The organism is Micromonospora radicis (assembly GCF_003583405.1).
Taxonomy (GTDB): Bacteria; Actinomycetota; Actinomycetes; order Mycobacteriales; family Micromonosporaceae; genus Micromonospora; species Micromonospora radicis.
The window spans coordinates 1-54,429 of sequence record NZ_QXEC01000008.1 but is presented as its reverse complement, the minus strand read 5'-3'; the positions used below and the strand labels follow the sequence as shown (position 1 = coordinate 54,429).

Sequence of the window (54,429 nt, the reverse complement as noted above, 5' to 3'; positions counted from 1 at the left end):
CGCATCGCGGCCCGGGCCAGACCGCGCGCCGCCGGCCCGGCGCGGTTGACCGGGATGGTCGTGCCGCCGCCGTCGCGGGTCCGTCTCGGACCGCTCCGCGGGGTGGCTCGCTGCGCGGTCGAGTCGGCCGTCTGCCGGGCCCAGCGGGCTGCTTCGGCCGGGCTGACCCCCTCGGCGGTGAGTCGCCGCATGACCTCCAGCCGGGCCAGGTCGGTCGGGGTGTAGCGCCGGTGGTGTCCTGGTACGTGCTGGCTGGGCCCGAGCCCGTACCGCTGGTGCCAGGTGCGCAACGTGGTCACCGCGACGCCCAGTCGGCGGGCCACCGCCCCGGCGCTCAGCGCCTCATCGGCCACCCGGCCGCTCCGGCGCGTCGCCGGGCACTCCGGCCGGTTCCGAGGGGTGCAGCAGCCGGTCGACCACGCCCGCCAGCCACGGTGCGTAGGAGTCGGGATCGTCGCCGATCTCGGCGGCCAGTGTCACCGGGTCGGCCCAGCGCAGCTCCGCGACCTCGGCGGGGTCGGGGTGCAGCGGCTGGTCCGGTCGGAACTCGCCGCGCAGCACGTGGTCGTACTCGACCTCGACCCGGCCGGTGCCGGGGTCCTCGGCGCGGTAGAGGTGGATCCCGACCTCGGTCAGCGGCACCGGCCCGGCGCCGAGTTCCTCCCGCAGCCGCCGGTTGGCGGCGGTGGCGAGGGACTCACCGGGCAGTGGATGGCCGCAGCAGGAGTTGGCCCAGCGCAGCGGGAAGCGGGTCTTGACCGGGGCGCGGCGCTGCAGCAGCACCCGACCGTCCGGGGCCACCAGCAGTACGGAGAACGCCCGGTGTAGTTGACCCGGTGGCTGGTGGGCGGCGGCCACGGAGGTCGAGCCGACCGCCTGACCCGTCTCGTCCACCAGCTCGACCAGGTGACCCTCGCGGGACTGGGGCATCAGGACCGTCCTCCGGTGATCCGGCCGGCGGCGAGCTTGCCGGAGATGAGCACCATCGGGACCCCGACGCCGGGTTGGGTGCCCGAGCCGACGAAGACCACGTTCGACAGCGAACGGTGCAGGTTGGCGGGGCGGAATGGACCGGTCTGGAAGAGGGTGTGCGCGGCGGCGAAGGGCGTGCCGGCCGCCATCCCCTGCTGCGCCCACTCGGCCGGGGTGACCGCCCGGAGCACCTCGACCCCGGCGCCGAAACCGACGTAGCCGCGCTCTTCCAGGGCGGCGATCAGACTGTCGGTGTAGCGGGTGGTGAGGCCGCCCCGCCAGTCGAACGGTGCCCGGTCGAGGTTGGGCACGGGCGCGAGTACGTAGTAGGTGTGCCGGCCGCCGGGTGCCACCGCCGGATCGGTCCGGCTCGGGTTGGTGACCAGCAGGGATGGGTCGGTCATCAACTCGCCGCGCCGGATCACCTCGTCGAAGGTGCCCTTCCAGGCCCGACCGAAGTGGATGTTGTGGTGGGCGATCCGACGGTAGCCCTGGGTCGAGCCGACGTGCAGCACGACGCAGGACGGTGAGTAGGTGAGCCGGCGGGGACGGGCCGGGGGGAGCAGGTCGCGGTAGGCCACCGGCAGGTCGGGGTTGAGCACCACCGCGTCCGCCGGGACGAACTCGCCGTCGGCGGTCAGTACGCCGGTGGCGCGGCCGTTCGCGGTCTCCACCCGGGTCACCGTGGTGCCGTACCGGATCTGCACGCCGTGCTTCTCCGCGGCGCCGGCCATGCCCCGGGAGACGGCGTGGATGCCGCCGCGCGGGAAGTAGACCCCGGCCACCGAGTCGAGGTACGCGATCACCGCGTAGATGGCCAACGCGTCGTGCGGCGCGAGGCCGGCGTACATCGCCTGGAAGGAGAAGATCCGTCGGGTCCGAGGATCCCGGAAGAACTGGTCGATCTTGGTCTGAAGCCGCCGGAAGGCGCCGGTGGCCATCAGCCTGAGCAGGTTGGCGGTGAGCAGATCGGTGGGCGCGTCGAAGTTGCGTTCGATGAAGTCGGCCCGCTCCAGCCGCCACAGGTTGCGCGCGAAGTCGACGAAGCGCAGGTAGCCGTCGGCCTCTCGGGGACCGCAGACCCGGGAGATCTCCGCCGCCATCCGGGACGTGTCGGTGAGCACGTCCAGGGTCGAGCCGTCCGGGTAGTAGGCCCGGTAGGCGGGATCGAGGGGGACCAGGTCGAGCCAGTCGGTCAGTTCCTCGCCGACCGCGCCCAGCGCCTCGGCGATCAGGTCGGGCATGGTCAGCACGGTCGGGCCCGTGTCGAACTCGTAGCCGTCGACGCTGAGTCGGCCGGCCCGGCCCCCCGGCACCGGCTCGCGTTCCAGCACGGTCACCTGCCGTCCGCTGCCGGCCAGGTGCAGCGCGCAGGCCAGACCGCCGAGGCCGGCTCCGACGACCACCACCCGGTCGGTACGTCCGTCGACGGTCCGCACCGGCGACCACCTCCTGTGCATCAGGCCCGCCGGTGGGTGGCCGCGGTGGCCAGGCGGACGAGCGCGGTGCGGGCGGTCTCGTCGATGGTGACCGCCTCAAGGGCGCTCAACGCCTCCTCGACCCGTTCGTCGATCATCCGCTCGATCCGGTCGACGGCGCCGGTGTCGGTGACCACCTCGGCCAGCCGGGTGATCTCCGGGTCGCCGGACTGTGCGCCGGTGCCGTCCAGCGCCTGTCGCTGGACCGGGCTGGCCAGCTCGCGGGCCAGCATGAGCAGCGCGGTCGGCTTGCCGGTGCGCAGGTCGTCACCGGCCGGCTTGCCGGTGGTGGTCGGGTCGCCGTAGACGCCGAGTAGATCGTCGCGGAGTTGGAACGCCTCGCCGACGGCGAGCCCGTAGCGGGTGTACGCGGCGGCCAGCGGGGCGCCCTCGTCCACACCGGCCAGGCTGGCGCCGAAGAGCAGTGGTCGCTGGACGGTGTAGCTGGCGGTCTTGTAGCGGGCCACCCGCAGCGCCCGGTCGACCGACCAGTTGGCCGGGTCGGTCTCGCCCAGGATGTCGAGGTACTGCCCGGCGACCGTCTCCACCCGCATCCGGTCGTAGCCGCGGCGTACCTCCAGCAGCCGGTTCGGGGGCAGGGCGGCCTGGGCGAGCAACTGGTCGGCCCAGACCATGCAGAGGTCGCCGATCAGCACGGCGACGGCCTCGCCGAACCGGCCGGAGTCGCCGTTTCGCCCGGCGGCGGAGTGCTGGGCGGCCACCGCCACGTGGGCGGTGGGTCGGCCCCGGCGGGTGGTCGAGGCGTCCATCACGTCGTCGTGGACCAGCGCGAAGGTGTGCAGTAGCTCCAATGTGGCCAGTGCGGGCAGCACCGGGTCGAGTGGCTCCCCACCGCCGGCCGCGCCGCGCCAGCCCCAGTAGGCGAAGAGCGGGCGGACGCGCTTCCCGCCGGCGAGGACGCAGTCCCGTGCCGTGGCCGCGAACGCACCCATCGACGCGTCGATCTCGGTCAGTGCGTCGACCTCGGACTCCAGGAAGTCGGTCAGGGTCTTCTCGACGGCCGTGACGAGGTCCTGCGTGTACGCGGCAAGGACGGCCAGAACCGGTTCGTCTGCACCGATCGGCTGTTCAGGCACCACGCGAAGGAGGTTACCCGTAAGTCGATCGTTGGCCATGTGGCTGAGCGTACCCTAAGGTTGCAAGTTGCGTCGATTGGTGCGTCGATTCTGAGGAGGGCCGATGGAGCTGGACCTCGCCGCTGCCTACGAGCGGTGTCGTGAGCTGCACAGACAGCATGGACGCACCTACTATCTCGCCACCCGACTGCTGCCCGCATGGAAACGACGGCATGTGCACGCCTTGTACGGATTCACCCGGTACGCCGACGAGATCGTCGACCGGACCGAGGACCTGCCGCCGGCCGAGCGCGCCACCCGGCTCGACGACTGGGGCGGGCGGTTCGTGGCCGGGCTGCACGGCGAACCGGTCGACGATCCGTTGCTACCGGCGGTACTGCACACCATCGCCGTCTTCGACCTCGACCGCGAGGACTTCGCCTCGTTCCTCAAGAGCATGGCGATGGACCTGACCGTCGCGTCGTACCGCACCTACGGTCACCTGCTGGACTACATGGAAGGGTCGGCCGCGGTCATCGGCACCATGATGTTGCCCATCCTGGGCAGCCCGGACCTGCCGGCGGCCCGCGAACCGGCCCGCCAGCTGGGCTTCGCGTTCCAGCTCACCAACTTCATCCGGGACGTGGCCGAGGACCTGGACCGGGGCCGGACGTACCTGCCGGAGGACGACCTGGCCGAGTTCGGGGTGACCCGCGACGACCTGCTGGCCTGCCGGGCCGCCGGCCGGGCGACCGAACCGGTGCGCGAGCTGATCCGCCACGAGGTGACCCGGGCCCAGGAGCACTACGCGGCCGCCGCCGCGGGGGTGGTGCTGTTGGAACCCGCCTCGCAGTCCTGCATCCGCACCGCGTACGCGCTCTACGGCGGAATCCTCGACGAGGTGGCCGCCCAGGACTACGACGTCTTCGTCCGGCGGGCCACGGTGCCGCAACGGCGTCGGCTGGCGGTGGCCGCGCGCGCCCTGCTCACCCCGAGCGGCACCCCGGTCGCGCTACCCGGCCCGGCCCGGTGACCGGGCGTACCGCCATCGTGCTGTTCACCCGCGACCTGCGGGTGCACGACCACCCGGCGCTGACCGCCAGCTGCGCCGCCTTCGACCGGGTGGTGCCGTTGTACGTGCTCGACCCGGCGCTGGCCCGACGGTCGGCGAACCGGAACCGGTTCCTGCACCAGAGCCTCACCGCGCTGCGCGCGGCACTGCGCGGGCTCGGCGGCGACCTGGTCGTCCGGCACGGCGACCCGGTGGCCGAGACCGTCCGACTGGCCGGCGAGGTGGGCGCCGAGGCCGTCGCGCTCAGCGCCGACGTCTCCCGGTACGCCGAACAGCGGGCCGGACGGTTGCGCGCCGAGTGCGCGCGGCACCGGCTGGGCCTGCGCTTCTTCCCTGGGCTCACCGTGGTCGATCCCGGCGCGTTGCGGCCGACCGGCGGCGACCACTACCGGGTGTTCGGCCCCTACCACCGGGCCTGGACCGGGCAGCCCTGGCGGGCGGAGCTGGCCGCCCCGGCCCGGGTACTGCTCCCCGCCGGGGTGCGGGCCGGTCGCCTCCCGGCCCAACCCGGGGGCGAGTCACCGGAGGCGGCGGCCGGTGGCGAGGACGAGGCGCGGCGCCGGTTGGACCGATGGTTGCCGACCGCGGCGGGCTACGGCGACCGGCACGACGACATGGCCGGCGACGCCACCTCCCGGCTCAGTCCCTACCTGCGGTTCGGCTGCCTGTCGCCGCTGACGGTGGCGAGCCGCGTCGACGACCGGTTGTCGCCCTTCGTCCGGCAACTCTGCTGGCGGGACTTCCTCTACCAGGTGACCGCCGCCTTCCCGGAGATCTCCGTCAGGGCGTACCGGCGGGGTGCGGTGGAGCGTTGGCGCCACGACGACGACGCGCGGACCGCCTGGGAACAGGGACGGACCGGAGTGCCCATCGTGGACGCCGGGATGCGGCAACTACGCGCGCAGGGCTGGCTGCACAACCGGGCCCGCCTGATCACCGCCGGGTTCCTGACCAAGTCGCTCGGCCTGGACTGGCGGGCCGGACTGGCCGGCTACGCCCGGTGGCTGCTCGACGGCGATGTGGCCAACAACGCGGGCAACTGGCAGTGGGTCGCCGGCACCGGCAACGACACCCGCCCGTACCGGGGGTTCAACCCGGTACGGCAGGCCGAACGGTACGACCCGGACGGAGCGTACGTGCGCCGCTGGGTACCGGAGCTGGTGGCGGTGACCGGTACGGCGGTGCACCGCCCCTGGCGGCTGCCCGCCGCCCTCCGGCAGACCCTCGACTACCCGCCGCCGCTGGCGCCGCCCGACGCCGAGCCGGTCTGGCTGCGCTGACCGCTTAGCCGGTCCGGTTGCGCTGTGCGCTGGTCGGTCTGGTTTGCGCTGCGCGCTGGGTCGGTCTGGTTGCGCCGGGGCCGCGTGGTCGGCTGGTCGCCGGTCGTCCGGTGCGCGATGCTGGCGGCATGGCAGAGCCGGAACTGGTGGACGTGGTCGTGCTCGGGCTGGGCGTCGGCGGCGAGGAGGTGGCCGGACGACTCGCCGAGGCGGGGCTGGTCGTGGTCGGTGTCGAGCGCAACCTGGTGGGCGGGGAGTGCCCCTACTGGGGCTGCATCCCGAGCAAGATGATGATCCGGGCGGCCAACGCGGTCGCCGAGGCACGCCGGGTCGACACCCTGGCCGGCAGCGTACAGGTCCGTCCCGACTGGGCGCCGGTGGCGCGGCGGATCCGCGAGGAGGCCACCGACAACTGGGACGACCGGGCCGCGGTACGTCGGTTCACCGACAAGGGTGGGCGCCTCGTACGGGGCAGTGGCCGGCTCGACGGGCCGGGCCGGGTGCGCGTCGGTGACCGGGTGTTCCAGGCCCGGCACGGCATCGTGCTGGGCACCGGCACCCGCCCGTCGGTGCCGCCGTTGGACGGCCTGGCCGACACGCCGTACTGGACGAACCGGGAGGCCGTCGAGATCGCCGACCTGCCCGGGTCGCTGCTGGTGCTCGGGGGCGGCGCGATCGGGTTGGAACTGGCGCAGGTGTTCGCCCGCTTCGGGGTACGCGTGACCGTGGTCGAGGCGGCGGACCGGGTGCTCGCCGTGGAGGAACCGGAGGCGTCGGAGGTGGCCGCCGCCGCGCTGCGGGCGGACGGCGTGGAGATCCACACCGGAGTCGAGGCCGCCCGGGTCGAGCACGACGGGCAGGGGTTCGCCCTGCGCGGCACCGACGGTGCGGAGTTCACCGCCGAGCGGCTGCTCGTGGTGACCGGCCGTCGGGCGCACCTCGACGGGTTGGGGCTGGACACGGTGGGGGTGGCCGCGAACCAGCGGTATCTGCCGGTGGACGACCGGCTGCACGTCGCCGACGGGCTCTGGGCGGTCGGCGACGTGACCGGTGAGGGTGCCTTCACCCACATCGCCATGTACCAGGCGTCCATCGTCGTCGCCGACGTGCTCGACCACGCCCGGCGGGCTGCCGGTGGCGCGGATCCCAGTGGTACCGCCAGCGTGGTCGGCGGAGCGGTCGGCGTGGCCAGTTCACTGGCGGCCACCGGTTCGAGTGGCTCGGCGGGTTCGGTGCCCCGCGCCGACTACCGGGCGCTGCCCCGGGTCACCTTCACCGATCCGGAGATCGGCGCGGTCGGCCTCACCGAGCAGCAGGCCCGCGAGCGGGGCATCAACGTGCAGGTCGGTTTCTCGCCGTTGTCCTCGTCCACCCGGGGCTGGATCCACAAGACCGACGAGGGTGGCTTCATCAAGCTGGTCGCCGACGCCGACCAGGGGGTGCTGATCGGGGCCACCTCGGTCGGTCCGGCCGGTGGTGAGGTGCTCTCCGGGCTGGTGGTGGCGGTCCACGCGGCCGTACCGCTGGCCCAACTGCGCCACATGATCTACGCGTACCCGACGTTCCACCGCGCCATCTCCGAGGCCCTGCGCAACCTGGGCTGAGGGAAGCGTCCCGTCGAGGGGCGCACAGCCCAGCGGTGACGCCTCGACGCCAAGTCCGGCTTCGGCACGTGGGGAGGGGGAAGGCGGGAGGGGAGAGGCGGAGGGATTTAGGGGGTGGGGCGGGAGGCGAAGCGGGCGGCGCCGGCCTCGGCGTCGGTGGCCAGGGAGTGCAGGCCGTAGGTCAGCTCGGTGGCCAGCGCCTCGGGCTCGGGTTGGGCGGCGGTGGCCAGCACCGAGGCGCGGTCGTTGCGCAGGCAGGTCTGCGGGTGACGGGCGATCTCGGCGGCCAGCCGCTCGGCCGCCGTCCGGGCCTCGCCCGGGCCGACCAGCCGGTTGACCAACCCCATCGCGTACGCCTCCGCCGCCGGCACCGGGCGGCCGGTGAGGATCAGGTCCATCGCCCGGCTCTCGCCGATCAGCCTCGGCAACCGAAACGTGCCGCCGTCGATCAGCGGCACTCCCCACCGGCGGCAGAACACCCCGAGCACCGCGTCGGATTCGGCGACCCGAAGGTCGCACCAGATCGCGAGTTCCAGGCCGCCGGCCACCGCGTACCCGGAGATCGCGGCGATCACCGGCTTGCTGAGCATCATCCGGGTCGGCCCCATCGGACCGTCGCCGTCCGGTTCGACCCGGTTACCGCGGGGCGTACCGATCGCCTTCAGGTCGGCACCGGCACAGAAGGTGCCGCCGGCCCCCCAGAGCACCGCCACCGCCGCGTCGGCATCGGCCTCGAAGGCGCGGAACGCGTCGGCCAGGGCCCGCGCGGTCGGACCGTCGACCGCGTTGCGGGCCGCCGGTCGGTCCAGGATCACCGTGGTCACCGGTCCGTCGTGCGCCACCCGTACCGCCATCGCATCAGGATGCCGGGTCGGGCGGCTTCGCGGCCAGTGGGGTGACCGGCCCGAGGGCCGAACGACCACGCGGGAGTATTTGTCCTCGACGACCTGTTTGCCACGGCGAGGGGTGGGAAGTCGGCAATCGTGCGAGCGTTGTTGACGAAGATCGAGCAAGCCTCCCGCCTGGACCAGTTCGGGGACCGGCTACAGCGCGTGGTGCAGGGCACCCTGCGTGGGCAACGGGTCCGCGACCTGCTGCACGGCGTCTGGCTGGGACATCCGCTGCATCCGGCGATGGTGCAGGTGACCGTCGGCTCCTGGATGAGTGCGGCCGTACTGGACCTGCTGCCCGGCCAGCGCCGCGCGGCCACCGCGCTGGTCGCGGTCGGCACCGCCAGCGCCGTGCCGGCTGCCGTCGCGGGACTCAACGACTGGGCGGCGCTCGCCCGTGACCAGCGCCGCGTCGGCCTGGTGCACGCCGCGTCGAACACCGTCGCACTGGCCCTGTACGGCGGGTCGCTGGCCGCGCGACTGTCCGGCCGGCACAACCTCGGCCGTACGCTCGGCTTCCTCGGCCTCGGCGCCGCCAGCGCGGGCGCGTACGTGGGCGGGCACCTGGCGTACAAGCAGGGCGCCCAGGTGAACGTGAGCGTCTCCGACCTGCACCTGATCAGCGAAGGTTGGCACTCGGTCGCCGAGATGGACACGCTGCCGCAGCGGGAACTGGTCACCCGCAAGGTCGACGACGTGTCGGTGATCCTCTACCGGCACGGGGACGACGTGACCGTGATGTTGGAACGCTGCCCGCACCAGAGCGGCCCGCTCGGTGCGGGCGAGGTGACCGAGATCGACGGGCACGCCTGTGTGGTCTGCCCGTGGCACGGCAGCACGTTCCGCCTCAACGGTGGCGAGGTGGTGCACGGCCCATCCTCCAACGACCAGCAGATCCTGCCCAGTCGCGTGGTGAACGGCAGGCTGGAGGCGCGACTGCCCTGATCCGGCCTGCCGGATCGTCAGTCCTTGCGGTGCCGGCCCACCGGAAGCTCGCGGGGCGGCCCGCTCGGCACGTGCTGTCGAGGTACGACCGATACCGCGACCGGGCGGCGACGCAGACCCAGCACGGCGCCGATCTGGGCGCCGACGATGCTGGCCACGGCGAGTACCGCGGAGATGGCCAGCGGCCGGTTCACCCGGTCGGGTTCGCCGGCCCGGGCCGCGCCGACCGTCACCACCGGTGGGTGATTGTCCGACACCTCGTCGCGCGGCACCGTCGGCTGCCACTGCTCGGAGGAGGCCGGCTTCGGGGCCGCGCCCTCCCCTCGTGCCGGGTCGGCCGGACCGGGCGCGGGCCGTACCGGTGCCGTGTCGGGGCTGACCAGGCGACCCGTGGCGTGTGCCCGGGCGCCCTGGTCGCGTGCCTCCGTTGGCAGCTTGATCAGCTGGCCGGGGCGGATCCGGTCCGGGTTTCGCAGGTCGTTGAGGGCGGCGATCCTGCGGTAGTCGTCGAAGTCGTCGAGATAGCGGTCGGCGACCTTCCCGAGATAGTCGCCCTTGGCCACCCGGTAGACCGGGGCGTCGGCCGCCGCCGTCGTCGTGGTGAGCGTAGTCGCCGGGGTGACTGCCGCCGGGGCGAGCGCCGTCGCCGCCGCCGGGGGCGGGGCGTACGCGGGAGCGGCGTATCCGGTGGTGGCGGCGGTCGCGGCCGGGCTGGCGGCGAGGATCAGCGCCACCGACCCGACCAGGGCGGCCGCGGCCCGCTGCTGCCGACCCATCCCGGGCAGCCGGGGCGCCGGCCGGCGCAGCGACTGGGCAGCCAACTCCACCAGTACGGAGAGGGCGAACGTGGCCCAGCCGAACCAGCCGGCCAGCGCCAGCGCCCGCAGGAAGAGCTGACCGTCGTCCCGGCTGGTCAGGGTGGTGCCGATCTCGGCCAGCGTGGGTACGTGGTCGGGCAACGGGTTGCCGGCGAAGGCCAGCAACGCGATCGGTCCGCCGACCAGCAGGCCGACCAGTACGACGAGTGCACCGAAGCCGGTCAGCACCCGACCGGCCCGCCGTAGCGCGGTACCACCCGATGCGGCCATGGCTACCTTCCTTCCTTAGGGAACCCCGGTCAGGGCCCGCGCGGTCGCCTCTCCGGAGACGGTGACGGTGTTGGAGAAGCCGAGGAGGCCGAGCATGGCCCGGCGGTAGGTGATCGTGACGCGTACCCGGATCAGGGTTTCGCCGCCGACCACCGGGAAGTTCACGGTGTGGCCGCTGGCCCCGGCGGCGGAGAGGTAGTCCTCGACGGCCCGGCGGGCCTGGCCCTGGTCGATCCGCTTGGGGCCGCCCTCGATCGCGGCCGCCAGGTCGATGGCCTGGCCACCCGCGCGGGCGGCCTCGGCGGCCAGGTTCTCGGCGCGTTGGAGGGTACGCAGCTGACCCGCGCCGTCGAAGGCCATGCCGATGATGGCCAGCACCCCGACCAGGGCCACGGCGAGGAAGATGCTGACCCGCCCCTGATCATCGCGCCCGGTCGTCATCGCCGGCTCCGGTAACGGTCCAGCGGGGAGGTGAACGAGACGGTGATCCGGTTGCTGGTCGGCATACCGTCCAGCGCGGAGAGCCGGATGTCCCGGTAGGACACCGTGCAGGCGAGGGTGACGGTGACCGAGGCGTCCTGCCCGACGGCGCTGGCGAACGCCGCGTTGAAGCTGGTGGAGCGGCCGTCGACGCTACCCCGGAAGGTGACCTGCGGGGCGCCGACGCAGGACACGCCCCGCCAGTCGAGCTGCTGACGGGCCGCCGCCTGGGCCTCCCGTCGGGCCGTGGCGGCGTCCCGGGAGATCGAGGCGGCTCGGGCGGCGTCGTGCGCGGCGGTCTCGAGCGCCTCGTGGGCCACTGCGGTACGTCCGGCGACACCGGCCAGCACCATCATCGCCACGAACGCCGGTGCCAGCACCGCCACCTCGATCGAGACCGAGCCTCGGCTCATGGTTCGGTCCATCGCTCCACCGTCCCGTGCGCGGTCTGCCGGATCGAGAAACTGACGCCCGGCACGATCGACAGGGACCGCCCGGTCACCGAGCAGGTCACGTCGGTGGCCGTGGTGACGCAGCTGGGCCCCGGGTTCTCCCAGCCGACCAGCCAGTCGCCCGCCTGGTTGAGGAACCTCGTCGCCCGCTCGGCACCGGCGTTCGGTGCGGCCTGATGCAGCCGCTGGGCGTTGACGGCGCTCTGTGCGGCGTTGAGCGCGGTCGAGCGGGCCACGAAGACCGCGGCAACCTGGATCGAGGCGAACAGCATCACCAGGATCGCCGGCATCACCACCGCCAGTTCGACCGGGTTGCCACCGCGTTCGCCGTCGCCGGGCAGCCGACGGTGCCGGGAGGCGAACGCCCCTCGGCACCACCGGCCGTACCGGAGAAGGCGCACCGTCACCCACCCGACGGCGGGCCGGGGATGGCGTCCATCCAGTTCTCGGCCGCGGTGAGGGCGAGGGCGGTCACCGCCAGCGCGGCAGCCACCAGTCCGAAGATGATCACAGCGGTGGGTACCGGGCTGTCGCCGCGATCACCGGACAGCTCGGCCAGCCGCGCACGTAGCGCGGCCTGTAGGTAGGTGAGGACGGACATCGGGGTCTCCTTGACTCGGGGTGCGGACTAGAGGCGGGCCAGGAACGGGTAGATGGCGAAGCCGAGCAGGACGAAGACCAGCAGCGCGCCGGGGATGTCGAGCCGACTGGTCACCCCCTCGGCGCGGGCCAGGTTGTCGGTACGGATCTGGTCGCGCAGCGAGTCGGCGCGGCTGCGCAGGGTCTCGTGTACCTGGGCGCCCTCGCTGCCCGAGGAACGCATGATGGCGCCGACGTCGCCCAACTCCGGGATGCCGACCCGGTCGGCCAGGTCGCGCAGTTCGTCCCACGGGGAGTGCATCTGCATCTGGGCCATCCGCAGCGCCTCGGAGATCCGGTCGAAGACCCAGCCCTCGCAGATCGCCGCCGCCCGTTCCAGCGACTGCACCGGCCCGTGCGCGGCGGAGAGCTGCAACGCGACGAGATCCAGGTAGGTGCAGACGGCCTGGCGGAACTCGTCGCGGGCCGCCTCCGCCCGGGTCACCACCGCGCGGTGTGCCAGCAGGGCGCAGAGCGCCGCCAGGCCGAGGCTGCCGAGGACCGGTACGGCCACCGGCAGCGAGATGCCGACGGCGAACAGCGAGAAGCTGAGCAGGGCCGGTGCGGCCAGCCCGATCAGCGCCGACAGCAGCAGGGAGAGCGCGTACTGCTCCGGGGTGCGGTCGAGCAGGGCCAGTTGCCGGTGCGGCGGGCGCAGCCAGCGGGCCAACCCGGTGAGCCAGTCCAGTTGGCGGTCGGCCGGGCCGACCCGGGTCGTTCCCGGTGGCGGGTGCAGCCGGCGCAGCGCCGGACCGAGCGCGGGGGTGGCCGGCACCAGTTCGCGTACCACCAGGAACACGCCCAGCCCGATCGTGGCCCCGCCGACCACGGCGAGGAAGAGGTGCAGGTTCACGCCACCACCGCCTCGTCGGGGTCGGGGGCCGGCAGGAAGCGGGCCGGCCGGGGTGGTTGGCTCATCGAGCGCACCCAGGCCAGCAGGCCGATGAAGGCGGCGCCGAGGATCGCCATCACGAGCTGGCCGAGCGGCGTGCCGTACGGCTCCACGTACTCGGCGTTGAACAGCCCGTACGCGATGGTGGCCAGGGTCATCCCGGTGAGGAACCGGACCGCGAACCGGGGCTGGGTCCGCTTGGCCTCGATCTCCCGGCGGGTGGCGACCTCGGCCGCCGCCGCCGTCGCGATCGAGCTGAGCACGTCGCCGAGCCGTTCACCCCGGTCGGTCAGGTGCAGGATGAGCGCGGCGACCACCTGGTCGCAGACCGGGTCGCCGATCTCGTCGGCGAACGCCAGCAGGGCCGAACGGGCCAGCCAGCCGGCCTGGAGCCGGGCGGCGAGCAGGCGTACCTCCTCCTGGATCTCCTCCGGCGCGGTGCCGACCGTACCGATGACCGCCTGCTGGAGTCCCTGGCCGGTGGCGGAGACGTCCTTGAGCCGGCGGGCCCACTCGCCGACCGCTTCGATCCGGGCGATCGCGCGTTGCTCGGACCGGCCCACCGAGAAGAGCCACGGGGTGCCGGGCACCGCGATCGCGACCAGCAGGCCGACCACCGGCAGCCCGGTCAGCAGGAAGGCCAGCGCGCCCGCGACCACCGCGCCGACCAGCAGCGTCTGGTGGGTCTGCTGTTCGCGGACAGTGGTGCCGGAGCCGCGCCACAGCCGGCTGAGTCCCGGTCCGGCGCCCGGTGCGGGACCGGGCGGGCGGCGGGTGCCGACCAGCGCGACGACCACCAGCACCAGACCGGCCACGCAGGCCGCCCCGGAAACCATGGCGATCAGTTCGATGTCGTCACGCACGACTCACCGCCGGCCCAGTCGGGTCTGCTTGGGCCGGCGCCAGGCGCCCTGCCCGGCCTCGATCCAGCGGCTCAGCAGCCGGGCGTCGTAGCCCACCCGCAGCAACTGGTCACGGACCCGCTCCGGCAGGTGACGGGGAACCGCCCGGCCGTCCGGCCCGGGACCGAACACCCGGGTGGTGGTGATCCGGCTGCTCTCGCCGACGCCGAGGACCTCCTCGACGTGCGAGACGAACCGGTGTTTGCGCCCGCCGATGCCGGTCTCGTCCTCGACGGTGACGTAGACGATGAGGTCGAGGGCGTTGCCGGCCATCCGGCGGGCCTGGTCGACGGTCATCTCCCGGCCGTGCGCCAGCGCCAACTCGATGATCCGCTCGCTGACCCCGCCGGGGGTACGCGCGTGGATCGTGCACATCGATCCCCGGCTGGTGGTCATCGCCTGGAGCATCGGCACGATCTCCCGGGACCGCACCTCGCCGACGATGATCCGCAGCACGCCCATCCGTAGCGAGACCGGGATCAGGTCGGCGATGCTCACCTCACCGGCGGGTCGACCGTCCGGGCCGCGTTCACCGTGTCCCTCGCGGGCCTCGAAGCTCATCACCGCCCGGTGGCGTTCGGTACGCCGGGCCGGCAGCAGCTCCCGGCTCTCCTCCAGCAGCACGTACGGCTCGTCGGGCGGGATCTCGCTCATCAGCGCCCGGATGACGGTGGTCTTACCGGCACCGGCCAGCCCGGCGACCATGATGTTCAGCCCGGCCCGCATCGACGCACGGAGGAAGTCGCGCAGCAGCGGGTCGACCATCTCGTCCAGGTCGCCCCGGGTGCCGGCCAGGTCGTCCAGGGTCACATCGAGGGTGTTGTGCTTCCGGATCACCGCGTACGGGCGGTGGCTGACCAGGAACACCGCCGCCAGCCGGCTGCCGTCGGGCAGTTGCAGGTCCAGTGTGGGCTTCGAGGTGGACAGCGAACGTTCGGTGGCACCGGCCCGTCGGGCCGCCGCCTGGAGGATCTCCACCAGCTCGTCGTCGCTGTCGGCGATCGGCTCGGCCCAGTCGACGCCGCCGCCGTGCCGGGTGATGCGTACCTGATCGCAGCCGAGGATGTGCACCTCCTCGATGGTGTCGTCGACGAGCAGCGTCTGGAGTCGACCGAGACCGGCCAGCTCGGCCGTGACCTGGTCGAGCAGCAGGCGTTCCTCACCGGCGGCCATCGGGGTGCCGGCCCGGCGCACCGAGTCGGCGTACTCGGCGACCAGCAGTACCGCCAGCCGGGCCCGCTCGGTGTCCTCCTCGTCGACGCTGAACTCGCGGCCGCGCTCCCACCGGGTGAGCCGTTCGCTCAGCTCCCGCCGCAGCTCCCGGACCACCTGGTAGTCCAACCGGGGCCGGGGCGGCGGTTCGGGCGCGGGCGGGGCGGGCAGGGCCGGCAGCGCCGGGTGCCGTCCGTTGGCCACCGGCAACGGCGGTGCGATGGAGGTGGCGCCGGGCGGTTGCCGGCGTGGATCCGACGAGACCGGCTCAAAGCGCATCGGGCACCCCCTGGGCGACCGGCCAGGCCAACCGGGCCCGCCGCCGTTCCAGCAGGGCGCCGACCGGCACCTCCAGCTCGCGGGCCGCGCGCAGCAGCGGGCGTCCGGCCCGCACCGTGCCACCCAGGCTCAACACCTCGGCGGTACGCGGGTCGTGTGGCAGCCGGGCGATCACCGGCAGCCGTAGCGCCTTGCTGATCTCGCTCTTGCCGTGCCCGCCGCCGACCAGCAGCAGCCGCAGCGTGCCCGGCTCCACCCGGTGCTCGGCGAAGTCCCGTTCGAGGGCCTGGAGCATGGCCCGGGTGCCGGACAGGTCGGGCAACTGCGCGCGGGTGACCACCAGCACCACCGAGGCGGCCCGCAGCAGCGGCCACGGCGGCCCGGCCACGTGCAGCCGACCACAGTCGACGACCACGTCGTACGGCGGGTCGCCGTGTTCCAGGCCGGTGAAGAAGTCGGCGAACCGTTGCCAGAGCGGGACGACGCTGCCGGCCTGGGCGGGGTCGACGACCCCGGGCAGCAGCAGGCGTTCCCGGCGCGGCGCGTCCAGGTCGACCAGCTGCGACCAGAACGCGGTCTCCAGGTTGCCGTCGCGCAGCTCCCCGACGGCCAGCTCACCGATGCCACGCGGGCCGTCCAGCGCGCCGCCCAGGTAGCCGGCGAGGATGGAGCCGCCGGCCGGGTCGCACTCGGCGAGGACCACCCGCCGGTGCCAGCTCAGCGCGCAGGCCAGCGCGGTGGTGGTCACCCCCGGCGAGCCCTTGGCCGAGACCAGCGCGATGATCGCCATCAGGCCGCCTTGGTCAGCACGACCGCGATCCGGTCCTGGGCGGCCAACGCCACCACGGCCGGTACGTCCCGTACCGCCAGCGCCAGGTAGACCACCACCTCGTCGCGGCCGTCGGTGCTGACGGCGTCGGTGACGGTCGCGGTGAACCGGGTTGTGCCGGTGGACGAGCCCCCGCCGCTGTTGTCGTCGCGGGGGGTGCTGACCAGCAGGACCTGGTCGCCGGGGCGGAGTTTGGGCGCCGGTACCTGTGCCGTTCGCAGCCCGAGGGCGAGTTGCTGCTGACCGGGGCCGAGCAGCGGCGCGTCGGTGAGCTGCGCCATGGTCAGCAGCGTGCCGGGGGCGAGCGCGACGGCGGCGCGCATGCCGACCACCTCGGCGAGCCGACCGGCCGGTACCGGGTCGAGCCCCTGCCCGCCGGCCACCTGCACCGACACCAGGTCGTCGGCGCCGAGCACGCTGCCGACCTCGACACTGCGGGCGACCGCCAGGTAGCTGCCGGTGGCGCGGACCGAGGTGACCGCGAACGCCGAGCCGAGTCCACCGAGGGCGATCAGCAGTACGGCCAGGCCGAGCAGCCCGGGGCGGACCCGGCGCTGCCGGACCACCTTGGGCGGGGCGACGGGCGCGTCCACCGGGGAGGTTCCGTCGCGGGTCGCCACGCTCATCGGGTCACCACCTGAAGCTCGTTGATCTGGATGTCGATCGTGCCGGTGGTGCGGACGACGTCTGGGATCTGCCCGGTCTCGCCGCGGCTGCTGCGCCAGGTGACGGTCCAGGGCAGGGTGCCCTGGACCCGGTAGGTGCCGGCCCTGGCGTAGCCCTTGTCGTAGCCGCAGTCGGGGGAGGGCCGACCGGCGTGCCGGCTGGTGCGGTCGTACGGGGTGCCGGGACCGTCGCAGCGGACCCGGTCACCGTTGCCCATGTCCCAGACGATCTCGTCGACCTCGGCCCGGATGGTGACGGTCAGGCCCCGGTCGGAGGCGGAGGCGCTCAGCGGGCCGAAGTAGTTGGCGCCGGCGCTGGCCCACATCCAGACCGGCAGGCCGACCAGCCCCGGACCGACGCGCTTGCGGGGCGCGACCGACGCGTTCGGCCCGAGCAGGCTGATCGAGGCGAGCGCCCGACGGGCCAACTCGTCCGGGTCCGGTGGGGCGCCGAAGCCCGGCGGCGGTCCTTCCCGCAGTTCCATCCGCTGGTCGCCCACCGCGCCGCCGTTGCAGCTCAGCACGTACCACTGCCAGCCGTCGGGGGCTTCCTGCTGCGGCTCGGCGAGCTTGTAGTAGCAGCCGTCGCTGTTGTTGAACCAGCCGAGGTCCTCGTCGTAACAGGGGATGGTACGGCCGTTCCACCGGCAGACACCGTCGCCGCCACCCCCGCCGCCGTTGTTCCCGCCGTTGTCGCCACCGTTTCCGCCGCCGCCGGGGATGCCCGGGTCGTCGTCCCAGACGTCGCAGTTGGGCTGGGCGGGTGGGCAGCCGGCACCGGGGTCGGCGGTGGCCGGTACCGCCGGACCGGTCACCAGCAGCAGCGTCAGTGCGCCGCCGAGCAGCATCCGGCGGATGCCCCCGGCCCTCCGCCGACGCCCGGGCCGACTGCCAGCGGTGCTCCGGCCACCAGCGGTGCTCCGGCCACCAGCGGCGCACTGGTCGGCGTGGTGCCGGGCGAGGTGGTCCGCCGCCCGGGTCAGCACGGCTGGTCCTGGTGGGCCGAGCCGGTGCTGATCAGCCAACGGCCGTCGGGATAGCGGGTGGCGGTGGCGGTGGCCAGGTGCCGGGTGCCCCGGGTGCCCGGCACGACCTTCTCATCGGCGACGTAGACCAGCCGGTAGCCGGTGGCGTCGACACAGTCCTGGATTTCCACCGTCGGCGGCTTGGCGGTCAGGTCGACGGAGATGACCTCGGGGTTGGAGCGCAGGGCGCCGGCGCTGACCGCGCCGTTGGCGCGGGCCTGCCGCAGGCTCAGCCGGACCCGGGTGAGCAGCGGGTCGGCGAGGAACCGGGTCAGGTCCGGATGTTGTGGGTCGCTGTGCCGACTCGCCGCCCGCGACGCGGTCAGGTACCCGTCGTACGCCTTCAGGGCCGCTTTCTCCGCGGCCTTCTCGTCGGCGGCACGTTCGGTGCCGACGGGCCTGTTCCGGTCTGTCGGGACGGTGCCGGACGTCTCCGGCGGGCTGCCGCAGGCGGTGGTCGTGCCGACCGCGGCCACCGCGACCAAGCCGGCCGTCCAGCGGCTCAGTTGCCGTGCTCGCACCCTCGTGCCCTCCTCGGTAACCGACCCGGCGGCCGCCGCCGGTCCCGGGCATGCGGCAACGCGACCGGAAGGTCGTCTCCGGCCCGGTTCGATACGCGGCCGCATTTACCCTTACGGATCTTCTACAAATGCACTGTCCTGGGTGTCGTGGCGGTTGGACGTGGGTTGCCTCACATCCAAGGGGCGAGCATAAGCTGACGCCGGCCGATGCAACAGAGGCAATTCAAGCGAACACTCTGAGTGATGGAGGGTGGTGGTGTCGGATGGTTGCCGGGGAGATTGCCGGTGGCTGTCGAGGTCGCCCCCGCGCTCGTTCGGCGCGGCGTGCGGGGCGGTGCAACCGCTCTCCGGGCCGACCGTCGCCGATCCGTTCGCGATGGTGCGGGAAATGGCATGTGCCCGATCCGTCCCCCACAAATGCGGTCCAAGTCGATCGTCAATTGCATTCTGTGGGAATTGCATCCCCGGCGTCGGTGCGTTTCGGCCGAGCCGATTCCGGCCGTCGGAGTCCCGTCCGTCAACGTTCGGACCACCACCCGATCCGACCGGGCAGACTACCTACCGTGTTCGCTTTCGTCCCCCGGAGGTCGGCATGACCCGGTCCCACGCCACCGAATCGGTGCCGCACCAGCCGCCGCCGATCCGACCCGGTCGACCCCGGCCGCCGATCCGACCCGGTCGACCTCGACCGCTGGCCGTCCTGGCGCTCACCCCGCTGCTGCGCTACGCCGTCGTCCGGCACGCCGTACCGACCGGGACCAGTCGTCGTACCGGCTGCGACGCCTGCGGCACTCCGATCGGCCTGGACCGCCCGTGGCCGGTGCTCGGCCCGACCGCCCGCTGCGGCGGCTGCACCGCCCGCGTCGGCCCACCGCCGGGCACCGTCGAACTGGCCGCCGCCACGGCCGTCGTACTGCTCCTGACCGGCCCACCCACCACCGAACTGGCGGCCGCGGCGTGGTGGCTGGCCTTCGCCGTACCGCTGTGCTTTGTGGACCTGGCGGTGCACCGGCTGCCCGACCGGCTCACCTGGCCAGCCGCCGCCGGCACCTGGCTGCTGCTCGGGCTGGCCGCGGTGACCGGCGCTGGGTCGGAGCCCTGGCTGCGCGCCACCGCCGCCGGCCTCAGCCTGGCCGGATTCTTCGCCCTCACCACGTTGCTGCTCGGGGCCCGGGGCTTCGGCATCGGCGACGCCAAGCTCGCGCTGGGCGCGGGCGCGCTGCTCGGCTGGTACGGCTGGGCCACCCCGGTGCTCGGGCTACTGCTCGCGGTGACGCTGTCCGGCCTGGTCGCCCTCGGCCTGTTGGTCACCCGGCGGGCCCGCTGGAGCAGTCACCTGCCGTTCGGGCCGTACCTGGTGCTGGGCACGCTCGGTGCGCTGCTGCTCGTGTGGTGAGTGTGCCGCGTCGGGCGGCGCCGTCACCCCCCGGCCGTCGACCCAGCCGCCGCGTCGGGGGCTGACCCGCCGGCCATCCGCTGCCGGACGGCCGCCAGTTCCTCGAAGGCGTACGCCCAGTTGTGGCACTTGAAACTGCGCAGCCCGTCGATCGGGGAGCGGCAGTCGGTGCAGCGTACGCCGGGGATGGCGGCGGGTAGGCCGGTGTTGACGTACCGGCGGTCGCCGAGGATCACCGTGGCGATCATCGCCGGGTCGTGCACCTCCTTGAGGGCCGAGGCGACGATGTCGTACCAGGTGATCCGGCGACCACACTTCGGGCAGTCCGGCTGGTCACCGCTGACCCAGAGCGGGGCGCCGATGGTGCGGGGTGGCATGCCGAGCAGCTTCTCGATCCGCCGTACGTCGGATTCCGGGGTGGTCCACCGGTGCTGGCCCGGCAGCGAGGCGGGCGAGTCGTAGACGGCTTGGAACAGCGCGGGGTCGACCTCGACGGTCTCGCGTTCACTGGTCATCGGCGTCCCTCCCGGTAGGTCGGCGCCCCCCACCGTGGTCACCGGTGGGCGGCCGGCACAACCGGATCAACGACTTGGCGAGCCGACCGGCCCGCCTCCGGGCCCGGCGTGGTGGTCGCCGAGCGCCGGACGCCCACGATGATCAGGTAGCCGAGGATCCAGAACTCGCCGACGGTGGCCGGGATCACCAGCAGGTCCGCGACGACCTTTGCGTTCGGAGCGAGGTACGCGACGAACGTGCTGAGCAGGTAGCCGCCACCCCCGACGACGAGAACCCAGCCGAGCGGTCGGGGCAGCCAGCCGGATCGGAGCACACACCAACCCATCGGTACCAGCCAGAGCCCGAAGAAGAGCCCGCCCACGACCCAGAGGTTTCCGCTGATCAGGTAGAGCAACTGGACGGTGTGGGCGGCGTCGCCGAACGGCTCGGTCGCCACCTGGGTGGCGGTCGCGAGGAGCGCGGCGCTACCGAGGATCGCGATGGCGTTGACCATGCCGAACGCGGCGATGCAGCCGGCGGCGGTGGTGTCGACGCCGCGGAACAGCCGGTAGAACCAGACGGCGGTGCCGGTCTGGGCGAGTACGACGAGCAGTTCGAGCATGATCGCGACGCGGGCGAGGGACTCGTTGCCGACCAGGTGGGCGAGGGTCGCCTCGGGGTCACCGGCGGCGAAGAGCTGGGGCCGGATGGTGAGGAAACCCAGCGCACCGGCGATGGCCAGGCCGAGGTAGAGCAACCCGGTCGTCCGGGCGGTGCGGATCAGCAGATGCATCTCGACTCCTTCGATTGTGCTGGGTGGTCCGCCGCTTTCCGGCAGCACTGCCTTACGACGTAAGGCAACCATACGATGTAAGGTCAAGGGAAGATGGAAAGCCGAATGGGCGTACGGAAACCGCGTGAGCCGCTGAGCCGTGAGCGAGCCCTCGCCGCCGCCACCGCGCTGGTCGACGCGGAGGGGCTGACCGCGCTGACCATGCGCCGGCTGGCCGCCGAGGTCGGCGTCGAGGCGATGTCGCTCTACTACCACCTGCCCGGCAAGGAGGGCCTGCTCGACGGCCTCGCCGAGGCGGTCGTCACCGAGATCCTGGCCGCCGTCGCGGCGGTCGACGCCACCCTGGACGGCGAGGACTGGCGTGCCCGCCTGCGCCAGCGGTTCCTCGCCGCCCGAGTGGTGATGCTGCGCCACCCCTGGGCGCCCGCGCTGCTCAGCTCCCGCCCGAACATCCCCGCCGAGGTGTACGCCTACTACGACGGCATCATCGCCACCCTGCTCGACGGCGGGTTCAGCTACCGCATCGCCCACCGGGCGCTGCACGCGTTCGGCAGCCTCGCGCTCGGCTTCGCCCAGGAGGTCTTCCGACCCGCGTCGGCCGGCGGCCAGGCTGACGTCGAGGCCGCCGAGGCGGAACTCGCCGCGATGGCCGAGCAGCTGCCGCACCTGACCGCGATGGTGGCGGCCGAGGCACACGACGCCGCGGATCCGACCCTCGGCTGGTGCGACAGCCAGGTCGAGTTCGAGTTCACCCTCGACCTGCTCTTCGACGGCCTCGAACGGGCCCGCGGCTGACCGGCCCGAATCCCCGGGCGATGTAACGCGACGTCCGCGAATCCCGCTTGGCCCGGCATGAGAGCACTGCGTCGTACCCTCGCCGCGATCGTCGTCTCGACGTTCGCGCTGATCGCCACCGCCACGCCGGCAGCAGCCATCACCGGCGGAGAGCCCGACGGCGACCGGCACCCCAACGTCGGTCTGATCCTCTTCTACGACGAGACCGGTCGTTACCGTTGCTCGGCCACGCTCGTCTCGCCGACCGTCCTGCTCACCGCCGCGCACTGCACCCTGGGCACGCTCGGCAAGACCCTGGTCACCTTCGACACGGTCATCGCCGAAGCGCCGCCGAACCCGCTGCCGCCGGCGGCCGACCCGAGCGTGGGCTACACGGCCGAGGAACTGGCCGCGGCCGGCTACCGCTCCGGCACCGCGCTCACCCACCCCGAGTACTCGGACTTCACCGACCTGGACAACTGGAACGACGTCGGCGTGGTGGTGCTGGACACGCCGGTGACCGGGATCGTCCCCGCGACGGTGGCGCCGACCGGCTACCTCGACCAGTTCGCGCAGCCGAAGCTCAACAAGACCGTCTTCGGCGTGGTGGGTTACGGCACCGAGGTACGCAAGCCGGCGGCGGGCCCGCAGAAGCCGGAGCCGATGAGCTACCCGCTGATCCGCCGCTACACGACCTCGCCGGGGCAGAAGCTCACCCCGCAGGTCCTGCAGCTCAACGGCAACCCGAACGACACCCGGGGCGGCGGCGGCACCTGCTTCGGTGACTCAGGGGGCCCGACCTTCCTCAACGGGTACCTGGTCGCGGTCACCAGCTACGGCTACACCAGCAACTGCCGCTACCTCGGCGGCTACCAGCGGGTCGAGATCCCGGTCGTGCAGGACTGGCTCGCCACCGTCAGCTGAACCGGCACCCGGCCGGCGGGTGCTCCTCCGCGAGCCCCCGCCGGACCGGTGTCAGGCGAAGTGGTGTCCGGTCCGCCAGTCCTCGGCGTTCTCCCGCCACGTCGACCAGCTGCGCCAGAGCAGCCCGCCGCCGCCGACCCCCAGCACCGACCCCAGGACGATGTCGAAGACCGCGTCCAAGTAGCCGCCACCGGCGCGCTCGTCGCGTACGTTGTGTCGCGGGTCGGCCGGGTCGTACCGCACCGGGGTCACGTCGCCGACCTGCGGTTCCGGATCCCAGCGGTAGTCGGTCACCGCCGCCACGACGTCCCGGCCGTCGGCGGTGCCGAAGACGACCAGCACGTACGAGTCGCGCCCCAGTCGATGCACCTCACGTACGGTCGCCTGGGCTTGCGCGCCGTATTTGTCCAGCCGGTAGGTCCGGTACGCGGACTGCGCCCCGGAGAGTACGAACATCGCCGCCACGGCGACCAGCACCACGAAGCCGGTCATCGGATGGCGCAGCCAGTACCCGGGCAGCCATCGGCGGCGTGGCGTGCTCCCGTTGCGCCTGCCCCGCCTGCGCCTGTCCCGCCAACCCACGCCGCCATCCTGCCCGCCCCGGGCAACAACCCTGCCCGGGCCCGGTGTGAGTTCCCTCGCCGTTTCGTCGAAACAGCGAGGCCCGGAGCAGCGGGAAACCGCCACAACGGCGAAACCTCCAGGCAGGTACAGAAAACTGTACCTCCGGTGGAGCGTGTTGCCTCTCCTGGCCGCTGCCGTACGGGCCGGATCGCGGCTCCACCGACGCCCGAAGCGCCGCTGACCTGCGGACGAGTGGGCCGGAGGTGCCATCATGCGAACCACGCCGCCGCGATCGTCGGTCCGCGACCTGCGAACGGACCTCACGCCACACCGCCGCCGACCCGCCGTCCGACACTTCATCACCCGCACCGACGCGGCCCTCGGCCAGCGTCGCTGACTACAGCTCGCCCCGGGCCTTGCGCGTGACCAGCTCCAACACCGCGATCACCGTGCCCGCACCGACGATCTCACCCTGGGAGACGAGCTGCCGTGCCTCCTCCAGCGGGATCCAGGCGATCTGCTCGGCCTCGTTGACATCCACTGGAGCACCGATGTGCTCCGCGCTCCTGGCATGGAACAGCAGGTTCTCCGCGTCCGCGGTCGCCACCCACGGCTGAAACGATAGCAACGGCTCGACCGCATCCGGACGCCACCCGGTCTCCTCCTCCACCTCCCGGACCGCACACGCCGCCGGATCCTCCCCCTCGTCGACGTAGCCACCGGGCAGCTCCCACACCCACCGATCGAACACGAACCGATGCCGCCGCATCAGCAACAGCCGTTCCTGAACGTCAAGCACCGCGACCATCGCCGACCGAGGCGCCCGAATCACGTACTGCTCAAAGCGCACCCCATCCGGCAACTCCACGTCAGCAATGCTCAACCGGGCCCGTCGACCAGCGTCCACCACCCGCTCACCGTGGATCGTCCACCGCGTCGATCCGATGCCCTGTTCCTCCACCATCCGGCCAGTATCCGACCGGCGGTACCGAGCCGCTGCCGCACGGCACGCCGCCGGTTCGACTCGGTGTACGACGAACCCCGCCGGGGGCATGCGGTCTCAAGTCGTCGGCCGCTACCAACTGGTGGCACCTCGCCTCGACGAGCAGGTGGCGGACCTGGACGTGCACCCCCGGGTGGCGATGCAGATCCTCCGGCACGTCCAGTTCGCCATCACGATGTAGATCTACACGGTGGTGTCCTCGGCGGCCACCCGCGACGCGCTCAAGCGGCTCGGTCAGACGCTCGACCGATGACGGCCGGACGCCGCTGGTTTCAGGCTGATCCGTTACCGGTCGCCGTAGTGGTACCGGCAGGCGATGATCTCGACATCGTCCTTGGTGATCCGGTACACCAGCCGGTGTTCGCGGTCGATTCGGCGGGACCAGAAGCCGGACAGTTCGCCCCGCAAAGGCTCCGGCTTTCCGATGCCCTCGTACCCGTTGCGCATCACATCGGCGATGAGATCGTTGATGCGCTTGATCAGCTTGCGGTCGGTGTGGCTGAGGTACTGGCTCCAGGCTGTCTCGGTGAAGACCAGCCTCACGCGACGTCTCGCATGGCGTCCGGGTCGGCCAGCTCCCGCTCGGTCGTGTCGCCCTGCTCAAGCTCGGCGATCGATCGGCGGAGGGCTGCGGCGTTGCTGGGGCTGCGCAGGAGGTACTCGGTTTCCTTCATCGACTCGTACTCGGCAAGCGACACGATCACCACCGGCTCGTGGCCTGACCGGGTCACCACCACTTCCTCGGCGTCGTCGATGACGCTGTCGAGTTCGGCAGCCAGGTTCTGGCGTAGCTGGGTGAAGTTCACGGTCCGCATGACCACCTCCAGGGCAAGTACAGGAAACTGTACCTCAGATGTCCTGCCTTGCTCCTGGGTGATGCTGTGCTTCGATGCTGTACGAGCCGTGCTGACAAAGGCGGCGACTCCGCAAAGGGCCGCTGACCTGGGTAAGAGTGGGCCGCCAGGGACTCGAACCCTGAACCTATGGATTAAAAGTCCACAGCTCTGCCATTGAGCTAGCGGCCCGCGCGCTCAGGTTACCGGACACTCGCCGGATCGGGCTCGCGGCTGTCGGGCGGGCGTCGCTTGGTGCGGGCGTCGGGCGGGGGTGTGCGGGTGGCGCCGGGTTGGCAGGATCGGCGGGGTCGACGCGGGGGAGGATCGGCGTGATGCGGGCTGCCGTACTGGTGGGGGCGATCTTCAGTACGGGGCTGGTGGCGGGGCTGTTCTTTGCGTACGCCTGCTCGGTCATGCCGGGTCTGGGCGCGACCGACGACCGGACGCTGGTCGGCACGATGCAGTCGATCAACCGGAAGATCCTCAACGGCTGGTTCCTGTCGGTGTTCCTCGGCGGGCCGGTGCTGGTCGCGGTGGCCGTGGTGGGGCACTTCGGTGCCGGTGCCGGTGCCGGTGCCGGTGCCGGTGGCGCGGTGCTCGGCTGGCTGGTCGCCGCGCTGGTCGGGCAGCTGGTCACGGTCGGTGTAACGATGCGGTGCAACGTGCCGCTCAACAACCTGCTGGACGCCGCCGGGTCGGTCGACGGGATCACCGATCTGGCGGCCGTTCGGCGCCGGTTCGAGAGGCCGTGGGTGCGCTGGAACCTGGTCCGCACGGTCAGCTCGGTCGCCGCCTTCGCCTGCCTGATCGGCGCCCTGCTCGCCCGGTGAGCCGGGCGGCGGGCACTGCGGGCACTGCGGGCGCTGCGGGCACCGGCCGGGCGGCGGGCATCGCGGGCGGACACCGGCCGCGCGGCGGGGACTGCCGGGGCCGGGTGGCGAGAGACGTCGGGGCGGTCGCGCTTGGAAAGCGACTGACCGGGTACGGACCGGCCATGCGGATCGTGGTGGTGGGGGCGAGCGGGAACGTCGGTACGGCGCTGCTGCGCCGGCTGCGGCGGGAGCGGGACGTCCAGCTGGTCGGGGTGGCGCGTCGGCTGCCGGGACCGCAGGCCGGTGAGCCGTACGACGGGGTGCGGTGGCACTCCAGCGACATCGGGTTGCCCGGTGCGGCCGACGAGTTGACCGAGGTCTTCGCCGGTGCTGATGCGGTGGTGCATCTGGCCTGGCAGATCCAGCCTAGCCACGACCAGCAGGTGTTGCGGCGGACCAACGTGGGCGGCAGCCGGGCGGTGGTCGACGCGGTGCTGCGCGCCGGGGTGCCGGCCCTGGTGTACGCGTCGTCGGTCGGGACGTACGCGCCCGGGCCGAAGAACCTGCCGGTCAGCGAGCGCTGGCCGGCGACCGGGGTGACCGGGTCGTCGTACAGCCGGGACAAGGCGGCGGTCGAGGAGATGCTCGACGGGATCGAGCGGACCCACCCGGGGCTGCGGCTGGTCCGGCTGCGCCCGGGGCTGATCTTCCAGCGGGAGGCGGGGACCGAGATCAGCCGGTACTTTCTCGGGCCGCTGGTGCCGGTGTGGCTGCTGCGCTACGGGCGGCTGCCGCTGGTGCCGGCAAACCGGCGGCTGCGGATGCAGGCGGTGCACGCCGACGACGTGGCCGACGCGTACGCCCGGGCGGTTCTCGGTGACGCGCGCGGTGCCTTCAACGTCGCCGCGGACCCGGTGCTGACCCCGGAGCTGGTGGCCCGCCACTTCCACGGCTGGACGGTGCCGGTGGCCGCCCCGATGCTGCGGGCCGCCGCCGCGCTGACCTGGCGGGCCCGGCTGCAACCGATCGACGCGGGATGGGTGGAGCTGGCCCTGAACGCGCCGTTGATGTCCAGCGAGCGGGCCGAGAGCGAGCTGGGGTGGCGGCCCCGGGTCGACGCGGTCGACGCGTTGAAGGAACTCTTCGCCGGCATCGCCGAACGCGCCCACACCGACAGCCCGCCGCTGTCCGGCGCACCCACCCTGCCCGGCCGTCCGGCCGCCCTCGCCCGGGCCCGCGCCGCCGGCCACGGCAACCCCTACTGAGACGCCGGCCACGGCGCCACGCCAGGCCAGGCGACGGCGCCGGCCACGATCCGGAGGTTCAGCGGAGGGGGTTGTTGCCGGAGCCCTGGTAGAAGATGCCGGGGTGGGTCTCGAAGCCGCGGCTGGGGTTGCGGCGCAGGGTCGACTTCTCGATGCGCAGGGTGCCGGTGCGGTTGTTGCTGACGAAGAAGATGGCGCCACCGCCCTCCTTCGCCTGGTTGTCCTCGATGGTGCTGCCGGCGATGCGTACCGAGAACTCGTTGCCGTCGGCGTAGATGGCGCCGCCGCTGCCGCCGCCCGGCGTGCCGGGGCGGGCCGGGTTGGCGCCCTCGCCGACCGCGGTGTTGCGGCGCAGTGTGCTGTTGAGTACCTCCCAGGAGACGCCGATGCTGCTCAGCGCCCCGCCGTTGGCGCAGGATCCGCCGGTGAAGCTGCTGTTCACCACGTACACCGGCTGGTTGTCGTGCTGGTCGAGCACCCGGATGGCGGCGCCGCCCAGGTCCGGCCCGGTCCGGTCGCAGCGGTTGTCGACGAAGTGCGAGTTGACCACCTTGAGCCGGCCACCCCGTACGAAGATGGCGCCACCGCCGCCGCCGTCGGTGCGTTGACCGGTGGCGTCGCCGTTGGCGAAGACCAGGTTCTGCACGGTCAACCGCGGGTGGTCCTGGTTCTGGCAGTGCGTGGTGGTCCAGCCCTGCAACGGGTCGCAGGTGTTCAGGTAGAGGATGCGGCGTTTGCCCTGCCCGCTGAGGGTGACCTTGCCGCCGCCGTCGAGCACCACCTGGGGGCCGTTGGCGTTGCGCACCTTCGCGGTCGCCCGCATCTCGATGGTCACCGGGTCGGGGCCGCAGTCGAAGGTGATGATGCCGCCGGCCGCGACCGCCCGGACCACCGCCGTGGACGTGCAGCTGGCCGGGGTGCCGGTGCCGACGGTACGGGTCGGCCGGGAGGTGTCGACGGCCCGCGCGGCCGCCGGTACGGCCACCGCGCCGGCCGGATTGCCGGTGGGTGCGCCACCGGTCGGCGCGGCCGGTGCCACCGGGCGGGTGCCGCCGGTAGCGCCGCTGGGGCCGCCGCCCAGGCCGGTGCGGGCCGGCGGGGTGGCCTGCCCACCCGGCTGCCCACCCGGCTGTTCGGCGACCTCGGCGCTGGGCGCGGCACCGTCGGCGGGAACCACCGGCGGTTGCACGCTGCGCGGATCGGCCCGGGGCACGGACGGGCCGCAGGCGGACAGGAGGGTGACTGCGACGCCGAGGGCGACCACGGCGGCGGGGGTTCTCAGGTGCACCCCGTGATGCTAGGCGGTGCGCCGCCGAACACCAGCTTTCGCCGCTGCTCAGGTGAGCGGCGCGTGGTGCAGATGCCGGCGACGGCGCAACCGGACGCCGAAGACGCCCGCCACCGTCACGATCAGCAGCACGGTGACCACCGCCGCGTGCAGCAGGCCCCGGCTCAGGTAGCCGGCGTCGGTGTGGTCCACCGCCCAGGTGGCGATCTCGCGGCTGGACCAGAACGGGGTCAGCTTCGCGCCGGGGCTGGCCGGGTCGAGCAGCATCTGCATGGCCACCACGGTGAGCAGCAGCAGGGTGCCCTCCAGTTCGCGGGGGAGCAGCGCGCCGATCAACATGCCGAACGGCGCGGCCACCGCCACGCAGCAGAGCATCGCCAGGGCGATCCCGGCATACCGCAGGTTGTTCGCGTCGATGACGGTGAGCAGGAAGAACGGCACCGCCACGGCCAGCCCGAGCACCCACAGGCCGAGCATCCGGCCGAGGTACAGCTGGTGCGGCCGGTAGCCGGCGAGCCGCAGCCGGGGTTCCAGCTCGCGGGCGCCGCTGGCGGCGAAGAGCGCGGCCGTGCTGACCGCCCAGCTGATGCCGAGGAACAGCGCCCGGATCGACTGCCCGACGTACGAGTCCCGCCGGATCATCCAGAAGACCAACGGCATCAACAACAGCAGCAGGAGTACGCCCCGACGGCGCGTCAACTCCCGCAACGTCATCTCGGCCACGGTGACCAGCCGGTTCATGAGTGCTCTCCCTACTTGGCGGAGGAGGTGAGGTCGAGCACCACGTCGACCCGGTCGAGCTGGTTGAGCAGGTGGGTCACCACCACGATGGCCCGTCCCTCGTCCCGCAACCGGACCAACTGGTCCCACAGGTTGACGTAACTGCCCTGGTCGAAGCCTTGGTACGGCTCGTCCAGCAGCAGCACGTCCGGTGCGGCGAGGGTGGACATGGTCAGGTTCAGCTTCTGCCGGGTGCCGCCGGAGAGGTGCCGGGCGGGCACGTCCCGGTCGGCCTCCCAGCCGAGTTGTCGGGCCGCTGCCCGGCCGGCCTGCCGGGCTGGTTCCCGCGTCAGCCCCTGCCCGGCGCCGACCAGTACGAAGTGCTCGTCGGGGAGGAGGAAGTCGGCGGTGCCGCCCTGCTGGGGGCAGTAGCCGAGCCGACCCGAGACGGTCACCTCCCCGGCGTCGGGGGAGATCAGCCCGGCGCAGATCCGCAGGAAGGTGCTCTTGCCGCAGCCGTTGGCGCCGACCACCGCGGCGATCTGACCGGCCCGTACGGTCAGCGCCGCGTCGCGCAGCACGGTGCGTCGGCCGTACCGTTTGGTGATGCCGCGGGCGTCCAACCGGACCGGGCCGGGGCGTGGGGCGGGCGCGGTGCCGATGCTCTCCACGATCGTGGCCGCGTACGCCTGCGGCGAACCGAAGACCAGCCACGGGTCGCCGCCGCCCTCACGCAGGTGCGTGGCGGCCTCGGCGACCACGTGTCGGGCGGCGTCGACCGCGACCCGGCGCTGGTGCAGCTCGGCCGCGAAGACCCGCAGCCACTCGTCGGCGTTCACCCGTCGACCCCCTTCGTGACGATGTCGGTCACCGGCGCCACGAACGCCAGCCAGGCGTTGCCGCCCTGCCGCAGCGCCGCCCGCCCCTCGGCGGTGAGCTGGTAGTACTTCCGGGCGGGGCCGGAGTCACCCTCCCGCCACTGCGCGGTGACCAGGCCGGTGCGTTGCAGCCGCAGCAGCACCGGGTAGAGCGTGCCGCCCTGGATCGGCCCGACACCGGCCGTGTCGAGCGCCTGGGCGAGTTGGTAGCCGTAGGACTCGCCGTCGCGCAGCAGGGCGAGCACGCAGAGGTCGAGCACTCCACGCAGCCATTGCCCACGACGGTCGGGATCCACCCGCCGAACCCTAGTGGCGCTACCTAGATGGCACAACTACCTAGCGGGCGGCGGATCAGGCGGTGACGACGTCGGAGACCACGACCGTGACGTTGTCCGGCGCACCCGCCTGGTGGGCGAGCTTCACCAACTGCTCCCCGCACTGGTGCCGGTCGGCGTGCATACCCAGGGTGGCCGCGATCGCGTCGTCGGGCACGTAGTCGGAGAGCCCGTCGCTGCACAGCAGCAGCCGATCCCCGGCGGCCACCGCCAGCATCCCCATCGTCGGAGGCGCGTCCGCGCCCTGCACCGCCCGGGTGACCAGCGACCGCTGCGGATGGTGCCGGGCCTGGTCCGGCGTCAACGCACCCTGGTCGACCAGCGCCTGCACGAACGTGTCGTCGCGGGTCAGCTGGCTGAGCTGACCGTCGCGGAGCAGGTAACAGCGGGAGTCGCCGACCTGGGCGAGCACCAGCTGGTCACCGGCGAGCAGGGCCGCGGTGAGCGTCGTACCCATCCCGTCGCGTGCCGGGTCGGCGACGATCGCCGCGTGGATGCGTTGGTTGGCCGTACTCACCACGGCGCGCAGCGCGTCGGCGGCGGCGTCCGGAGCGGCCGGCGGGATCAGCTCGTCGAGGATCCGGATGACGATCTCGCTGGCCACCTCACCGGCGGGCAGCCCACCCATGCCGTCGGCCACCGCCACGAGGCGCTCGCCGGCGAGCGCCGAGTCCTCGTTGTTGGTACGGACCAGGCCGATGTCGTTGAGGATGGCCGAGCGGAGGATCAGCGTCATGGGACAAGCTTGCCAAGAAGACCCTTCCCGCGTCTCTACGCACTACTGCGTAGGGTTGAGGAATGTTGCCGGTGTCCATGGTCGGGCGCGCCGGTGAGCTGGCTGAGCTGGACCGGGCCTGGTCCACCGTGGTCGGCGCTCGCCGGCGCTCGCCAGCGGTCGCGGTCGTCACCGGCGGCGCGGGCGTAGGTAAGAGCCTGCTGGTCGCAGCCGCCCTGGACGGCTTCACGCCCCGGCCGGACGTGGTACTCAACGGCGCCGCCCGGGTGCACAGTCCCGCCCCGTACGACTGGCTGGCCGCCGTACTCAGTGGGCGCGACACCCGCCGACTCGATCTCCCCGCCGACGCCCTGGCCTGGCTCGCCCAGCAGCCCACCGCGCCGCGCGAACGCTACGCCCCCGGCACCCTGCTCCGGTTGGCCGTGCGTACCGTCCGAACGCTGGTCGGTGCCGGCCCGGCGGTGCTCGTGGTGGAGGATCTGCACGCGCTGGATCCGGCGAGCCTCAACCTGGTCGGCGAACTGGCCACCGCCGACGGCCTGCCGGCCCTGCTGGTGGTGGCGACCAGGCCCGCGGCGCACGCGGTCGCACCCGCCCTCACCGGCCGCACCCTGGCCCGCCTCTGCGGGGTGCGCGGTGTGGTGCGCCAGCATCTGGGGCCGCTGCGGTCGGCCGAGGTGGCCGAGGTGTTGCGCCAGGTGTACGGCGGCCCGACCGCCGACGCCCGGCTGGTGCACCGGGTCTGGCAGCACACCGGCGGCAACCCGTACGCCCTCACCGAACTGCTCGCCGCACACGCCGGGCAGGATCCCGGCGCGTTACTCCGGCCGACCGAGACCGGTTCCGCCCGGACCGTTCCGGCCCCCGCCACCCCGGCCGTTCCCGCCACCCCTGCTGCTCCGGCCGACGCCGCTTCCGACGCCGCTTCCGTCGCCCCGGTCGACGCCGCTCCCGCCGGCCTGACCGGACGGGAGGTCGAGGTGCTCGACTGCCTGGTCGCCGGGATGTCCAACAAGCAGGTGGCCCGCGCCCTCGGCATCTCGGTCCGGACGGTCACCGTGCACGTGTCGAACCTGCTTCGGAAGACCGGCTCGGCTTCGCGTACCGAGGTGGCGCTCTGGGCGGTACGGCAGCGCCTCGCCGTGCCGGAGGGCTGAACTCACCGCCGGGGGCCCTGTTCGTCGCTGCGGGGGTAGCGGAGCAGGAGGCTGGCGGTCACCTCGTCGTCGCCGACGGCGGCGTAGACGTGTGGCACGTCGGAGGTCCAGCGCAGGTGCCCACCGGCCGGGGCGGTCAGCGGCGCGTCGGCCGGGCCGGCCCGCAGCACCCCGGCGAAGACGGTGACGTGTTCGGTGACTCCGGCCTGGTGCGCGGGCGAGAGTTGGCCCGGGCCGGGCGCGACCCGCATCCGGTACAGCTCGTAGGTGGCGTCGGTGTCCTCGAAGACCTCCAGCAGGGTGGCGCTGACCGCCGCCCCGCGTACGGTCGGCCCGGCCGGCATCCCGTCGGTGGTGGGCCCGGGGGCCGGTTCGGCGAGTACGGCGGCCAGCGGTACGCCGAGCTGTGCGGTGATCGCGTACAGCGTCTCCAGGGTGGGGTTGCGGACGCCGTTCTCCAGCCCGGAGAGCGTCGCCTTGCCCACTCCGGCCTGGCGGGCGAGGGCGGACAGGGAGATCCCGCGCGCCTCGCGTAGGGCGCGGACCCGGCTCCCGATCGCCGTGGTGTCCGGATCGGCCCCGCCCTGCCGACTCAGGGCGGCGGCGATCGGCTGGGGGCCCGGTGACGGTGATTGCGGCACCTGGCTATGGTGCTACACACTGCTGTTCCGTAAACGGAACGTACGGGGGTGTGGCGTGGCGGGTCGGATGCAACCGGTGCTGGCGGGCGTGGTGGCCGCGCTGGTCGGCTTCGCCAGTTCGTTCACCGTGGTGCTGGCCGGGCTGCGGGCGGTCGGGGCCACCGAGGCGCAGGCCGCCTCCGGGCTGCTCGTGCTCTGCGTGGCGTCCGGGCTCTGCGCCGGCTGGCTCGGTCTGCGGCACCGGATACCGATGAGCGTGGCCTGGTCCACGCCCGGCGCGGCGTTGCTGGTCGCCACCGGTCCGGTTCCCGGCGGGTGGCCGGTCGCCGTCGGCGCGTTCCTGGTCTCCGGCCTGCTCATCGTGGCCGCCGGGCTCTTCCCCGCACTGGGGCGGGCCGTCGCGGCGATCCCCAAGCCGATCGCCGCGGCGATGCTCGCCGGGGTGCTCCTGCCACTGTGCACGGCCCCGGTCCGCGCGCTCGTCGACGTGCCGATGCTGGCCGCCCCGGTGCTGCTCAGCTGGCTGGTGCTGCACCGGTTCGCCCGGCGTTGGGCGGTACCCGGAGCGCTGGTGGTGGCGGTCGGGGCGATCGTGCTGAGCACCCCGGCCGGTGGCGGCAGCGGCGGTCTGCGCCCGGTGATCGAGGTGACCGCGCCGCAGTGGAGCCTGCCCGCCCTGGTCGGGGTGGCGCTGCCGCTGTTCCTGGTGACCATGGCCGCGCAGAACGTACCCGGCACGGCCGTACTGGTCGGCTACGGTTACCGGCCGCCGCTCGGCTCCGCGCTGCGGACCACCGGGCTGGCCAGCATCGTCACCGCCCCGGCTGGTGGGCACGCCGTCAACCTGGCGGCCATCACCGCCGCCCTGGCCGCCGGCCCGGACGCCCATCCGGATCCGGACCGTCGCTGGATCGCCTCGGTCACCAACGGTGTCGGGCTGGCCCTGCTCGGGTTGGGTGCCGGCGCGGTCACCACGCTGGTCGGCTGGGCGCCGCCGGTGCTGATCGAGGCGGTCGCCGGGTTGGCCCTGCTCGGTGCGCTGGCCACCGCGCTCACCTCGGCGCTGGTCGACCCGGCGGCCCGGGAGGCCGCGGTGGTCACCCTGGTCGTCACCGCCTCCGGCGTCTCACTGGCCGGCATCGGTGGCGCCTTCTGGGGCCTGCTGGCCGGCGTCCTGCTCTACCTCCTCTTCCCGCGCCCCACCCCGCTTGCTGCGCCCGCCCCGGCCACCAGCGTTGATCATGAGGTTGGCCGCTAGGTAAGCGCTTGCCCCCGCCGGTAACCTCATGATCAACGAGGTGGGCTCGGGGGTGGGTGGGTCAGGATTCGGTGGGGAGGTCGGCGGCCAGGGCGTCGAGGAGGACCTCGTCGGCGGAGATGGTGGCGATCTGGTCGGCCAGTACGTAGACCGCGCCGGTGGGGACGAGGTCGGTGGAGACCTTGAGGTAGCCGGTACGCAGCAGTCGGGCGGCCAGGTCGGCCGGTACGTCCGGCTCCTCGACGGCGGCGGACTCGATCAACTCGTCCAGGCTGCCACCGGGATCGGCGGTCGGCGCCTGCACCGTCACCGCGTTGGGATCACCGCGCTGGACCAGATCCACCGTGCCCACGTCGATGCCGGCGGCATCGACCACGCGCATCCCGGTGGTGACCCGCGAAACGGTCGCCTGCTGATCGATCCCCTGCTGCTCCATCCCCACGCCCTTCCCGCCCGCCGTCGCGGCTAAACCCCGCCCCCATCCGTCACCCCGATCTCCGGCGGGGTGGTCCAGCCGGACGGGGGGCGGGGGGAGAGTTCACGCCAGGTGTCGGGCCCCTGGAGCAGCGCCCGTACGGTCTCCTCGGCCGCGTCGAGGGTGTCGTACTCGTAGAACCGGGAGGCCCCTTCGGCGCCGCCGGCGCGCTGCTCGACGTGCCACCGGTCGGCGTCGACCCGGAGGAAGACGTCCCGCCGGGCCAGCCGTCCCCACTTCCCGTTCCACCAGTGCTTTCGCTGCTCCATGGCGGGACTCTATCGAACATGTGTACGACGCGAGGCGGCCCCTGCGGGATTCCCGCAGGGGCCGATGTGCAGCTGCCCGGATTCAGCGCCCGGTGGGCGGTTCCTCCCGGCCACCGAGTACGTCGTCCAGTGCGCCGCGCTGCTGGACCGGGGTGGCCCGGCCGCTGGCGACCAGGGCGTCGCGGATCTCGGTGAGCAGCTTGATCTCCTCGCTCGGCGCGGCCGGCGGCGGCTCCTCGCCCCGCCGGCGCCGCTCGGCCAGCTTGTTCATCGGGAAGACGACCAGGAAGTACAGCGCCGCGGCGGTGAGCAGGAAGGTGATCAACGCGTTGAGAAACGCCCCCCAGGTGACGGGGTTGCCCTCCCCCAGTTCGAACTGGGCTCCCTCGCCGGTGGGGCCCTGGCCGATCAGGTTGATGATCGGCTGAAGGAACGAGCTGGTGAAGGCCGTGACCAGCCCGGTGAACGCGGCGCCGATGACGATGCCGACCGCGAGGTCGACGACGTTGCCGCGCATGATGAAGTCCTTGAAGCCCTTGAGCATCCGCACTCCCGAGGTGTCCCGTATTCCGTCGGGGACAACCTATGCCCCGGGCGACGGCTCCAGAAATGCCCCGGCTTCCCGGGCGGCCAGCTCCGCATCGCCGGCCCGGATCGCCGCCACCAGTCGGGCGTGGTCGACGTGCCGTTCCGGCGTCAGCGCGTCGCCCATCGCCTGGGCGACGGTGCTGCGCATGGCGGTGCCGATGGAGGCGTACAGCTCGGCGAGCATGGTGTTGTGCGCCGCCGCCACCACCGCGGTGTGCAGCGCCGCGTCGGCGGCCACGAACTCGTCGACCCGGCCGCCGTGCCAGGCGGCCTCGCGGACGTCGAGCGCGTCGTCGAGCGCGGCCAGGTCCTCGGGGGTACGTCGGCGCGCGGCCAGCCGTGCCGCCTCCACCTCGAAGGCGCGGCGTACCTCGATCACCTCGGTCATCCGGTCGTCGGTGAGGCGGCGGGCCACCACCGGCGCCAGTTCGTCGGTGGATACGACGTACGTCCCGGAACCCTGCCGGCACTCCAGCACCCCGGCGTGGGCGAGCGCCCGGACCGCCTCGCGCACCGTGTTGCGCCCGACACCGAGCGCCTCGACCAGTTGCGGCTCGGTCGGGATCCGGCTGCCCACCGGCCACTCGCCGGCCAGGATCCGCTGGCGCAACTGCATGATGGTCTCCCGGACCCGCCGGCCGCGGGGTGGGACCGACGCGGAATCAACTGACGGTGGCACTGGTTACAACCTCTCGCCGGAATTCATCCCATGATTGTAGGTTCGAGGTCATGCCCCCGTCACCCGCTGGCCCCCCTGCCGCTCCGCCGACCAGCACCGAGGGGCCGACCACCCCGATCACTCCGGCCGCCGTCGTGACCACCGCCGACCCGGCCGTCCCGGGCACCGCCGGGGCGCGTGCCCCCGGCTGGCTGCTGGTACTCGCCGGGATGCTGCTGGTGGCGCTCAACCTGCGGGCGGCGATGACCAGCCTCGGCGCGCTGCTCGACGAGGTGCGCGTCGGACTGGCGCTCTCCGGCACGATGGCCGGCATCGTGACCACCCTGCCGGCCGTCGCCTTCGCCGGGCTGGGCGCCGTCACCCCGTGGTTGGTCCGCCGGCTGTCACCGTCCCGCCTGCTGGTGCTGGCGATGCTCGCGCTCACCGTCGGGCAGTTGCTGCGGGTACTCACCGGCTCCGCCCTGGTGTTCCTGTTCACCAGCGCGCTCGCACTGGCCGGCATCGCGGTGGCGAACATCCTGCTGCCGATGCTGGTCAAGCAGCACTTCCCGGGGCGTACCGGGCTGGTGACAGGGGCGTACACCATGGCGCTGACCGTTGGCGCGACGGCGGCGGCGGCGACCGCGGTGCCGGTGTCGCACGCCTTCGGTTCCTGGCGGGCCGGGCTCGGTGTCTGGGCCGGGCTCGCGGCGGTGGCCGTGCTCCCGTGGCTGCCGGCGGCGCTGCGGGCCCGTCCCGCCCCCGCCCGGACGGGCCGGGCGGCCGGCGGCGTGGCCCGGGTCCGGATCCGGCCCGCCCGTACCCGGCTCGGCTGGGCGATGGCGATCTACTTCGGGACGCAGTCGCTGAGCGCGTACGCGATCATGGGCTGGCTGGCCGTGCTGTTCCGGGAGGCGGGCTTCCGGCCGCAGGACGCCGGCCTGTTGCTCGCCGGGGTGACCGCGCTCGGCGTGCCGATCGCGCTGCTCATGCCGACGCTGGCCGGGCGGCTGGGCAACCTGCGTCCGCTGGTGTTCGCGCTGACCGCCGCGTCCACTCTGGCCTACCTTGGGCTGGCCCTGGCGCCGCGCGGTGGTGCGGTGCTGTGGGTGGTGCTGCTGGCCTTCGGTCAGGGGGCGTTCCCGCTGATCCTGGCCACCATCGGCCTGCGGGCGCGGACCGCCGACGGGACGGTGGCGCTGTCGGCCTTCGCGCAGAGCATGGGATACGTCATCGCCGCGCTCGGGCCGCTGCTGGTCGGGATCCTGCACGAGGTCACCGGTGGCTGGTCAGGGCCGATCGGCTTCCTGCTGGCCGCGCTCGCGGTGCAGACGGCTGCCGGGATGGTGATCGCTCGTCCCCGCTACATCGAGGACGAGCGTTGATCCCACGGTCAGGAGGAGGCCGGCGTGGGTTCGCCCGCGACCGCCTGGTCGACGGTCGGGTAGGTCTGCAGCACCTCCACCAGACCACTCACCTCCAGGATGCGCAGCACGCCCCGCTGGGGGGCGGCCAGGCGCACCACGCCGCCGGCCTCGTCGCAGCTGTTCTTCGCGCGGACGAAGACCGACAGGCCGGTGGAGTCGCAGAACGAGACGTCCGACAGGTCGAAGACGAGGCGGCTGCGCCCCTTGTCGAGCAGGTCGGTGATCTGGTCCTGCAGCTGCGGTGCGGTGGCCATGTCCAGTTCGCCCGCGACCGCTACTACGACCACGTCACCGCGCTGTTCCGTGTGCACCGTCAAGGACATTCGCCAGACCTCCTGTTATCGGTGGAACGGTATCCCACCGGAGCCGTGGTACGCAGAACGGGCAAGGGATCAGGTGGCCGTCGCCATTCCATTGCCCTGGGACAAGTATTTGCGGGTCTGCGGTGATAGAGTCCGGCCGGTCCAGGTCGAGGGGGGTTAGGTCATGGCTTTGAGCACTGACGAAAGCGGTCGACTGGCGGATCTGCTTACCAGCCGTGTGGAGCGGGTCACCCAACGGTGGACCGAGGTCGTCGCCGGGCAGTTGCGCGGCCGTCTCAGCCAGGCCGAGCTGCTCCGGCAGGTGCAGGAGCTGCACCGGGTGCTGGTGGACACGCTCAGCAAGGGCGCGGTCGACCTGACGGCCGAGGAGGCCACCGAGCTGCGCGCGGTGCTCGTCGAACTGTCCCGGGGCCAGGCCCGCCAGGGCTTCTCCGCCACCGAGACCGCCACCGGTGTGTTCGCGCTCAAGGACGCCCTGCTGAGCGTCATGGAGGACGACCAGAGCGCCGGGACGCTGCGCGACTACGTCGTCTTCTCCGCGCTGGTCGACCAGATGGGCCTGTTCACCTTCGAGAGCTACGTACGGACCCGGGAGAGCCTGATCGCCGACCAGGCCGAGCAACTGCTCGAACTCTCCACTCCGGTGGTCAAGCTCTGGGAGGGTGTGGTGGCGGTGCCGCTGGTCGGCACCCTCGACTCGGCCCGGGCGCAGGTGGTGATGGAGCGGCTGCTGCAGACCCTGGTCGACACCGGCTCGCCGTACGCGATCATCGACATCACCGGCGTACCGGCGGTGGATACCCAGGTCGCCCAGCACATCCTGAAGACCGTGGTGGCGGCCCGACTGATGGGTGCCGACTGCATCATCTCCGGGATCCGACCGCAGATCGCCCAGACCATCGTCGCGCTCGGCATCGAGTTCGGCGACATCGCCACCAAGGCCAGCCTCGCCGACGCGCTGCGGCACGTGCTGCGGCTCACCGGCGTCGAGGCCGGCCGGCGCCAGCCGCGCCGGGAGGCGTGATGGAGCGGGTGCCGATCCTCAAGATCGGCGACATCCTGCTGGTCTCCATCCAGGTCGACATGTCCGACCAGACGGCCGTCGCGCTCCAGGAGGACCTGGCCGAGCGGATCGTCGCCACCGGCTGCCACGGCGTGATCATCGACATCACCGCGCTCGACATCGTCGACTCGTTCGTCGGGCGGATGCTCTCCAGCATCGCCTCGATCTCCCGGGTGCTCGACGCCGAGACCGTGGTGGTCGGGATGCGGCCGGCGGTCGCCATCACCCTGGTGGAGCTGGGCCTGTCGCTCAACGGCATCCGCACCGCGCTGAACGTCGAGCGGGGCATGGAACTCATCGCGGCCAACCGCTATCACGACGACCTCGACGAGTTCCTCGACGGTCCGGACGCAGAGCCGACGGCGTCACCATGACCAGCGGCGTCGGCCTGGGCCGTCCGCAGACGCAGGCGGTGGGTAGCGACGAGGACGTGGTCCGCGTCCGTCAACTGGTGCGTACGGTGGCGGTGGCGGCCAAGCTCTCCCTGGTCGACCAGACGAAGGTCGTCACCGCGGCCAGTGAACTCGCCCGCAACACCCTGGTCTACGGCGGTGGCGGCAGCGTCGAGGTGGCCGCCGTCGACAACGGCCGCCGGCCCGGCATCACCATCGTCTTCGCCGACTCCGGCCCCGGCATCGCCGATCTGGAGTTGGCGCTGACCGACGGCTACACCACCGGCGGTGGCCTCGGCCTCGGTCTCAGCGGTGCCCGGCGACTGGTGGACGAGTTCGACATCCAGACCGCCCCCGGTCAAGGCACCCGGATCACGATCACCAAGTGGTCCCGGTGACGGCCCAACCGGTCACCGACCGCGGCACCTGGTTCCGCGTGGAGAGCGGCAGCGCCGGCAGTGCGGTGCGCCGGGCAGCCGAGCGGCTGGGCGTCCAGTTGGGACTGCCCGAAGGCCGGATCGCCGACCTGGCCATCGTCGCCGCCGAGTTGACCAGCAACCTGATCAAGCACGCCGTGGACGGCGTGCTGCTGCTCCGTCCGGTCCGTCGTGACCTGGACGCCGGTGTGGAGCTGATCGCCGTCGACTCCGGGCCGGGCATGGCGGACGTCGACGACTCGGTCCGTGACGGTCACTCCACCACCGGCACCCTCGGTATCGGCCTCGGTGCGATCGTCCGGCAGGCCAGCTGGTTCGACGCGTACTCGCGGCCCGGCCGGGGCACCGTCATCGCCGTGCAGGTGTTCGCCGACGCGGAGACCGAACGGCCCTGGGTCGGCGGCCTCGCCCGACCGCTGGCCGGCGAGACGGTAAGCGGAGACGGCTACGCCTGGCGGGCGGTCGGCGACCGACGACAGGTACTGGTCACCGACGGCCTGGGACACGGGCCGCTGGCCGCCGCGGCCACCGACGCGGCGCTCACCGCGTTCCGCAACGCCCCGGCGTCCTCCCCGGCCGACGTGGTCGGGCACCTGCACCGGGCGCTGTCGCACACCCGCGGCGCGGCGCTCGCGGTGGCCGAGCCGGACCCGGTGGCCGGGGTGCTGCGGTACGCCGGGCTCGGCAACATCGCCGGCGTGGTGGCCACCGGGGACGGCCGGCAGCGCGGGCTGGTCTCGCTGCCCGGCATCGCCGGACACCAACGCCCGACGATCCGGCAGTACGACTACCCGTTCGACCCCGGCAGCCTGCTGGTGATGCACACCGACGGGGTGGTCGACCGCTGGCAACTCGCCGACTACCCCGGTTTGGCCGCCCGGTCGCCGCTGGTGATGGCCGCCACGCTGCTGCGCGATGCCGGCATCCGACGGGACGACGCCGGTGTGCTGGTGGCGAGGTCCTGGTCATGAGTGGCGCCCCGCTGTTGCAGATGGCGCTGCGGGTGGAGCAGGACATCTTCGTGGTGCGCCAGCGGGGCCGGGAGGTCGCCGCCGCGGTCGGCCTGGAGCACCAGGACCAGGTTCGCATCGCCACCGCGCTCAGCGAGGTGGCGCGGGACCTGCTGCGCGGCGTCGGCGGCGCCGACGTGTTCTTCGTCGTCGTGGACAGCGCGGACGGCCGACGCCACCTGCGAGTCGACCTCACTCCGGTGGCCCCGTTGCCCGGCGGACGGTACGAACCGGAGTCCGGTGCCGTGGCGCGCCTGGTGGACACATTGGGCGTGGTGACCGACGAGGGCGCTACGGTCGTCAGGATGTCCCGTCGTGTGCCACTCGCCGCCGAGGCGCTCTCCCCGGAGCGTCTCGCGCAGTTGCGTGCCCAACTCGGGCAGAGCGCGCCGGGCACCGCCGAGGAGGAACTCGCCACCCAGAACCTGCAGCTGATCGCGGCCCTGGACGAGGTACGCAGCCAACGCGACGAGCTGGCGCGCCTCAACGAGGAGCTGGAACAGACCAACCGCGGCGTGCTCGCGCTCTACCACCAGCTCACCGACGAGTTGGAGGAGACCAACCGAGGGGTGGTGGCCCTCTACGCCGAGCTGGACGAGAAGTCGGCGCAGCTGCGCACGGCCAGCGAGTCGAAGACCCGCTTCCTGGCGAACGTCAGCCACGAGCTGCGGGCACCGGTGACCGCGATCATCGGGTTGGCCCGGCTGCTGGCCGACTCCGCGTCCGACCCGCTCACCGCCGAACAGGAACGCCAGGTCGGGCTGATCCGCTCGTCGGCGTCGGATCTGCTCACGCTGGTCAACGAGCTGCTCGACCTGGCCAAGGCGGAGTCGGGCCGGATCGAACCGAACTGGGCCGAGGTCGACCTGCGGGCGGTCTTCGGCCAGCTGCGGGGCACGCTCCGGGCGCTGCGCATCGGGACGGAGGTCGAGCTGGTGGTGGAGGAACCACCGACCCCGGCCACCGTCCGCACCGACGAGGTGCTGCTCGCCCAGGTACTGCGCAACCTGCTGCACAACGGCCTGAAGTTCACCACCGCGGGCGAGGTCCGGTTGCGGGCGCGACGACAGGACGCCGGTTGGGAACTGCTCGTCTCCGACACCGGGCCGGGCATCCCGACGGAGTTCCAGGATCGGGTGTTCGAGGAGTTCTACCAGGTGCCGGGCCCGTCCCGGGTCGGCGGTACGGGGCTCGGCCTGCCGTACGCCCGGCGACTGGTGAACCTGCTCGGCGGCACGCTCAGGCTTACCAGCGAACCGGGACGGGGCAGCACCTTCACGGTCTCGCTGCTGGCGGACGGGACGTGACGTGGACGGCGCGACGACCGTGCTGGTGGTCGACGACAGTCGGACCAAGCGCTACCTCCTGGTCAACTGGCTGACCCGAGCCGGGTTCACCGTGCTCGAGGCCGAGTCCGGGGGCGAGGCGCTGAGCCGGGTCGGGGTGGATCCGATCGACCTGGTGGTGCTCGACGTCCGACTGCCGGACCTGAGCGGGTTCGAGGTCTGTGAACGGATCAAGTCGGCGCACCCCGCGCTGCCGGTGATCCACGTGTCGGCGCACGCGGTCGACACGGCCGACCGGGCGCAGGGCCTCACCCGGGGCGCGGACGCCTACCTGGCCGAGCCGATCGAGCCGGAGGAACTGATCGCGACCGCCCACGCGGTGCTGCGGTACTACCAGGCCCGGCAGCGCGCCGAACTGCTCGCCGAGCGGCTCACCGGGCTCGCGGACACCACCGTGGCGGTGCACGCCGCGCCGAACTTTCCCCGGCTGTTGGAGCTGGCGGCGGCCGGTGCCGCCGAGATCTTCAAGAGTCCCGCGGCGGTGGTCGCGGAGACCTTCGACGGTGACTGTCTGGCGGGGGTCTGTGCCGGGCCCGGTGCCGAGAGTCGGGTCGTGCCGTGGACCGTCGACGACCGCGGGGTGCCGACCGGCGCGACCGTCCGGGTGCAGGACCCGGTCCACTGGGGGCTGGTGGAGTGGCCGCCGGACGACTCGGCGACGGTGGCCGCCGCCCGGCTGCGCGAGGACCGCGCCCCGATCTACGTCGTGGTACCCACCGCCACGCAGACCGCCCGGACCCCGGTGCTGCGGCAGTTGGCGCAGGCGGTGGCGTCCGCGGTCGAGGCACAGCGTTCCTTCGACGAGGAGCACCGGATCGCGGTGACCCTGCAACGGAGCCTGCTGCCGCAACGCATCCCGGAGGTCACCGGGATCGACCTGGCCGTCCGGTACGAGCCGGCGAGTGCCCGGACCGAGGTGGGCGGCGACTTCTACGAACTGGTGATGCTGGACGGCCACCTGCTGCTGGCCATCGGCGACGTGGCGGGCCACTCCCTGCACGCCGCGACGGTGATGGCCGAGCTGCGGCACGCGCTGCGGGCGTACGCGGTGGAGGGGCACCAGCCCGGCGAGATCCTGCACCGGGTCAACGAGTTGATGCGTACGCTGCTGCCCAGCGAGTTGGCCACCATCTGCGTCCTGCTGTTCGACCCGGCCACCGGGCACGTCCGGCTGGCCAGTGCCGGTCACCTGCCGCCGTTGATCAGTCAGGACGGCAAGACCGAGTTCGTGCACCACTCCGCGCCGCTGCTCGGCGTACGCGCGCCCCGCCCGGCGGACCTGGAGTTCGTCCTGCCGCCCGGCGCGACGATGGTCTTCTACACCGACGGGTTGATCGAACGGCGGGACGTCACCATCGACGACGGACTGGCCGCCCTGTCGGTCAGTGCGTCCCGGGTGGACGACGACCTGGACCGCTTCTGCGAACGCCTGCTCGTCGAACTCGCCCCGCACGAGATCCAGGACGACGTCGCCGTCGTCGCTCTGCGCCGCCGCTGAGACGTTCCTGAGGGGCGATCTACTCCTGCTCGTCCTCGTCCACAGACGGGCGCGGCTGACGGTATTGGCGGATGTACTCCTCGACGTCAGCGCGTAGCCAGATCTTGCCGACCGACAACACCTGGTAGGGCTGCGGGAAGTTCGGATGCGCGGCGATCTGGCGGAAGCGGGATCGCCCCACGCCGAGCATCGCCAGGATCTCGCCAGCGGCCACCAGGGGCCCAGGCCCACGGTCCTTGCCCATGCCAAGGAAGGTAGGCGCACGATTGCCTGCCAATAGGATCGCGCATTAGTGGGTACGCCTATAGAGGCGCGCTAACATTGACAGGGGGTGGGCATTGGGCTGGGATCGGGATAGGCCCCTCGGCTGCCGGCGGCCGAGCCCGGCGGCCGAGGGTTTGCCGCCCGCCTCGCCCCGGCAGGAGCCCCGAATGACGCAACCACGCCCCCGTCAAGCCCCTCTGGTTCTGTGCCGCCTGCGCGTACGGCTGGCCGTGTGCGCAGGCCCGAGTCGAGTTGGCGGCCGACTACGGCCTTGGTCGGCTGCTCGCGCTGGACATGGCCGATCTGCTCAGGGAGGCGACCGCCGACCTGACCCGGCTCGGAGCGCCACCCGAGCCGATGTACTTCCACGTCCGGTTCCTCGGCTGGATCCGCAAGCCGACCCGATGACCGATCCCGTCGCCGAGCCGAGCGGCCGAGCTGAGGACGCCGGCGCGGGACTCGGCGTGGAATGCTTGACGGATGCTATTCGCTGAGTGAATAGTGGGCGTCGTGTCCACGTCGCACGTTCTGCTCGGGCTACTCGCCACCGGCACCATGCACGGCTATGACCTGAAGCGGGCGTACGACGAGCGGCTACCGCAGGCCCGCCCGTTGGCGTTCGGGCAGGTCTACGCGACGTTGAACCGGCTGCTCCGGGACGGTCTGGTGGTCCCGGCGGGGCACGAACGTCTCGCCGGGCCGGACCGCACCGCGTATGCGCTGACCGACGAGGGGCGGGCGGCACTGGACCAGTGGTTGGGCACTGTCGAGCCACCCATGCCGCATGTCAACAGCGCACTGCTCGCCAAGGTGGTGGTGGCGCTGCTGGACGCCGACGCGGACCGGGCCCGGACGTACCTCGTCGCGCAGCGGCGGGCCCACACCGATCGGCTGCGCGAGCTGACCGCGCTCAAGACGGCACCGGAGGCCACCGTCGACGACGTCGTGGCAGCCGACTACGCCATCGCCCATCTCGACGCCGACCTGCGCTGGCTGCGCACCACCCTGGAGCGGGTCGCCGACTGGCACCGGGAGGTGCACTCGTGACACAACTTCAGGCACGCGCGCTGGTCAAGTCGTACGGGCCGACACCCGCGCTGCGTGGTCTCACCCTCGACGTCGCCGAGGGCGAGATCGTCGCGGTGACCGGGCCGAGCGGCTGCGGCAAGTCCACCCTGCTGCACTGCCTGGCGGGCATCCTGCGCCCGGACGCCGGTGAGGTGATCTGGCGCGACCACCGGATCGACACCTGGTCGGAGGCGGCCCGGTCGCGACTGCGGCGTACCGACTTCGGGGTGTTGTTCCAGTTCGGTCAGCTCGTCGCGGAGCTGACCGCGGCGGAGAACGTCGCCCTTCCGTTGTTGCTCGCCGGCACGGGGCGGCGAGCGGCGCGGACGGCGGCGCTCACCTGGCTGGACCGGTTCGGCGTGGCAGAACTCGCCGACGTGCGGCCCGGCGAGATGTCCGGTGGCCAGCAGCAACGCTGCGCCACCGCGCGAGCACTGGTCACCGAACCGCAGGTGCTCTTCGCCGACGAGCCGACCGGCGCGCTGGACACGCTCGCCGGCGAGCAGGTGCTCACCCAACTGGTCCGGCTCGCCCGCCGGCAGCGTACGACGGTGCTGATGGTGACCCACGAGCCCAGGATCGCCGCGTACGCCGACCGCGAGATCGTCATGCGCGACGGCGCGATCGACCACACCGGTCTGGGCCTCGACGCCCCGATGGCCGGCGGCACGCGGTGAGTCCCGGCACGCTGACCCGGCTGGCCCTCGCCGGCAACCGCACCGACGCCGCCCGGGTGGCCCTGACCGCGCTGAGTGCCGCCCTGGCCACCCTCGCCGGGTTGGCGGCGCTGACCGTGCTGGCCATCCAGAAGCCGCCCGGCGACGCCCACCAGCAGTCCGAGCAGTACGTCAACGCGCTGCTGCGCGAGCCGGGGCTGCGTGGCGGCACCGCGTTCGCGCTGCTGCTGCTGGCCATCCCGGTGCTGGCCCTGGCCGGTCAGAGCGCCCGGCTCGGTGCCCCGGCGCGGGACCGCCGGCTCGCCGCGCTGCGGCTGGCGGGCGCGACACCCGGTCAGGTGACCCGGATCGTGATGCTGGAGACCGGCCTGGCCAGCCTGGTCGGCACCCTGGTCGGCCTGGCGGTGTACCTGGTCGGGCGGGAACTGCTGCACCGCCCGGACGCCAACGGGCAGCTTGCCCTACCCACCGACGTACTGCCACCGGTGCCGGCCATGGCGGCGGTGGTGCTGGGACTGCCGCTCGTCGCCGCGCTGGCCACCGCCGTGCTGCTGCGCCGGGTCGCCGCCACGCCGTTGGGCGTGTTCCGGCGGGCCGCCCGCAGCGGGTCACCCCGCCCGTGGCCCGCGCTGCTGATCGGGTTCGGGGTACTGGCGGCGGCGATGATCGAGCCGATCCAGCGGGCCTTCCGAGACGCGCGGCTCGACTGGTTGGCCGTTGTCGTCCTGATCGGCCTCTTCTCCGCCGTGATGGGGGTGATCCTGGGCGCCGGTTGGCTCTCGTACCTGGCCGGGCGGGTGCTGCACCGCTTCGCTGGACGCCCGGCCGCCCTGCTCGCCGGCTGCCGGCTGGCCGACGACCCGTGGGCCAGCAGCCGGACCTTCGCCGCCCTGCTCGCTGTGGTGGTCGTCGGTGGCGGTGCGGCGGCGTTCCGGGCGTACTTCCTGCTCAACGAGCAGCTCCAGCGGGAGCAGAATCGGCAGGCCGGCTACGACGACGAGGCCGGCCTCTACGGCTCCTTCTATCTCGACACCATGGACCTGATCGACCTGGCGATCGCCGTGGCCGTCTCCATCGCCGCCGCAGGTCTGCTGGTCACCCTGGTCGAGGGGATCGTCTCGCGCCGCCGGGCGTACGCCGCACTGGTGGCGATCGGCGTGCCCCGTGCCACCATCGGCACCTCGATCCTCTGGCAGATGCTGGCTCCCGTGGTGCCCGCCGTGCTGGTCGCGCTCGGCGTCGGGTACGCCATCGGTCGGCTCCTCACCGGCGAGGCCGTCCGCGGCGGTTACACCCAGGAGGTGTGCCAGGCGACGGTGGAGCTGTGCGAGAACCCGGCCACCCGCGCCGAGTACACGGAGTTGGTCGAGGTCGGACGGGTGGTGCACACGCCGGACGTACCGGTGGTACAGCTGGCGATGGTCGGCGGCGGCGCGGTGGCTGCGGTGCTGCTCACGGTTGGGCTGGGGGTGCTCTTCCTGCGGTCGAACACGGCGCTGGAGGAACTGCGCGTCGGTTGACCAGCACGGCAGCCCAGCGGGCCGACCCGCCACCCGTTCGGGACTCGGCTGCGGCGGCCAGCCACGGCCCCGGTGACCAGGCGGGTCACCGAGGCCGCACGGATCGGCGGCCGGAGCCGGGTCAGGCGCGGCCGAGCCGGTCCAGGGTCCAGGCGTTGACGAACGCCTCCTCCCGCCAGGCGTCGTAGCGCCCGCTGGGCCCGCCGTGACCCGCCTCCATCTCGGTCTTGAGCAGGTATTCGCCCTGCGGCGCGACGGCCCGCAGCCGGGCGATCCACTTCGCCGGCTCGTGGTAGAGCACCCGGGTGTCGTTGAGGCTGGTCATCGCGAGGATCGCCGGATAGTCCAGCGCCGCCACGTTCTCGTACGGGGTGTACGACTTCATGTACGCGTACACCTCCGGGTCGGCCAGCGGGTTGCCCCACTCCTCCCACTCGGTGACGGTCAGCGGCAGGGACGGGTCGAGGATCGTGCTGAGCGCGTCCACGAACGGCACCTGCGCGACGATGCCGGTGAAGGCGTCCGGGGCGAGGTTGGCGACCGCGCCCATCAGCAGGCCGCCGGCCGAGCCGCCCCGGGCGACCAACCGGTCCGGCGCGGTCCAACCCGCCTTCGCCAGGTGCCGGGCGCAGGCCACGAAGTCGGTGAAGGTGTTCTTCTTGGCCAGCATCTTGCCCTGGTCGTACCAGCGTCGGCCCAGTTCGCCACCACCGCGTACGTGGGCCACCGCGAAGACCACCCCGCGGTCCAGCAGGGACAGTCGACCGACCGAGAACCACGGGTCCATGCTGGCCTCGTACGAGCCGTAGCCGTACAGGACGCAGGGCGCGGAACCGTCCCGGGGCGTACCCCGGCGGTAGACCAGGGAGATCGGCACCTTGGTGCCGTCGTCGGCCAGCGCCCAGTCCCGCTGCTGCTCGTAGTCCTCCGGTTGGTAGGCCCGCCCGTCCGGGCCGGGCAGCACCGGCCGGCGCCGCAACAGGGTCAGCTCGCGGGTCGTCAGGTCGTAGTCGTACACCGAGTCCGGGACGACCAGCGAGGTGTAACGCAGGCGCAGCCGGCTGGTCCGGTACTCGGGGTTGCTGTCCAGGCCGACCGTGTGCAACGGCTCCGGGAACTCGATGTCGTGGCCGTCGCCGCCGGCGATCGGCAGCACCCGCAACCCGGTCAGACCGTTGTTCCGCAAGCTGATCACCAGGTGGTTGGCGAAGGCGTCGACCGACTCCAGCCGGGTGCCGGGGGAGTGGTCGATCAGCGGCACCCAGTCGCCCGGCGCGTCCGCCGACGTGTACGCCAGGGCGAAGTCCTCCGCACCGTCGTTGTGCAGGATCAGGAACCGGTGTCCGTGGTGCTCCACCGAGTACTCGACGCCCTGCCGGCGGGGGGCGATCACCGCCGGCTCGCCGGTCGGGTTGTCGGCCGGGATCACCCGGACCTCGCTGGTGAGCTTGCTGGCGATGTCGATCAGGATGAACCGCTCGGAACGGGTCAGCTCGACCCCGACCCAGAACCGTTCGTCGTCCTCGGCGTGCACCACGACGTCGTCGGTGGCGGCGGTGCCCATCACGTGCCGCCACACCCGGTTCGGCCGCCACGCCTCGTCCACTGTGACGTAGCACAACACCGACGCGTCGGCCGACCAGGCGGTGCCGTAGAAGGTGCCGGGTATCTCGTCGGGCAGCAGTTCGCCGCTGTCGAGATCCTTGATCCGCAGGGTGAAGCGTTCGTCGCCGGAGAAGTCCGTTGAGTACGCCAGGAACCGCCCGTCCGGGCTGACGTCGAAGGCGCCCAGGGCGAAGAAGTCGTGCCCCTCGGCGAGGAGGTTGCCGTCGAGCAGGATCTCCTCGCCGTCCAGCGGGGCGCCGTCGGAGCTGATCGGCGGCGTCGTCTCGCCGTCGCGGACCGCCCGGCGGCAGTGCACGCCGTACTGCTGGCCCTCGACCGTGCGGGTGTAGTACCAGTGCCCGCCCTTGCGGGTCGGCACCGACAGGTCGGTCTCCTGGGTGCGGCGCCGGATCTCCTCGAACAACTCCGTACGCAGGCGGGACAGGTGGCTCGTCCGCGCCTCGGTCCAGGCATTCTCGGCGTCGAGGTAGGCGATCGTCTCCGGGTCGTCCTTGGCGGCAAGCCAGGCGTACTCGTCGACGAAGGTGTCGCCGTGGTGGATGCGCTCGGTCGGCACCCGCTTCGCCACGGGTGGGGAGGTCTCGGTGGTCACGGCGCCACGTTACCGGCCGCCGTCCCTCGCCGGGTGGCGCAAGTCCCTTCCCGATCGTTCGAACACATGTACGATCGCAGTCATGGTGCCAGCACGTTCCACCGGCGGGTCCGGTGCCCTCGACATCGCCCACCGGCTGACCGAGATCTGCGGTACGCGCTTCGCCCGGTTCGCCGGTCCGGCCGACGAGGTGGCCGGTCGTCCGGCCCGGTGGGTGGCGGTGCCGGGCGGCGCGCACGCGGCGGCGCAGGTGCTGCGGCTGGCCGCGCGGCACGACCTGACGGTGGTGCCGCGCGGCGCCGGGACGAAGCTCGACTGGGGTGCCGTGCCCGAGCGGGTCGACATCCTGCTCGACACCGGCCGACTCGCCGGCATCGGGCACCAGCCACCGGGGCAGGGCACGGCCGAGGTCGGCGCCGGCACGCCGCTGCGGGCGGTGCAGGCCACCCTGGAGCGCACCGGCCAGCGGCTCGCGTTGGACGCTCCGTCGCCCGGTGCCACCGTCGGTGGCGTACTCGCCGCCGACGAGTCCGGCCCGCTGCGGCACCGGCACGGCACCGCCTGCGACCAACTCGTCGGCCTGCGCTACCTGGCCGCCGACGGCGAGTTGACCGAAGCCGGTGGCGGGGCGGCCGGGCTGGCGCAGGCCCGGCTGCTGTGCGGTTCGCAGGGTGCGCTGGGCGTGCTGGTCAGCGCCACCCTGCGGGTGCAGGCCAGCCCGGCCAGCCGGGTCTGGGTGACCCGACCGGTGTGGACTCCGCTGGAGGTGCACGACCTGATCCGTGCGGTGCTCGCCGCCCGACTCGACCCGGCCGCGGTCGAGCTCGACCTGCCGGCCGGCGCGGGACCCCGGCCGCAGCGGGACCGCCGGGCCGAGGCGATGGCCCGTCACCCGTCGATGACGGGGCGGGCACCGGCCGGCCCGGCGGGCACCGGCGCACTGGTGATACTGCTTGAGGGCGGGCCTGCCGACGTGGCCGAGCGCACCGAGCGGCTGGTGTCGCTGTTCGGCTCGCGGACCACGGTGGCCCGGTCCGCGCCGCCGTGGTGGCGCAGTTACCCGTTCGCTCCCGGCGACACCGCGTTGCGGCTGGAGGTGCCGATCACCGACCTGCACGCGGCGGTGTACGCGCTGCGCGACGCGGCCGGCACGCCGGTGCCGGTTCGTGGCTCGGCCGGGCTGGGGGTGGTGCACGCGGCCCTGTCCGGCGCGCTCCCGCCCGACCGGGTGGCGGCGATCCTGGTCGCGGTCCGCAGCGTGCTGCTCGCCCGACGGGGCCGGTGCGTGGTGCTCTCCGCGCCGCCCGCCGTCCGGCGCGCCGTCGACCTCTGGGGCGAGCTGACCGGCCTGGCCCGGCTCCGCGCCGTCAAGCAACACCTCGACCCGGGCCACCGCCTGGCCCCCGGCCGCCTCCCCGGCGGCCTCTGACCCACCGCTGCCCGCCCGTGGTGCGGGTCGAGCTGAGGTCAGCCGGTGGCGTCGTTGCGCAGCACGAGGATGGCGATGTCGTCGCGGGGCTCCTCCACCGAGAAGTTGATCGCGGTGGAGCGCAGCCGAGCCGCCACCACGTCCGCCGAGTAGCCGCCGAGCGGGACGGCGGCGTCGCGCAGCCGCCCGGTGCCGAACAACTCCCGCCCCCGGCGGCGCTCGGTCACCCCGTCGGTGTAGAAGACCAGGCAGTCGCCGGGTTCGAGGGTGATCTCCGCAGTCGGTGAGGAGATCGCGTCGAGCAGGCCGAGCGCGGTGCCGCCGGTGCCGACGAAACCGGCCGCCGCCCCACCGGCCCGCAGCAGCAGCGGCCGGTCGTGCCCGGCCAGGTGCAGCCCGACGTCGAGCCGGTCGCCCTCACCCGGGCCGACGGCCGCCAGCGCCAGCGTGCAGTAGCGGCCGGAACCACGCTCGACCAACGTCTCGTTGAGTCGGGACAACAACTCGGGCAGCGGCTTGCCGTCCCCGGCCAGTACCCGGATGACGTCCCGGACCAGCCCGGTGACCGCCGCGGCCTGAACCCCCTTGCCGGAGACGTCCCCGATCACCACCAGCCAACGTCCGTCCGGCAACGGCACCACGTCGTAGAAGTCGCCGCCGACCTCGGCGTCCCCGCCGGTCGGGACGTACTCGGCGGCGAAGCCGATGCCGTCGACCACCGGCAACACCGGCGGTAGCAGCGACTGTTGCAGGGTTTGCGCCACCCGTCGGCGCTCCGCGTGGATGCGGGCGTTCTCGATCGCGAGCGCCGCCCGCCGGGCCACGTCCTCCAGCACCGCGATCTCGTCCGGATCGTGCCGGTGCCGTTGGTGCCGCCCGACGGCGAGGGTGCCGAGGCGCTGGCCGCGGGCGATCAGCGGCACGGCGAAGCCCTCCATCGGCGCACCGAGCGGTGTCTGGGTGCCGTTTCGGCTGGCCTCGCGCAACCGGGCCTGCACCGAATCGGGGCCGGCCTCACGCAGGGTGGCGTGCAGTCGCGGCAGCAACGCCTCGTCCGCGTGGCTGGCCGCCGCGAGGCGGAGCCGACCCCACTCGTCGGTGATGTGTACCGCACACCACTGGCCGAGCCGCGGCACCACCAGTTGTGGGACGAGCGCCATGGTCAGCTCGACGTCCAGCGACTGCGCCAGCAGTTCACTGGCCTCGGCGAGGAAGGTCAGCCAGGCCTGCCGGCGGACGTCGGCGCGGCGCAGCCGGTCGTTCTCCAGGTGCAGCGACAGCCGTTCGGCGGTCAGCAGGGCCAGCGGCCGGGCGTACGCGGTGGGTGCCGCGTCCAGCTCCAGTTCCCCGGCGTACGGGCGGTGCACCGCCAGCGGCACCCGGAGCAGTTCGTTGCCGGGCCGGGGCTGCCGGCCGTACCGGGCGAGGATCTGCTGGCCCAGGCCGTCGCCCCGGTCCAGCCGCACCACGCCCCCGGCCGCGCCGATCATCTCCGCCACCCGACTGAGCAGGCTGGTGGCGAAGTCGGGCAGCGGATCGTCGGCGTACGGGTCGGGGGTGATCTGCATCAACGCGCTCATCGCCCCGGCGCTGGGCGTGTTGGTGGCCGGTCCGCTGCCGTCCGGGTCGGCGGAGGGCGCGGTGAAGTCGTCCGGCTGCGGCCCGGCCGAGTCGCGGCGGTCCAGCCGGAACCACACCCCCTTGCCGGTCGGCAGGTACGTGGTGCCCCAACGGCTGGCGAAGTGGTCGACCAGGAGCAGACCGCGACCGCGTTCGGCGACCTCGGCTATGTCGGTCGCCACATTGCGTACCCCCACCGTCAGCTCGTCGACCGGGCCGGAGGCGAAGTCGGAGACGGTGACCGTCAACCCCGCCGCGTCGGCGGTCACCTCGACGTCCAACTCGGTCCGGGCGTGTTCGACGGCGTTGGTGGACAGCTCGGTGGTCAGCAGAAGTGCCTCGTTGAGCAGTTCGTCCAGGTTCGCCTCGGTGAGTACCGACCGGACCAGGGCCCGCGCGGCCGCCGGCGTACGGCGATCGGCGGGGAGCCGGACGCGCCGTACGTGCTCGTCTGGGCCTCGGGTCACCGCGGGCCCCGCCTCCGCTGACACCCTCGTATCCTCCACCGCTACCGGTCCGGTGCCAAGCTGATCACGCCCTTCGTCCGGATCGCGGACGGCGGTGCGCCATGGCGGTTTCAAGCTCACGGGGACAATGATGGGGTGGCCGGCGCAAGCCGGTGGACCCCGAGTTGAGCGAGGAATGATGACCACGGCGAAACAGTCGGCGATCGCGGGCAGCACCGCCGCCGACCACGAGGCGGTCCTCACCGAGCTGGCGGAGGCGCTGCGGCGGGTCCGCAGCGGCGACCTCAAGGTGCGGCTGCCCCGGCGCCAGGGCGCGGCCGGTGAGGTGGCGGACGCCTTCAACGACGTGGTGTCGTTGCAGGAGCGGCAACATCTGGACCTGCGCCGGATCAGCCGGGTCGTCGGGCGCGACGGCCGGCTGACCGAGCGGCTGGACGAGGAGGGCCTGGACGGCTCGTGGGCGGAGGGGCAGCGGGCGGTCAACTCGCTGATCGACGACCTGGGTCGTCCGACCACGGAGATCGCCCGGGTCATCGTCGCGGTCGCCGACGGTGACCTCACCCAGCACATGGCACTGGAGATCGACGGCCGCCCGCTGCGCGGTGAGTACCTGCGGATCGGCCGGACCGTCAACACCATGGTCGACCAGCTCTCGTCCTTCTCCAACGAGGTGACCCGGGTGGCCCGCGAGGTGGGTACCGAGGGCAAGCTCGGCGGCCAGGCCGACGTACGCGGGGTCGCCGGCACCTGGAAGGACCTCACCGACTCGGTGAACACCATGGCGTCGAACCTCACCGGGCAGGTGCGGTCGATCTCCCAGGTGGCCACCGCCGTGGCGAAGGGCGACCTGAGTCAGAAGATCACGGTCAGCGCCCGGGGTGAGGTCGCCGAGCTGGCCGACACCATGAACTCGCTGACCGACACCCTGCGGCTCTTCGCCGAGCAGGTGACCCGGGTGGCCCGTGAGGTGGGTACCGAGGGCAAGCTCGGCGGCCAGGCCGAGGTGCCCAACGTGGCCGGCACCTGGAAGGACCTGACCGACAGCGTCAACTCGATGGCGTCGAACCTGACCGCCCAGGTGCGTAACATCGCGCAGGTCTCCACGGCGGTGGCGCGGGGCGACCTGTCGCAGAAGATCACCGTGGCCGCGCAGGGGGAGATCCTCGAACTCAAGGACACCGTCAACACGATGGTGGATCAGTTGTCGTCGTTCGCCGACGAGGTGACCCGGGTGGCCCGTGAGGTGGGCACCGAGGGCAAGCTCGGCGGTCAGGCCCAGGTACGTGGGGTCTCCGGCACCTGGCGGGACCTGACCGAGAACGTCAACCAGCTCGCCGGGAACCTGACCAGTCAGGTCCGCAACATCTCCCAGGTCTCCACCGCGGTCGCGAAGGGTGACCTGTCGCAGAAGATCACGGTGGATGCCCGGGGTGAGATCCTGGAGTTGAAGTCGACGGTGAACACGATGGTGGATCAGTTGTCGTCGTTCGCCGACGAGGTCACG

General features: G+C 72.7%; 61 protein-coding genes, 1 tRNA gene and 1 pseudogene (1 of these 63 only partly in view). 25 read left to right on the top strand and 38 right to left on the bottom strand.

Annotated elements, in window-relative coordinates:
* The 4 genes in view from D2L64_RS10615 to D2L64_RS10600 are tightly spaced (at most 20 nt apart) and all read right to left on the bottom strand, a layout consistent with a single transcriptional unit that may run on beyond the window.
* Positions 1–353, bottom strand: the 5' portion of a protein-coding gene (locus tag D2L64_RS10615) for a MerR family transcriptional regulator (protein WP_119574919.1). It extends 598 nt beyond the left edge of the window; the window shows 353 of its 951 coding nt (coding positions 1–353); its start codon is at positions 351–353; its stop codon lies off the left edge, out of view.
* The gene (gene idi / locus D2L64_RS10610) at positions 343–930 is read right to left on the bottom strand and encodes an isopentenyl-diphosphate Delta-isomerase (RefSeq protein ID WP_119574917.1); all 588 of its coding nucleotides are present in this window, start codon (positions 928–930) and stop codon (positions 343–345) included. The genes D2L64_RS10615 and idi overlap by 11 nt, the downstream gene beginning before the upstream one ends.
* A complete protein-coding gene (crtI, locus tag D2L64_RS10605; protein WP_199714498.1) occupies positions 930–2,411 on the bottom strand; it encodes a phytoene desaturase family protein in 1,482 nt (493 codons plus the stop codon). Before crtI ends, idi begins: the two co-directional genes overlap by 1 nt.
* A 20-nt stretch (positions 2,412–2,431) precedes the next feature.
* Entirely contained in the window at positions 2,432–3,586 is a 1,155-nt protein-coding gene (locus tag D2L64_RS10600) for a polyprenyl synthetase family protein (RefSeq protein WP_119574913.1), read from the bottom strand.
* 64 nt (positions 3,587–3,650) lie between these two features.
* Between D2L64_RS10600 and D2L64_RS10595 the strand changes: the two genes are divergently transcribed.
* The 3 genes from D2L64_RS10595 (at position 3,651) to D2L64_RS10585 (ending at position 7,482) form a co-directional block, all read left to right on the top strand.
* Entirely contained in the window at positions 3,651–4,559 is a 909-nt protein-coding gene (locus D2L64_RS10595) for a phytoene/squalene synthase family protein (protein ID WP_119574911.1), read from the top strand.
* The gene (locus D2L64_RS10590) at positions 4,556–5,878 is read left to right on the top strand and encodes a cryptochrome/photolyase family protein (protein ID WP_119574909.1); all 1,323 of its coding nucleotides are present in this window, start codon (positions 4,556–4,558) and stop codon (positions 5,876–5,878) included. The genes D2L64_RS10595 and D2L64_RS10590 overlap by 4 nt, the downstream gene beginning before the upstream one ends.
* A gap of 128 nt (positions 5,879–6,006) precedes the next feature.
* On the top strand, positions 6,007–7,482 hold the full coding sequence (locus D2L64_RS10585; protein ID WP_119574907.1) for a dihydrolipoyl dehydrogenase family protein: 1,476 nt from the start codon (positions 6,007–6,009) through the stop codon (positions 7,480–7,482).
* A 107-nt stretch (positions 7,483–7,589) separates the two neighbouring features.
* Here D2L64_RS10585 and D2L64_RS10580 read toward each other — a convergent pair whose 3' ends face one another.
* Positions 7,590–8,336 carry a crotonase/enoyl-CoA hydratase family protein gene (locus D2L64_RS10580; RefSeq protein ID WP_119574905.1) on the bottom strand — a complete coding sequence of 249 codons (747 nt, stop codon included), beginning with the start codon at positions 8,334–8,336 and terminating at the stop codon, positions 7,590–7,592.
* Positions 8,337–8,465: 129 nt separating this feature from the next.
* Here D2L64_RS10580 and D2L64_RS10575 point away from each other — a divergent pair, with 129 nt between their 5' ends.
* On the top strand, positions 8,466–9,317 hold the full coding sequence (locus D2L64_RS10575; RefSeq protein WP_119574903.1) for a Rieske 2Fe-2S domain-containing protein: 852 nt from the start codon (positions 8,466–8,468) through the stop codon (positions 9,315–9,317).
* Between the two features lie 17 nt (positions 9,318–9,334).
* Here the strand turns inward: D2L64_RS10575 and D2L64_RS10570 are convergent, their stop codons facing one another.
* The 12 genes from D2L64_RS10570 to D2L64_RS10515 form a co-directional block, all read right to left on the bottom strand.
* Positions 9,335–10,405 carry a LysM peptidoglycan-binding domain-containing protein gene (locus D2L64_RS10570; RefSeq protein WP_119574901.1) on the bottom strand — a complete coding sequence of 357 codons (1,071 nt, stop codon included), beginning with the start codon at positions 10,403–10,405 and terminating at the stop codon, positions 9,335–9,337.
* Between the two features lie 15 nt (positions 10,406–10,420).
* Complete coding sequence (locus D2L64_RS10565; RefSeq protein ID WP_119574899.1) at positions 10,421–10,846, bottom strand: pilus assembly protein TadG-related protein; 426 nt, start codon at positions 10,844–10,846, stop codon at positions 10,421–10,423.
* A complete protein-coding gene (locus D2L64_RS10560) occupies positions 10,843–11,310 on the bottom strand; it encodes a TadE/TadG family type IV pilus assembly protein (protein ID WP_119574897.1) in 468 nt (155 codons plus the stop codon). Before D2L64_RS10560 ends, D2L64_RS10565 begins: the two co-directional genes overlap by 4 nt.
* Positions 11,295–11,678, bottom strand: a complete 384-nt coding sequence (locus D2L64_RS10555; protein ID WP_233558910.1) for a TadE/TadG family type IV pilus assembly protein — start codon at positions 11,676–11,678, stop codon at positions 11,295–11,297. Before D2L64_RS10555 ends, D2L64_RS10560 begins: the two co-directional genes overlap by 16 nt.
* Positions 11,679–11,740: 62 nt before the next feature.
* Entirely contained in the window at positions 11,741–11,938 is a 198-nt protein-coding gene (locus tag D2L64_RS10550) for a hypothetical protein (protein WP_119574893.1), read from the bottom strand.
* A 27-nt stretch (positions 11,939–11,965) separates the two neighbouring features.
* Positions 11,966–12,829 (bottom strand): type II secretion system F family protein, encoded by an 864-nt coding sequence (locus D2L64_RS10545; protein ID WP_119574891.1) that lies wholly within the window; start codon positions 12,827–12,829, stop codon positions 11,966–11,968.
* The gene (locus tag D2L64_RS10540) at positions 12,826–13,704 is read right to left on the bottom strand and encodes a type II secretion system F family protein (RefSeq protein ID WP_119575157.1); all 879 of its coding nucleotides are present in this window, start codon (positions 13,702–13,704) and stop codon (positions 12,826–12,828) included. The genes D2L64_RS10545 and D2L64_RS10540 overlap by 4 nt, the downstream gene beginning before the upstream one ends.
* 30 nt (positions 13,705–13,734) lie before the next feature.
* Complete coding sequence (locus D2L64_RS10535) at positions 13,735–15,261, bottom strand: CpaF family protein (protein ID WP_119574889.1); 1,527 nt, start codon at positions 15,259–15,261, stop codon at positions 13,735–13,737.
* A complete protein-coding gene (locus tag D2L64_RS10530) occupies positions 15,251–16,051 on the bottom strand; it encodes a P-loop NTPase family protein (RefSeq protein ID WP_119574887.1) in 801 nt (266 codons plus the stop codon). The genes D2L64_RS10535 and D2L64_RS10530 overlap by 11 nt, the downstream gene beginning before the upstream one ends.
* Positions 16,051–16,716, bottom strand: coding sequence for an SAF domain-containing protein (locus tag D2L64_RS10525; protein ID WP_119574885.1), 666 nt, complete (start codon positions 16,714–16,716; stop codon positions 16,051–16,053). The genes D2L64_RS10530 and D2L64_RS10525 overlap by 1 nt, the downstream gene beginning before the upstream one ends.
* Positions 16,713–17,603: a hypothetical protein gene (locus D2L64_RS10520; RefSeq protein ID WP_119575155.1), complete on the bottom strand. Its 891-nt coding sequence runs from the start codon at positions 17,601–17,603 to the stop codon at positions 16,713–16,715. Before D2L64_RS10520 ends, D2L64_RS10525 begins: the two co-directional genes overlap by 4 nt.
* 131 nt (positions 17,604–17,734) lie before the next feature.
* A complete protein-coding gene (locus tag D2L64_RS10515) occupies positions 17,735–18,301 on the bottom strand; it encodes a hypothetical protein (RefSeq protein ID WP_119574883.1) in 567 nt (188 codons plus the stop codon).
* Positions 18,302–18,893: 592 nt separating this feature from the next.
* On the opposite strand from D2L64_RS10515, the gene D2L64_RS10510 reads away from it, so the two are divergent.
* The gene (locus tag D2L64_RS10510; RefSeq protein ID WP_119574881.1) at positions 18,894–19,697 is read left to right on the top strand and encodes a prepilin peptidase; all 804 of its coding nucleotides are present in this window, start codon (positions 18,894–18,896) and stop codon (positions 19,695–19,697) included.
* A gap of 23 nt (positions 19,698–19,720) precedes the next feature.
* Here the strand turns inward: D2L64_RS10510 and D2L64_RS10505 are convergent, their stop codons facing one another.
* The gene (locus D2L64_RS10505) at positions 19,721–20,212 is read right to left on the bottom strand and encodes a hypothetical protein (protein ID WP_119574879.1); all 492 of its coding nucleotides are present in this window, start codon (positions 20,210–20,212) and stop codon (positions 19,721–19,723) included.
* 38 nt (positions 20,213–20,250) lie between these two features.
* Positions 20,251–20,985 carry a DUF4386 domain-containing protein gene (locus tag D2L64_RS10500; RefSeq protein WP_119574877.1) on the bottom strand — a complete coding sequence of 245 codons (735 nt, stop codon included), beginning with the start codon at positions 20,983–20,985 and terminating at the stop codon, positions 20,251–20,253.
* 93 nt (positions 20,986–21,078) lie between these two features.
* On the opposite strand from D2L64_RS10500, the gene D2L64_RS10495 reads away from it, so the two are divergent.
* Complete coding sequence (locus tag D2L64_RS10495) at positions 21,079–21,780, top strand: TetR/AcrR family transcriptional regulator C-terminal domain-containing protein (RefSeq protein WP_119574875.1); 702 nt, start codon at positions 21,079–21,081, stop codon at positions 21,778–21,780.
* Positions 21,781–21,837: 57 nt separating this feature from the next.
* Positions 21,838–22,683: a trypsin-like serine protease gene (locus tag D2L64_RS10490; RefSeq protein ID WP_119574873.1), complete on the top strand. Its 846-nt coding sequence runs from the start codon at positions 21,838–21,840 to the stop codon at positions 22,681–22,683.
* Between the two features lie 51 nt (positions 22,684–22,734).
* Here the strand turns inward: D2L64_RS10490 and D2L64_RS27250 are convergent, their stop codons facing one another.
* On the bottom strand, positions 22,735–23,175 hold the full coding sequence (locus D2L64_RS27250; RefSeq protein WP_158603493.1) for a DUF3592 domain-containing protein: 441 nt from the start codon (positions 23,173–23,175) through the stop codon (positions 22,735–22,737).
* A 469-nt stretch (positions 23,176–23,644) separates the two neighbouring features.
* Positions 23,645–24,211, bottom strand: coding sequence for an NUDIX hydrolase (locus D2L64_RS10480; RefSeq protein WP_119574869.1), 567 nt, complete (start codon positions 24,209–24,211; stop codon positions 23,645–23,647).
* A 145-nt stretch (positions 24,212–24,356) separates the two neighbouring features.
* Between D2L64_RS10480 and D2L64_RS28375 the strand changes: the two are divergent.
* Positions 24,357–24,503, top strand: a pseudogene (locus D2L64_RS28375) (site-specific integrase); the annotation flags it as partial.
* A gap of 32 nt (positions 24,504–24,535) precedes the next feature.
* Here the strand turns inward: D2L64_RS28375 and D2L64_RS10475 are convergent.
* From D2L64_RS10475 to D2L64_RS10465, 3 genes are all read right to left on the bottom strand, one after another.
* Complete coding sequence (locus tag D2L64_RS10475) at positions 24,536–24,793, bottom strand: Txe/YoeB family addiction module toxin (RefSeq protein ID WP_119574867.1); 258 nt, start codon at positions 24,791–24,793, stop codon at positions 24,536–24,538.
* The gene (locus tag D2L64_RS10470; RefSeq protein WP_119575153.1) at positions 24,790–25,065 is read right to left on the bottom strand and encodes a type II toxin-antitoxin system Phd/YefM family antitoxin; all 276 of its coding nucleotides are present in this window, start codon (positions 25,063–25,065) and stop codon (positions 24,790–24,792) included. Before D2L64_RS10470 ends, D2L64_RS10475 begins: the two co-directional genes overlap by 4 nt.
* 138 nt (positions 25,066–25,203) lie before the next feature.
* Positions 25,204–25,275: transfer RNA gene (locus D2L64_RS10465), tRNA-Lys, on the bottom strand.
* 143 nt (positions 25,276–25,418) lie between these two features.
* On the opposite strand from D2L64_RS10465, the gene D2L64_RS10460 reads away from it, so the two are divergent.
* Both D2L64_RS10460 and D2L64_RS10455 read left to right on the top strand, forming a co-directional pair.
* Positions 25,419–25,916 carry an anthrone oxygenase family protein gene (locus tag D2L64_RS10460; protein WP_119574865.1) on the top strand — a complete coding sequence of 166 codons (498 nt, stop codon included), beginning with the start codon at positions 25,419–25,421 and terminating at the stop codon, positions 25,914–25,916.
* 164 nt (positions 25,917–26,080) lie between these two features.
* A complete protein-coding gene (locus tag D2L64_RS10455; protein WP_119574863.1) occupies positions 26,081–27,163 on the top strand; it encodes an NAD-dependent epimerase/dehydratase family protein in 1,083 nt (360 codons plus the stop codon).
* Between the two features lie 58 nt (positions 27,164–27,221).
* Here D2L64_RS10455 and D2L64_RS10450 read toward each other — a convergent pair whose 3' ends face one another.
* Genes D2L64_RS10450 through D2L64_RS10430 form a run of 5 tightly spaced genes read right to left on the bottom strand, consistent with a single transcriptional unit; the run spans position 27,222 to position 31,120 of the window.
* Positions 27,222–28,451: a hypothetical protein gene (locus D2L64_RS10450; protein ID WP_233558899.1), complete on the bottom strand. Its 1,230-nt coding sequence runs from the start codon at positions 28,449–28,451 to the stop codon at positions 27,222–27,224.
* A gap of 48 nt (positions 28,452–28,499) precedes the next feature.
* The gene (locus D2L64_RS10445) at positions 28,500–29,192 is read right to left on the bottom strand and encodes an ABC transporter permease (protein ID WP_119574859.1); all 693 of its coding nucleotides are present in this window, start codon (positions 29,190–29,192) and stop codon (positions 28,500–28,502) included.
* 11 nt (positions 29,193–29,203) lie between these two features.
* A complete protein-coding gene (locus D2L64_RS10440) occupies positions 29,204–30,010 on the bottom strand; it encodes an ATP-binding cassette domain-containing protein (protein WP_119574858.1) in 807 nt (268 codons plus the stop codon).
* Complete coding sequence (locus D2L64_RS10435; protein ID WP_119574856.1) at positions 30,007–30,345, bottom strand: PadR family transcriptional regulator; 339 nt, start codon at positions 30,343–30,345, stop codon at positions 30,007–30,009. The genes D2L64_RS10440 and D2L64_RS10435 overlap by 4 nt, the downstream gene beginning before the upstream one ends.
* Before the next feature lie 55 nt (positions 30,346–30,400).
* Positions 30,401–31,120, bottom strand: coding sequence for a PP2C family protein-serine/threonine phosphatase (locus tag D2L64_RS10430; RefSeq protein WP_119574854.1), 720 nt, complete (start codon positions 31,118–31,120; stop codon positions 30,401–30,403).
* A gap of 62 nt (positions 31,121–31,182) precedes the next feature.
* Here D2L64_RS10430 and D2L64_RS10425 point away from each other — a divergent pair, with 62 nt between their 5' ends.
* Complete coding sequence (locus D2L64_RS10425) at positions 31,183–32,277, top strand: helix-turn-helix domain-containing protein (RefSeq protein ID WP_119574852.1); 1,095 nt, start codon at positions 31,183–31,185, stop codon at positions 32,275–32,277.
* A gap of 2 nt (positions 32,278–32,279) precedes the next feature.
* Here D2L64_RS10425 and D2L64_RS10420 read toward each other — a convergent pair whose 3' ends face one another.
* Entirely contained in the window at positions 32,280–32,918 is a 639-nt protein-coding gene (locus tag D2L64_RS10420; RefSeq protein ID WP_233558898.1) for a helix-turn-helix domain-containing protein, read from the bottom strand.
* A gap of 55 nt (positions 32,919–32,973) precedes the next feature.
* Between D2L64_RS10420 and D2L64_RS10415 the strand changes: the two genes are divergently transcribed.
* On the top strand, positions 32,974–34,176 hold the full coding sequence (locus D2L64_RS10415; protein WP_119574850.1) for a benzoate/H(+) symporter BenE family transporter: 1,203 nt from the start codon (positions 32,974–32,976) through the stop codon (positions 34,174–34,176).
* A 61-nt stretch (positions 34,177–34,237) separates the two neighbouring features.
* Here the strand turns inward: D2L64_RS10415 and D2L64_RS10410 are convergent, their stop codons facing one another.
* The 4 genes from D2L64_RS10410 to D2L64_RS10395 all read right to left on the bottom strand — a co-directional run bounded on the left by D2L64_RS10410 (position 34,238) and on the right by D2L64_RS10395 (position 36,124).
* Positions 34,238–34,612: a hypothetical protein gene (locus tag D2L64_RS10410; protein WP_119574848.1), complete on the bottom strand. Its 375-nt coding sequence runs from the start codon at positions 34,610–34,612 to the stop codon at positions 34,238–34,240.
* Between the two features lie 29 nt (positions 34,613–34,641).
* Positions 34,642–34,920, bottom strand: a complete 279-nt coding sequence (locus tag D2L64_RS10405; RefSeq protein ID WP_119574846.1) for a hypothetical protein — start codon at positions 34,918–34,920, stop codon at positions 34,642–34,644.
* Positions 34,921–35,002: 82 nt separating this feature from the next.
* On the bottom strand, positions 35,003–35,464 hold the full coding sequence (gene mscL, locus D2L64_RS10400) for a large conductance mechanosensitive channel protein MscL (protein WP_119575149.1): 462 nt from the start codon (positions 35,462–35,464) through the stop codon (positions 35,003–35,005).
* Between the two features lie 39 nt (positions 35,465–35,503).
* A complete protein-coding gene (locus D2L64_RS10395) occupies positions 35,504–36,124 on the bottom strand; it encodes a FadR/GntR family transcriptional regulator (RefSeq protein WP_407663080.1) in 621 nt (206 codons plus the stop codon).
* 113 nt (positions 36,125–36,237) lie between these two features.
* Here D2L64_RS10395 and D2L64_RS10390 point away from each other — a divergent pair, with 113 nt between their 5' ends.
* Complete coding sequence (locus D2L64_RS10390) at positions 36,238–37,551, top strand: MFS transporter (protein WP_119574842.1); 1,314 nt, start codon at positions 36,238–36,240, stop codon at positions 37,549–37,551.
* Positions 37,552–37,559: 8 nt separating this feature from the next.
* Here the strand turns inward: D2L64_RS10390 and D2L64_RS10385 are convergent, their stop codons facing one another.
* Complete coding sequence (locus tag D2L64_RS10385) at positions 37,560–37,916, bottom strand: STAS domain-containing protein (RefSeq protein ID WP_119574840.1); 357 nt, start codon at positions 37,914–37,916, stop codon at positions 37,560–37,562.
* A 163-nt stretch (positions 37,917–38,079) separates the two neighbouring features.
* Between D2L64_RS10385 and D2L64_RS10380 the strand changes: the two genes are divergently transcribed.
* From D2L64_RS10380 to D2L64_RS10355, 6 genes are read left to right on the top strand one after another with little or no spacing between them, the layout of a single operon-like run.
* Complete coding sequence (locus D2L64_RS10380; protein ID WP_119574838.1) at positions 38,080–38,940, top strand: STAS domain-containing protein; 861 nt, start codon at positions 38,080–38,082, stop codon at positions 38,938–38,940.
* Complete coding sequence (locus tag D2L64_RS10375) at positions 38,940–39,353, top strand: STAS domain-containing protein (protein ID WP_119574836.1); 414 nt, start codon at positions 38,940–38,942, stop codon at positions 39,351–39,353. Before D2L64_RS10380 ends, D2L64_RS10375 begins: the two co-directional genes overlap by 1 nt.
* Positions 39,350–39,769 (top strand): ATP-binding protein, encoded by a 420-nt coding sequence (locus D2L64_RS10370; protein WP_119574834.1) that lies wholly within the window; start codon positions 39,350–39,352, stop codon positions 39,767–39,769. Before D2L64_RS10375 ends, D2L64_RS10370 begins: the two co-directional genes overlap by 4 nt.
* The gene (locus tag D2L64_RS10365; protein ID WP_199714497.1) at positions 39,757–40,779 is read left to right on the top strand and encodes an ATP-binding SpoIIE family protein phosphatase; all 1,023 of its coding nucleotides are present in this window, start codon (positions 39,757–39,759) and stop codon (positions 40,777–40,779) included. Before D2L64_RS10370 ends, D2L64_RS10365 begins: the two co-directional genes overlap by 13 nt.
* Positions 40,776–42,125 carry a sensor histidine kinase gene (locus D2L64_RS10360; protein WP_119574832.1) on the top strand — a complete coding sequence of 450 codons (1,350 nt, stop codon included), beginning with the start codon at positions 40,776–40,778 and terminating at the stop codon, positions 42,123–42,125. Before D2L64_RS10365 ends, D2L64_RS10360 begins: the two co-directional genes overlap by 4 nt.
* A gap of 1 nt (position 42,126) precedes the next feature.
* On the top strand, positions 42,127–43,662 hold the full coding sequence (locus D2L64_RS10355; protein ID WP_119574830.1) for a SpoIIE family protein phosphatase: 1,536 nt from the start codon (positions 42,127–42,129) through the stop codon (positions 43,660–43,662).
* 19 nt (positions 43,663–43,681) lie between these two features.
* On the opposite strand, the gene D2L64_RS10350 is transcribed toward D2L64_RS10355, so the two are convergent.
* A complete protein-coding gene (locus D2L64_RS10350) occupies positions 43,682–43,906 on the bottom strand; it encodes a helix-turn-helix transcriptional regulator (RefSeq protein WP_119574828.1) in 225 nt (74 codons plus the stop codon).
* 272 nt (positions 43,907–44,178) lie between these two features.
* Between D2L64_RS10350 and D2L64_RS10345 the strand changes: the two genes are divergently transcribed.
* The 4 genes from D2L64_RS10345 (at position 44,179) to D2L64_RS10330 (ending at position 47,191) form a co-directional block, all read left to right on the top strand.
* Positions 44,179–44,334 (top strand): hypothetical protein, encoded by a 156-nt coding sequence (locus D2L64_RS10345; RefSeq protein ID WP_199714496.1) that lies wholly within the window; start codon positions 44,179–44,181, stop codon positions 44,332–44,334.
* 102 nt (positions 44,335–44,436) lie between these two features.
* Positions 44,437–44,973, top strand: a complete 537-nt coding sequence (locus tag D2L64_RS10340; protein WP_119575146.1) for a PadR family transcriptional regulator — start codon at positions 44,437–44,439, stop codon at positions 44,971–44,973.
* Positions 44,970–45,671: an ABC transporter ATP-binding protein gene (locus D2L64_RS10335; RefSeq protein ID WP_119574826.1), complete on the top strand. Its 702-nt coding sequence runs from the start codon at positions 44,970–44,972 to the stop codon at positions 45,669–45,671. The genes D2L64_RS10340 and D2L64_RS10335 overlap by 4 nt, the downstream gene beginning before the upstream one ends.
* Complete coding sequence (locus tag D2L64_RS10330; RefSeq protein WP_119574825.1) at positions 45,668–47,191, top strand: FtsX-like permease family protein; 1,524 nt, start codon at positions 45,668–45,670, stop codon at positions 47,189–47,191. Before D2L64_RS10335 ends, D2L64_RS10330 begins: the two co-directional genes overlap by 4 nt.
* A gap of 121 nt (positions 47,192–47,312) precedes the next feature.
* Here the strand turns inward: D2L64_RS10330 and D2L64_RS10325 are convergent, their stop codons facing one another.
* Positions 47,313–49,409 (bottom strand): S9 family peptidase, encoded by a 2,097-nt coding sequence (locus tag D2L64_RS10325; RefSeq protein WP_119574823.1) that lies wholly within the window; start codon positions 49,407–49,409, stop codon positions 47,313–47,315.
* Positions 49,410–49,491: 82 nt separating this feature from the next.
* Between D2L64_RS10325 and D2L64_RS10320 the strand changes: the two genes are divergently transcribed.
* Positions 49,492–50,838: an FAD-binding oxidoreductase gene (locus D2L64_RS10320; RefSeq protein ID WP_119574821.1), complete on the top strand. Its 1,347-nt coding sequence runs from the start codon at positions 49,492–49,494 to the stop codon at positions 50,836–50,838.
* A 38-nt stretch (positions 50,839–50,876) separates the two neighbouring features.
* Here the strand turns inward: D2L64_RS10320 and D2L64_RS10315 are convergent, their stop codons facing one another.
* Complete coding sequence (locus tag D2L64_RS10315; RefSeq protein ID WP_119574819.1) at positions 50,877–52,949, bottom strand: SpoIIE family protein phosphatase; 2,073 nt, start codon at positions 52,947–52,949, stop codon at positions 50,877–50,879.
* Positions 52,950–53,103: 154 nt separating this feature from the next.
* Here D2L64_RS10315 and D2L64_RS10310 point away from each other — a divergent pair.
* A partial coding sequence (locus D2L64_RS10310) for a HAMP domain-containing protein (protein ID WP_119575144.1) occupies positions 53,104–54,429 on the top strand: 1,326 nt, incomplete at its 3' end.

Coding starts and splice junctions, on each gene's coding strand:
- D2L64_RS10425 (WP_119574852.1), top strand. CDS start 31,183: ATGTTGCCGGTGTCCATGGTCGGGCGCGCCGGTGAGCTGGCTGAGCTG.
- D2L64_RS10405 (WP_119574846.1), bottom strand. CDS start 34,920: ATGGAGCAGCGAAAGCACTGGTGGAACGGGAAGTGGGGACGGCTGGCC.
- D2L64_RS10385 (WP_119574840.1), bottom strand. CDS start 37,916: ATGTCCTTGACGGTGCACACGGAACAGCGCGGTGACGTGGTCGTAGTA.
- D2L64_RS10495 (WP_119574875.1), top strand. CDS start 21,079: ATGGAAAGCCGAATGGGCGTACGGAAACCGCGTGAGCCGCTGAGCCGT.
- D2L64_RS10565 (WP_119574899.1), bottom strand. CDS start 10,846: ATGACGACCGGGCGCGATGATCAGGGGCGGGTCAGCATCTTCCTCGCC.
- D2L64_RS10470 (WP_119575153.1), bottom strand. CDS start 25,065: ATGCGGACCGTGAACTTCACCCAGCTACGCCAGAACCTGGCTGCCGAA.
- D2L64_RS10520 (WP_119575155.1), bottom strand. CDS start 17,603: ATGCTGCTCGGCGGCGCACTGACGCTGCTGCTGGTGACCGGTCCGGCG.
- D2L64_RS10410 (WP_119574848.1), bottom strand. CDS start 34,612: ATGGAGCAGCAGGGGATCGATCAGCAGGCGACCGTTTCGCGGGTCACC.
- D2L64_RS10535 (WP_119574889.1), bottom strand. CDS start 15,261: ATGCGCTTTGAGCCGGTCTCGTCGGATCCACGCCGGCAACCGCCCGGC.
- D2L64_RS10390 (WP_119574842.1), top strand. CDS start 36,238: ATGCCCCCGTCACCCGCTGGCCCCCCTGCCGCTCCGCCGACCAGCACC.
- D2L64_RS10560 (WP_119574897.1), bottom strand. CDS start 11,310: ATGGACCGAACCATGAGCCGAGGCTCGGTCTCGATCGAGGTGGCGGTG.
- mscL (WP_119575149.1), bottom strand. CDS start 35,464: ATGCTCAAGGGCTTCAAGGACTTCATCATGCGCGGCAACGTCGTCGAC.
- D2L64_RS27250 (WP_158603493.1), bottom strand. CDS start 23,175: ATGACCGGCTTCGTGGTGCTGGTCGCCGTGGCGGCGATGTTCGTACTC.
- D2L64_RS10360 (WP_119574832.1), top strand. CDS start 40,776: ATGAGTGGCGCCCCGCTGTTGCAGATGGCGCTGCGGGTGGAGCAGGAC.
- D2L64_RS10580 (WP_119574905.1), bottom strand. CDS start 8,336: ATGGCGGTACGGGTGGCGCACGACGGACCGGTGACCACGGTGATCCTG.
- idi (WP_119574917.1), bottom strand. CDS start 930: ATGCCCCAGTCCCGCGAGGGTCACCTGGTCGAGCTGGTGGACGAGACG.
- D2L64_RS10480 (WP_119574869.1), bottom strand. CDS start 24,211: ATGGTGGAGGAACAGGGCATCGGATCGACGCGGTGGACGATCCACGGT.
- D2L64_RS10500 (WP_119574877.1), bottom strand. CDS start 20,985: ATGCATCTGCTGATCCGCACCGCCCGGACGACCGGGTTGCTCTACCTC.
- D2L64_RS10375 (WP_119574836.1), top strand. CDS start 38,940: ATGGAGCGGGTGCCGATCCTCAAGATCGGCGACATCCTGCTGGTCTCC.
- D2L64_RS10380 (WP_119574838.1), top strand. CDS start 38,080: ATGGCTTTGAGCACTGACGAAAGCGGTCGACTGGCGGATCTGCTTACC.
- D2L64_RS10490 (WP_119574873.1), top strand. CDS start 21,838: ATGAGAGCACTGCGTCGTACCCTCGCCGCGATCGTCGTCTCGACGTTC.
- D2L64_RS10530 (WP_119574887.1), bottom strand. CDS start 16,051: ATGGCGATCATCGCGCTGGTCTCGGCCAAGGGCTCGCCGGGGGTGACC.
- D2L64_RS10595 (WP_119574911.1), top strand. CDS start 3,651: ATGGAGCTGGACCTCGCCGCTGCCTACGAGCGGTGTCGTGAGCTGCAC.
- D2L64_RS10445 (WP_119574859.1), bottom strand. CDS start 29,192: ATGAACCGGCTGGTCACCGTGGCCGAGATGACGTTGCGGGAGTTGACG.
- D2L64_RS10350 (WP_119574828.1), bottom strand. CDS start 43,906: ATGGGCAAGGACCGTGGGCCTGGGCCCCTGGTGGCCGCTGGCGAGATC.
- D2L64_RS10585 (WP_119574907.1), top strand. CDS start 6,007: ATGGCAGAGCCGGAACTGGTGGACGTGGTCGTGCTCGGGCTGGGCGTC.
- D2L64_RS10505 (WP_119574879.1), bottom strand. CDS start 20,212: ATGACCAGTGAACGCGAGACCGTCGAGGTCGACCCCGCGCTGTTCCAA.
- D2L64_RS10540 (WP_119575157.1), bottom strand. CDS start 13,704: ATGGTTTCCGGGGCGGCCTGCGTGGCCGGTCTGGTGCTGGTGGTCGTC.
- D2L64_RS10460 (WP_119574865.1), top strand. CDS start 25,419: ATGCGGGCTGCCGTACTGGTGGGGGCGATCTTCAGTACGGGGCTGGTG.
- D2L64_RS10455 (WP_119574863.1), top strand. CDS start 26,081: ATGCGGATCGTGGTGGTGGGGGCGAGCGGGAACGTCGGTACGGCGCTG.
- D2L64_RS10570 (WP_119574901.1), bottom strand. CDS start 10,405: ATGGCCGCATCGGGTGGTACCGCGCTACGGCGGGCCGGTCGGGTGCTG.
- D2L64_RS10550 (WP_119574893.1), bottom strand. CDS start 11,938: ATGTCCGTCCTCACCTACCTACAGGCCGCGCTACGTGCGCGGCTGGCC.
- D2L64_RS10525 (WP_119574885.1), bottom strand. CDS start 16,716: ATGAGCGTGGCGACCCGCGACGGAACCTCCCCGGTGGACGCGCCCGTC.
- D2L64_RS10370 (WP_119574834.1), top strand. CDS start 39,350: ATGACCAGCGGCGTCGGCCTGGGCCGTCCGCAGACGCAGGCGGTGGGT.
- D2L64_RS10600 (WP_119574913.1), bottom strand. CDS start 3,586: ATGGCCAACGATCGACTTACGGGTAACCTCCTTCGCGTGGTGCCTGAA.
- D2L64_RS10320 (WP_119574821.1), top strand. CDS start 49,492: ATGGTGCCAGCACGTTCCACCGGCGGGTCCGGTGCCCTCGACATCGCC.
- D2L64_RS10395 (WP_407663080.1), bottom strand. CDS start 36,124: ATGCAGTTGCGCCAGCGGATCCTGGCCGGCGAGTGGCCGGTGGGCAGC.
- D2L64_RS10430 (WP_119574854.1), bottom strand. CDS start 31,120: ATGACGCTGATCCTCCGCTCGGCCATCCTCAACGACATCGGCCTGGTC.
- D2L64_RS10510 (WP_119574881.1), top strand. CDS start 18,894: ATGACCCGGTCCCACGCCACCGAATCGGTGCCGCACCAGCCGCCGCCG.